The 55394-nt window shown below is 68.9% G+C and carries 57 protein-coding genes and 2 pseudogenes (1 of these 59 running past the window's edge); 40 read left to right on the top strand and 19 right to left on the bottom strand.

The window, feature by feature from the left end; translation table 11 throughout:
- The 15 genes from gspD to B3K53_RS10525 all read left to right on the top strand — a co-directional run.
- A protein-coding gene (gene gspD, locus B3K53_RS10595; protein WP_292084226.1) for a type II secretion system secretin GspD crosses the window boundary here: on the top strand, positions 1-84 show its 3' end. The gene continues 2028 nt to the left of window position 1, outside the view; 84 of the gene's 2112 nt are visible here — the last part of the coding sequence; its start codon lies off the left edge, out of view; the stop codon is at positions 82-84.
- Positions 85-89: 5 nt separating this feature from the next.
- Positions 90-1592: a type II secretion system ATPase GspE gene (gene gspE, locus B3K53_RS10590; RefSeq protein ID WP_292084224.1), complete on the top strand. Its 1503-nt coding sequence runs from the start codon at positions 90-92 to the stop codon at positions 1590-1592.
- Entirely contained in the window at positions 1592-2806 is a 1215-nt protein-coding gene (gspF, locus tag B3K53_RS10585) for a type II secretion system inner membrane protein GspF (RefSeq protein ID WP_292084223.1), read from the top strand. Before gspE ends, gspF begins: the two co-directional genes overlap by 1 nt.
- Before the next feature lie 14 nt (positions 2807-2820).
- On the top strand, positions 2821-3342 hold the full coding sequence (gene gspG, locus B3K53_RS10580; RefSeq protein WP_292084222.1) for a type II secretion system major pseudopilin GspG: 522 nt from the start codon (positions 2821-2823) through the stop codon (positions 3340-3342).
- Positions 3343-3427: 85 nt separating this feature from the next.
- A complete protein-coding gene (locus tag B3K53_RS10575) occupies positions 3428-3835 on the top strand; it encodes a GspH/FimT family pseudopilin (protein WP_409515787.1) in 408 nt (135 codons plus the stop codon).
- Positions 3836-3963: 128 nt separating this feature from the next.
- Positions 3964-4341, top strand: a complete 378-nt coding sequence (gene gspI / locus B3K53_RS10570; RefSeq protein WP_292084220.1) for a type II secretion system minor pseudopilin GspI — start codon at positions 3964-3966, stop codon at positions 4339-4341.
- On the top strand, positions 4338-4940 hold the full coding sequence (gene gspJ / locus B3K53_RS10565; RefSeq protein ID WP_292084219.1) for a type II secretion system minor pseudopilin GspJ: 603 nt from the start codon (positions 4338-4340) through the stop codon (positions 4938-4940). The genes gspI and gspJ overlap by 4 nt, the downstream gene beginning before the upstream one ends.
- Positions 4937-5923 (top strand): type II secretion system minor pseudopilin GspK, encoded by a 987-nt coding sequence (gene gspK, locus B3K53_RS10560; RefSeq protein WP_292084218.1) that lies wholly within the window; start codon positions 4937-4939, stop codon positions 5921-5923. The genes gspJ and gspK overlap by 4 nt, the downstream gene beginning before the upstream one ends.
- On the top strand, positions 5920-7029 hold the full coding sequence (gene gspL / locus B3K53_RS10555; RefSeq protein WP_292084217.1) for a type II secretion system protein GspL: 1110 nt from the start codon (positions 5920-5922) through the stop codon (positions 7027-7029). The genes gspK and gspL overlap by 4 nt, the downstream gene beginning before the upstream one ends.
- Positions 7029-7505, top strand: coding sequence for a type II secretion system protein GspM (gene gspM / locus B3K53_RS10550; RefSeq protein WP_292084216.1), 477 nt, complete (start codon positions 7029-7031; stop codon positions 7503-7505). Before gspL ends, gspM begins: the two co-directional genes overlap by 1 nt.
- Before the next feature lie 107 nt (positions 7506-7612).
- On the top strand, positions 7613-8059 hold the full coding sequence (locus tag B3K53_RS10545; protein WP_292084214.1) for a response regulator transcription factor: 447 nt from the start codon (positions 7613-7615) through the stop codon (positions 8057-8059).
- 112 nt (positions 8060-8171) lie between these two features.
- Complete coding sequence (locus tag B3K53_RS10540) at positions 8172-8648, top strand: hypothetical protein (RefSeq protein WP_292084213.1); 477 nt, start codon at positions 8172-8174, stop codon at positions 8646-8648.
- Positions 8593-8919, top strand: a complete 327-nt coding sequence (locus tag B3K53_RS10535) for a hypothetical protein (protein ID WP_292084212.1) — start codon at positions 8593-8595, stop codon at positions 8917-8919. The genes B3K53_RS10540 and B3K53_RS10535 overlap by 56 nt, the downstream gene beginning before the upstream one ends.
- A 117-nt stretch (positions 8920-9036) precedes the next feature.
- Entirely contained in the window at positions 9037-11409 is a 2373-nt protein-coding gene (locus B3K53_RS10530) for a TonB-dependent receptor (RefSeq protein WP_292084211.1), read from the top strand.
- Positions 11410-11471: 62 nt separating this feature from the next.
- The gene (locus tag B3K53_RS10525) at positions 11472-11732 is read left to right on the top strand and encodes a hypothetical protein (RefSeq protein ID WP_292084210.1); all 261 of its coding nucleotides are present in this window, start codon (positions 11472-11474) and stop codon (positions 11730-11732) included.
- A gap of 4 nt (positions 11733-11736) precedes the next feature.
- Here the strand turns inward: B3K53_RS10525 and B3K53_RS10520 are convergent, their stop codons facing one another.
- A complete protein-coding gene (locus B3K53_RS10520) occupies positions 11737-12189 on the bottom strand; it encodes a DUF983 domain-containing protein (RefSeq protein ID WP_292084209.1) in 453 nt (150 codons plus the stop codon).
- A gap of 170 nt (positions 12190-12359) precedes the next feature.
- Here B3K53_RS10520 and B3K53_RS10515 point away from each other — a divergent pair, with 170 nt between their 5' ends.
- On the top strand, positions 12360-15245 hold the full coding sequence (locus tag B3K53_RS10515; protein WP_292084208.1) for a tetratricopeptide repeat protein: 2886 nt from the start codon (positions 12360-12362) through the stop codon (positions 15243-15245).
- A 123-nt stretch (positions 15246-15368) separates the two neighbouring features.
- Here B3K53_RS10515 and B3K53_RS10510 read toward each other — a convergent pair whose 3' ends face one another.
- The 3 genes from B3K53_RS10510 to B3K53_RS10500 all read right to left on the bottom strand — a co-directional run bounded on the left by B3K53_RS10510 (position 15369) and on the right by B3K53_RS10500 (position 16870).
- Complete coding sequence (locus B3K53_RS10510; protein WP_105564062.1) at positions 15369-15647, bottom strand: HU family DNA-binding protein; 279 nt, start codon at positions 15645-15647, stop codon at positions 15369-15371.
- A 114-nt stretch (positions 15648-15761) separates the two neighbouring features.
- A complete protein-coding gene (fliP, locus tag B3K53_RS10505; protein ID WP_292084207.1) occupies positions 15762-16586 on the bottom strand; it encodes a flagellar type III secretion system pore protein FliP in 825 nt (274 codons plus the stop codon).
- A complete protein-coding gene (locus B3K53_RS10500) occupies positions 16583-16870 on the bottom strand; it encodes a flagellar biosynthetic protein FliO (protein WP_292084204.1) in 288 nt (95 codons plus the stop codon). Before B3K53_RS10500 ends, fliP begins: the two co-directional genes overlap by 4 nt.
- A 144-nt stretch (positions 16871-17014) precedes the next feature.
- Between B3K53_RS10500 and flgB the strand changes: the two genes are divergently transcribed.
- The 4 genes from flgB (at position 17015) to B3K53_RS10480 (ending at position 18762) form a co-directional block, all read left to right on the top strand.
- A complete protein-coding gene (gene flgB / locus B3K53_RS10495; RefSeq protein WP_207825738.1) occupies positions 17015-17419 on the top strand; it encodes a flagellar basal body rod protein FlgB in 405 nt (134 codons plus the stop codon).
- A 13-nt stretch (positions 17420-17432) separates the two neighbouring features.
- Positions 17433-17867: a flagellar basal body rod protein FlgC gene (gene flgC, locus B3K53_RS10490; protein ID WP_292084202.1), complete on the top strand. Its 435-nt coding sequence runs from the start codon at positions 17433-17435 to the stop codon at positions 17865-17867.
- Between the two features lie 10 nt (positions 17868-17877).
- Complete coding sequence (fliE, locus tag B3K53_RS10485) at positions 17878-18189, top strand: flagellar hook-basal body complex protein FliE (protein ID WP_184265730.1); 312 nt, start codon at positions 17878-17880, stop codon at positions 18187-18189.
- Between the two features lie 195 nt (positions 18190-18384).
- Positions 18385-18762: a VOC family protein gene (locus tag B3K53_RS10480; RefSeq protein WP_292084200.1), complete on the top strand. Its 378-nt coding sequence runs from the start codon at positions 18385-18387 to the stop codon at positions 18760-18762.
- A gap of 171 nt (positions 18763-18933) precedes the next feature.
- Here B3K53_RS10480 and B3K53_RS10475 read toward each other — a convergent pair whose 3' ends face one another.
- Positions 18934-20082 carry an acyltransferase family protein gene (locus B3K53_RS10475; protein ID WP_292084199.1) on the bottom strand — a complete coding sequence of 383 codons (1149 nt, stop codon included), beginning with the start codon at positions 20080-20082 and terminating at the stop codon, positions 18934-18936.
- 231 nt (positions 20083-20313) lie between these two features.
- Between B3K53_RS10475 and B3K53_RS10470 the strand changes: the two are divergent.
- A pseudogene (locus B3K53_RS10470) lies at positions 20314-21144 on the top strand (alpha/beta fold hydrolase).
- A gap of 10 nt (positions 21145-21154) precedes the next feature.
- Here the strand turns inward: B3K53_RS10470 and folE are convergent.
- Positions 21155-21742, bottom strand: coding sequence for a GTP cyclohydrolase I FolE (gene folE / locus B3K53_RS10465; protein WP_292084198.1), 588 nt, complete (start codon positions 21740-21742; stop codon positions 21155-21157).
- 150 nt (positions 21743-21892) lie between these two features.
- Between folE and fliQ the strand changes: the two genes are divergently transcribed.
- The 5 genes from fliQ (at position 21893) to B3K53_RS10440 (ending at position 28016) form a co-directional block, all read left to right on the top strand.
- A complete protein-coding gene (fliQ, locus tag B3K53_RS10460; protein WP_199183609.1) occupies positions 21893-22159 on the top strand; it encodes a flagellar biosynthesis protein FliQ in 267 nt (88 codons plus the stop codon).
- 8 nt (positions 22160-22167) lie between these two features.
- The gene (gene fliR / locus B3K53_RS10455; protein ID WP_292084197.1) at positions 22168-22938 is read left to right on the top strand and encodes a flagellar biosynthetic protein FliR; all 771 of its coding nucleotides are present in this window, start codon (positions 22168-22170) and stop codon (positions 22936-22938) included.
- The gene (gene flhB / locus B3K53_RS10450; RefSeq protein WP_292084196.1) at positions 22931-24007 is read left to right on the top strand and encodes a flagellar biosynthesis protein FlhB; all 1077 of its coding nucleotides are present in this window, start codon (positions 22931-22933) and stop codon (positions 24005-24007) included. Before fliR ends, flhB begins: the two co-directional genes overlap by 8 nt.
- A 196-nt stretch (positions 24008-24203) precedes the next feature.
- Positions 24204-26297 carry a cell cycle histidine kinase CckA gene (gene cckA, locus B3K53_RS10445; protein WP_292084194.1) on the top strand — a complete coding sequence of 698 codons (2094 nt, stop codon included), beginning with the start codon at positions 24204-24206 and terminating at the stop codon, positions 26295-26297.
- 1542 nt (positions 26298-27839) lie between these two features.
- Positions 27840-28016, top strand: coding sequence for a hypothetical protein (locus B3K53_RS10440; protein WP_292084193.1), 177 nt, complete (start codon positions 27840-27842; stop codon positions 28014-28016).
- A gap of 75 nt (positions 28017-28091) precedes the next feature.
- Here B3K53_RS10440 and B3K53_RS10435 read toward each other — a convergent pair whose 3' ends face one another.
- Both B3K53_RS10435 and B3K53_RS10430 read right to left on the bottom strand, forming a co-directional pair.
- Positions 28092-28823 carry a DUF6456 domain-containing protein gene (locus tag B3K53_RS10435; RefSeq protein ID WP_292084192.1) on the bottom strand — a complete coding sequence of 244 codons (732 nt, stop codon included), beginning with the start codon at positions 28821-28823 and terminating at the stop codon, positions 28092-28094.
- The gene (locus B3K53_RS10430) at positions 28820-29206 is read right to left on the bottom strand and encodes a chromosomal replication initiator DnaA (protein WP_292084190.1); all 387 of its coding nucleotides are present in this window, start codon (positions 29204-29206) and stop codon (positions 28820-28822) included. The genes B3K53_RS10435 and B3K53_RS10430 overlap by 4 nt, the downstream gene beginning before the upstream one ends.
- A gap of 373 nt (positions 29207-29579) precedes the next feature.
- Here B3K53_RS10430 and ctrA point away from each other — a divergent pair, with 373 nt between their 5' ends.
- On the top strand, positions 29580-30281 hold the full coding sequence (gene ctrA, locus B3K53_RS10425) for a response regulator transcription factor CtrA (protein WP_207825828.1): 702 nt from the start codon (positions 29580-29582) through the stop codon (positions 30279-30281).
- A gap of 252 nt (positions 30282-30533) precedes the next feature.
- On the opposite strand, the gene B3K53_RS10420 is transcribed toward ctrA, so the two are convergent.
- The 4 genes from B3K53_RS10420 to fliI all read right to left on the bottom strand — a co-directional run bounded on the left by B3K53_RS10420 (position 30534) and on the right by fliI (position 34308).
- Entirely contained in the window at positions 30534-31211 is a 678-nt protein-coding gene (locus B3K53_RS10420; RefSeq protein ID WP_292084189.1) for a methyltransferase domain-containing protein, read from the bottom strand.
- A gap of 224 nt (positions 31212-31435) precedes the next feature.
- Positions 31436-32488, bottom strand: a complete 1053-nt coding sequence (locus tag B3K53_RS10415; protein WP_292084188.1) for an endo-1,4-beta-xylanase — start codon at positions 32486-32488, stop codon at positions 31436-31438.
- 6 nt (positions 32489-32494) lie between these two features.
- The gene (locus B3K53_RS10410) at positions 32495-32908 is read right to left on the bottom strand and encodes a flagellar export protein FliJ (protein WP_292084187.1); all 414 of its coding nucleotides are present in this window, start codon (positions 32906-32908) and stop codon (positions 32495-32497) included.
- A 56-nt stretch (positions 32909-32964) separates the two neighbouring features.
- A complete protein-coding gene (fliI, locus tag B3K53_RS10405) occupies positions 32965-34308 on the bottom strand; it encodes a flagellar protein export ATPase FliI (RefSeq protein ID WP_292084186.1) in 1344 nt (447 codons plus the stop codon).
- A 201-nt stretch (positions 34309-34509) separates the two neighbouring features.
- On the opposite strand from fliI, the gene B3K53_RS10400 reads away from it, so the two are divergent.
- On the top strand, positions 34510-36003 hold the full coding sequence (locus tag B3K53_RS10400; RefSeq protein WP_292084185.1) for a methyl-accepting chemotaxis protein: 1494 nt from the start codon (positions 34510-34512) through the stop codon (positions 36001-36003).
- 131 nt (positions 36004-36134) lie between these two features.
- On the opposite strand, the gene B3K53_RS10395 is transcribed toward B3K53_RS10400, so the two are convergent.
- On the bottom strand, positions 36135-37040 hold the full coding sequence (locus tag B3K53_RS10395; RefSeq protein WP_292084183.1) for an EamA family transporter: 906 nt from the start codon (positions 37038-37040) through the stop codon (positions 36135-36137).
- 87 nt (positions 37041-37127) lie between these two features.
- Between B3K53_RS10395 and B3K53_RS10390 the strand changes: the two genes are divergently transcribed.
- Positions 37128-37607 carry an Lrp/AsnC family transcriptional regulator gene (locus tag B3K53_RS10390; protein ID WP_292084182.1) on the top strand — a complete coding sequence of 160 codons (480 nt, stop codon included), beginning with the start codon at positions 37128-37130 and terminating at the stop codon, positions 37605-37607.
- Here B3K53_RS10390 and B3K53_RS10385 read toward each other — a convergent pair.
- The gene (locus B3K53_RS10385; protein ID WP_292084181.1) at positions 37543-38607 is read right to left on the bottom strand and encodes an alpha/beta hydrolase; all 1065 of its coding nucleotides are present in this window, start codon (positions 38605-38607) and stop codon (positions 37543-37545) included. The two genes, B3K53_RS10390 and B3K53_RS10385, sit on opposite strands and share 65 nt — an antisense overlap.
- A gap of 138 nt (positions 38608-38745) precedes the next feature.
- Between B3K53_RS10385 and cysK the strand changes: the two genes are divergently transcribed.
- The 3 genes from cysK to B3K53_RS10370 all read left to right on the top strand — a co-directional run bounded on the left by cysK (position 38746) and on the right by B3K53_RS10370 (position 41591).
- Positions 38746-39726 carry a cysteine synthase A gene (cysK, locus tag B3K53_RS10380; protein WP_292084180.1) on the top strand — a complete coding sequence of 327 codons (981 nt, stop codon included), beginning with the start codon at positions 38746-38748 and terminating at the stop codon, positions 39724-39726.
- Between the two features lie 58 nt (positions 39727-39784).
- Complete coding sequence (locus tag B3K53_RS10375) at positions 39785-40999, top strand: DUF2336 domain-containing protein (RefSeq protein ID WP_292084179.1); 1215 nt, start codon at positions 39785-39787, stop codon at positions 40997-40999.
- Positions 41000-41162: 163 nt separating this feature from the next.
- Positions 41163-41591: a MucR family transcriptional regulator gene (locus B3K53_RS10370; RefSeq protein WP_292084178.1), complete on the top strand. Its 429-nt coding sequence runs from the start codon at positions 41163-41165 to the stop codon at positions 41589-41591.
- Between the two features lie 237 nt (positions 41592-41828).
- Here the strand turns inward: B3K53_RS10370 and B3K53_RS10365 are convergent, their stop codons facing one another.
- The 3 genes from B3K53_RS10365 to B3K53_RS10355 all read right to left on the bottom strand — a co-directional run bounded on the left by B3K53_RS10365 (position 41829) and on the right by B3K53_RS10355 (position 45083).
- Positions 41829-42947, bottom strand: a complete 1119-nt coding sequence (locus B3K53_RS10365) for a DUF2336 domain-containing protein (RefSeq protein WP_292084177.1) — start codon at positions 42945-42947, stop codon at positions 41829-41831.
- Complete coding sequence (locus B3K53_RS10360; RefSeq protein ID WP_292084176.1) at positions 42944-43981, bottom strand: hypothetical protein; 1038 nt, start codon at positions 43979-43981, stop codon at positions 42944-42946. Before B3K53_RS10360 ends, B3K53_RS10365 begins: the two co-directional genes overlap by 4 nt.
- 73 nt (positions 43982-44054) lie before the next feature.
- Positions 44055-45083, bottom strand: coding sequence for an ABC transporter substrate-binding protein (locus B3K53_RS10355; protein ID WP_292084175.1), 1029 nt, complete (start codon positions 45081-45083; stop codon positions 44055-44057).
- A 783-nt stretch (positions 45084-45866) separates the two neighbouring features.
- On the opposite strand from B3K53_RS10355, the gene B3K53_RS10350 reads away from it, so the two are divergent.
- The 3 genes from B3K53_RS10350 (at position 45867) to B3K53_RS10340 (ending at position 48198) form a co-directional block, all read left to right on the top strand.
- A complete protein-coding gene (locus B3K53_RS10350; protein WP_292084174.1) occupies positions 45867-46958 on the top strand; it encodes a DUF5694 domain-containing protein in 1092 nt (363 codons plus the stop codon).
- Between the two features lie 108 nt (positions 46959-47066).
- Positions 47067-47738 (top strand): hypothetical protein, encoded by a 672-nt coding sequence (locus B3K53_RS10345; RefSeq protein ID WP_292084173.1) that lies wholly within the window; start codon positions 47067-47069, stop codon positions 47736-47738.
- Positions 47739-47877: 139 nt separating this feature from the next.
- Positions 47878-48198, top strand: coding sequence for a hypothetical protein (locus B3K53_RS10340; RefSeq protein ID WP_292084172.1), 321 nt, complete (start codon positions 47878-47880; stop codon positions 48196-48198).
- A 73-nt stretch (positions 48199-48271) separates the two neighbouring features.
- Here B3K53_RS10340 and B3K53_RS10335 read toward each other — a convergent pair whose 3' ends face one another.
- Positions 48272-50071: an ABC-F family ATP-binding cassette domain-containing protein gene (locus tag B3K53_RS10335; RefSeq protein ID WP_292084171.1), complete on the bottom strand. Its 1800-nt coding sequence runs from the start codon at positions 50069-50071 to the stop codon at positions 48272-48274.
- Positions 50072-50167: 96 nt separating this feature from the next.
- On the opposite strand from B3K53_RS10335, the gene B3K53_RS10330 reads away from it, so the two are divergent.
- Genes B3K53_RS10330 through B3K53_RS10320 form a run of 3 tightly spaced genes read left to right on the top strand, consistent with a single transcriptional unit; the run spans position 50168 to position 51734 of the window.
- A complete protein-coding gene (locus tag B3K53_RS10330) occupies positions 50168-50761 on the top strand; it encodes a hypothetical protein (protein WP_292084170.1) in 594 nt (197 codons plus the stop codon).
- 41 nt (positions 50762-50802) lie between these two features.
- The gene (locus tag B3K53_RS10325) at positions 50803-51399 is read left to right on the top strand and encodes a TetR/AcrR family transcriptional regulator (RefSeq protein WP_292084169.1); all 597 of its coding nucleotides are present in this window, start codon (positions 50803-50805) and stop codon (positions 51397-51399) included.
- A complete protein-coding gene (locus B3K53_RS10320) occupies positions 51396-51734 on the top strand; it encodes an SMR family transporter (RefSeq protein WP_292084168.1) in 339 nt (112 codons plus the stop codon). Before B3K53_RS10325 ends, B3K53_RS10320 begins: the two co-directional genes overlap by 4 nt.
- A 166-nt stretch (positions 51735-51900) precedes the next feature.
- Here B3K53_RS10320 and B3K53_RS10315 read toward each other — a convergent pair.
- A pseudogene (locus B3K53_RS10315) lies at positions 51901-52209 on the bottom strand (endonuclease domain-containing protein).
- A 130-nt stretch (positions 52210-52339) separates the two neighbouring features.
- Here B3K53_RS10315 and B3K53_RS10310 point away from each other — a divergent pair.
- On the top strand, positions 52340-52810 hold the full coding sequence (locus B3K53_RS10310; protein ID WP_292084167.1) for a YcgN family cysteine cluster protein: 471 nt from the start codon (positions 52340-52342) through the stop codon (positions 52808-52810).
- 54 nt (positions 52811-52864) lie between these two features.
- On the top strand, positions 52865-55279 hold the full coding sequence (locus B3K53_RS10305; RefSeq protein WP_292084166.1) for a PAS domain-containing protein: 2415 nt from the start codon (positions 52865-52867) through the stop codon (positions 55277-55279).
- The last annotated feature ends 115 nt before the right edge of the window (positions 55280-55394 follow it).

The raw sequence follows: 55394 nt of genomic DNA, 5'->3' as shown, positions 1-55394 counted from the left end.
GCGCCGGGGGGGACCGCGCCCGTGGGCGAGGTCACGATCTCGCCGCTCGCCCCCGCTTCGAACGCCGTCTCGCCGCAGGGCTGAGGGTCATGATCACCCTGGTCAATCCGACGCTTCCCTATGGGTTCGCCAAGCGGAACGGCGTCATCCTGCTGGACGCCGGCGACATCGCCGTGGTCGGTTTGCGCGACGGCGCCGATCCCCTGGCCCTGGTCGAGACGCGCCGGGCTCTGGGGCGGCCCTTGCAGGTCCAGTCGATGGATCAGGCCGAGTTCGACCGTCGCCTGTCCGACGTCTATGCGGGCGATCTGAACGCGGCGGGCGATCAGCAGATGGATATGCCGTCGGGGCTGGACGGTCTGATCGAGGATCTGCCCGCCGCCGCCGACCTGCTGGACTCCGCCGACGACGCCCCGGTCATCCGCATGATCAACGGCATCATCGCCGAGGCCGTGCGCGCGGGCGCCTCGGACATCCACCTGGAGCCCTATGAGAGCGCCCTGATCGTGCGGATGCGCGTCGACGGCGTGCTGCGCGAAAGCCTCAGTCTGAACCCGCGCATCACGCCGCTGCTGGTGTCGCGCATCAAGGTCATGGCCCGGCTCGACATCGCCGAGAAGCGCGTGCCTCAGGACGGGCGCATCCCCCTGGCCCTGGGCGGCAAGACGCTGGACGTGCGCGTCTCGACCCTGCCGTCGCGGGCGGGCGAGCGGGTGGTGCTGCGCATCCTCGACAAGGATCAGGCGGGCCTGTCGCTGGACCAGCTGGGCATGGAGGCCGAGGCGCATGACGCCTTCCGCACGGCCCTGCGCGAACCCAACGGCATTATCCTCGTCACCGGCCCGACCGGCTCGGGCAAGACGACCAGTCTCTATGCGGGCCTCAGCCTGCTCAACGACGCCACGCGCAACATCCTGACGGTCGAGGACCCGGTCGAATACGCCATCGACGGCGTCGGCCAGACCCAGGTCAATCCCAAGGTCGGCATGACCTTCGCGGCGGGCCTGCGCGCCATCCTGCGTCAGGACCCGGACGTGGTCATGGTCGGCGAAATCCGCGACGTGGAGACGGCCAGCGTCGCCGTTCAGGCTTCGCTGACCGGGCATCTGGTCCTGTCCACCGTCCACACCAACGACGCCGCCGGTGCCGTGACGCGCCTGCGCGACATGGGGGTGGAGCCCTTCCTCCTGGCCTCGACCCTGCGCCTGATCGTGGCCCAGCGGTTGGTGCGCCGCCTGTGCGGCGAGTGCCGCCAGTCCGAAGCCGCCGACGCCGCCACGGCGCGCCTGATCGGTGTTCAGAAGGGCGCGACCGTCTGGCGCGCCCAGGGCTGCGGCGCGTGCAACCACACCGGCTATGTCGGCCGCGTCGGCGTCTATGAGACGCTGAAGATCGACGACAAGGTCCGCCGCCTGATCGCCGCCGAGGCCGATGAAGAGGCTCTCATCAATGCCGCCTTCCCGAACGGCGGCACCCTGTCGGACCGGGCGCGCGCCCTGGTGCTGGCGGGCGTCACCTCGGTCGAGGAGGCGGTGCGCGTCACCCGTCAGGAGACGCCCGAGGCCCATCCCCTGCCTGAGGCCGTGGCCTGATGCCCGCCTTCGACTACAGCGCCGTGGACGTTTCAGGCCGCACCGTCGCGGGCGTGCTGACCGCGCCGGACGAGGCGGCGGCGAAGACGGCGCTGGCGCGTCGCCGCCTGATGCCCCTGTCGCTCAGCCGCGCCTCGGGCGTCGCCGCGACGACCGAAAAGACCCCGCGCCGCAGCCGCAAGCTGTCCAGCCGCACCCTGGCCCTGACCACGCGTCAGCTGGCCACCCTGATCACCGTCGCCCCGGTGGACGAGGCCCTGCGCACCCTGATGCTTCAGGCCGAACGTCCCGACGTGCGCGCCGTCCTGTCGGGCGTCCATGCGGGCGTGGTCGAGGGGCAGCGCCTGTCCGAAGCCATGGCGCGTCAGGGCGCGGCCTTTCCGCCGCTCTATCGCGCCACCGTGGCGGCGGGCGAGGCGTCGGGCGCGCTCGGCCCCATTCTGGAGCGTCTGGCCGAGGGGCTGGAGCGCGACCAGCAGGTGCGCGGCAAGGTCATCACCGCCCTGGTCTATCCCGCCGTCCTGGCCCTGGTGGCGCTGGGCGTCGTGACGGCCCTGATGGTCTTCGTCGTGCCCAAGGTGGTCGATCAGTTCGACAGCATGAACCAGACCCTGCCCCTGCTGACGCGGGCGGTGATCGGCGTGTCCGACCTGATGCGGCACTGGGGCTGGCTGATCGCCCTGCTGCTGGTCGGCGGAGTCGGCGGCTTCGGTGTGGGGATGAGGAACCCCGGCTTCCGGCTGGCGGTGGATCGGCGACTGTTACGCCTGCCCGTCGTCGGGCGGCTGACGCGCGACCTGCACGGGGCGCGGATGGCGCGCACCCTGTCGACCATGATCGCGGCGGGCCTGCCGGTGCTGGAAGGTCTGACCATCACGGCGCGTACCGTGTCCAACCGGGCGTTGCGGGCCTCGACCGAGATGATGGCCGACGCCGTACGCGAGGGCGGGGGCCTGTCCGCCGCCATGCGTCGCGCCGACGTCTTCCCGCCCATCCTGGTGCACATGACCGCGTCCGGCGAGGCCAGCGGCCGGCTGGAGCCGATGATGGAGCGCGCCGCCGACTATCTGGAGCGCGAGTTCAGCGCCTTCACCGCCGTCATGCTCAGCTTCCTCGAACCGGCGATCATCGTCGTCATGGGCGGCGTGGTCGCCCTGATCGTCCTGTCGATCCTTCTGCCCATCCTTCAGATCAACACCCTGGCGATGGGGTGAGACCGGAACCCGCCATGACCGAAATCCAGCCGCATCACGCCTCCATCGACAGCGTTCCTTTTTGCGCTCAAGCAGCGACGCGCCGCGCGCGTCGCGGTAGCGCTCTTCGACGTCAAGCCCGGCAGGGCTTTACGCTGGTCGAACTCATGGTGGTCATCGTCATCATCGGCCTGCTGGCGACGGTGGTGGCGATCAACGTCCTGCCGACGCAGGACAAGGCCATGGTCGGCAAGGCGCGGGCCGACATCTCGACCCTGGAGCAGGCCATCGAGACCTACCGCCTCGACAATCTGGTCTTCCCCGACGCCCAGAGCGGATTGCAGGCCCTGACGTCGCCGCCCGCCGGTCTGGCCCGCCCGGAACGCTATCGCGAGGGCGGCTATATCCGCCGTCTGCCGGAAGATCCCTGGGGCAACGCCTACCAATACCGCCGCCCGTCCGCCCACGGCGGCCAGTTCGACGTCTTCTCCTTCGGCGCCGACGGCAAGGAAGGGGGCGAGGGCAATGACGCCGACATCGGCAACTGGCAGAGCTGAGGGGCGCGACCGCGCTCAAGCAGCAGCGCGCCGCGCGGCCTGCGATAGCGCCCAAAGACATGGCTTCACCCTGGTGGAGCTGCTGATGGTGGTCGCCATCATGGGTCTTGCCGCCTCGGCCGTGGTGCTGGCCGTGCCCGACCCCCGCCCGCCCGTCGGCGACGAGGCCGAACGCTTCGCCGCGCGCCTCGTCCGAGCGCGCGAAGAAGCCCTGCTGACCAACCGCGCCGTGGCGGTCGAGGCGACGGCGACGGGCTACGCCTTTTCCAGCTTCGACGGCGTCCAGTGGTCGCCCCTGACCGACGGCCCGTTCGGCGAGGAGCATTGGGCCGAGGACACAGTCGCGCGGCCCGAGGGTCAGCCGGCGGACGCGCCCCTGCGCGTCGTCTTCGACCCGACCGGCGTGACCGACGCCGCAGCCCTGACCCTGTCGCGCGGCCCGCGCGCCGTGACCGTCGCCGTCGATGGGGCAGGCGAGGTGCGGGTGAAATGATCCGCCCTATCCGCTCATCCCGGCGACGGCCGGGATCCAGATTATATGGCGCAAGGGCTGGCTTTTACGGGTCCAGGAGCAATCCCGCCCCCGCGCGCTTTGGCATCTGGATCCCGGCCTTCGCCGGGATGAGCGGGAACAGGGCGGGGCGGGCCAGGGAAGGCTTCACCCTGATCGAGCTGCTGGTGGCGCTGGCGGTGTTCAGCCTGGCGGCCCTGGCCCTGCTGAACCTCGGCGGCGAGAACACGCGGTCGGCGGCCCGCGCCGAGACGCGGACGCTGGGCGGCATCCTGGCCGAGAACCTGGCGGTCGAGGCCATGACGGCCCAGCCCGCCCCGGCGCCCGGCGACAGCGACGGGATGCAGCCCCTGGCCGGGCGCGACTGGCGCTGGACCCGCGCCGTAACCACGACCGACGACCCCGACATCCTGCGCATCGACATCCGCGTTTCCGACGATGAAGGCCAAGCGGCCGAGCGCGTACTGTTCCGGGCGGCGGCTCAATGAAATCGCGCGGCACAGATCGGGCCGGTTTCACCCTGATCGAGGTGATGATCGCCCTTTTGATCTTCGCCCTGCTGGCGGCGGCGGGTGTGCTGGTGCTGAGCCAGAGCGTCGACAACCGCTTCGTGGTGAAAGAGGCCACTGACCGCACGGCGCAACTGCAGCGCCTGCGCGCGACCCTGCGCGCCGATCTGGGCCAGGCCGCGCCACGCCGGGTGCGCGCCGCCAACGGTCAGCCCGCGACCTCGCCCATCCTGGCCGCCGAGGCGCCGGGCGATCCCCTGCTGGTGCTGGTCCGCGCCGGATGGAGCAACCCCGACGGCCGCCCGCGCGCCTCCCTGCAACGCGTCGAGTACCGGCTGGTCGAGGACCGGCTGGAGCGACGGGTCTATCCCTATCTGGACGGGACGCGGCCCGGCCCGCCGCAGGTGCTCTATCAGGGCGTCAGTGCCCCAAGCCTGGCCTTCATCAGCGCGGGCGCCGAGACGCCGCGCTTCATGCCCTCGCCCGACCGGCCCTTGCCGGAGGCGGTGCGGCTGGACCTGACGCTGGAGAGTTATGGACCGGTGCGCCAGCTGTTCGTGGTCGGAGGCGGGCGATGAGGGCGCGTGTCAACGACCGTGAAGGCATGGCCCTGCTGACCGTCCTGCTGCTCGTGGCGTTGATGGCGGCGGTGGCGGTGCTGGTGCTGGACGACATCCGCTTCTCGGTCCGCCGCACCATGAATGCGGAAACGCAAAGCCAGGCCCAGTGGTACGCGGCCGGGGCTGAAGCCCTGGCGCGGCGCCAGATCAATCGCCTGCGCGACCTTGATCCGGTGAAGACGCCGATCCAGCCGAACTGGAACGGCCGCGCCCTCAGCTTCCCCGTTGAGGACGGCTCGATCACCGCCCGCCTCAGCGATGGTCAGGCCTGTTTCAACCTGAACAGCGTGGTCGAGGGCCAGCTGGAGGTCTATGTCGCCCGGCCTCTGGGGGCGCAGCAGTTCGTCGCCCTGGGCCGCGCGTTGAACCTGCCCGAGGGGCGGATGCGGGCCATCGCCGACGCCCTGACCGACTGGATCGACACCGACACGACGCCGCGCGCGCAAGGCGGCGAGGACGCCGCCTATGCCGGGCAAAGCCAGCCCTACCGCACCGCCGGGACCCTGCTGGCCGAGGTCAGCGAGCTGCGCGCGGTGCGGGGCGTGGACGCCGCGACCTATGCGACCCTGCGGCCCTATCTGTGCGCCCTGCCGACCACGGCCCTGTCGCCGATCAATCCCAACACCCTGACGCCCGATCAGGCGCCGCTGCTGGTCATGCTGGCGGACGGCAAACTCAGCCTGGCCTCGGCCCGCGCCGCCATCGCCGCCCGGCCCGCCAGCGGCTGGAGCGACGCCAACGCCTTCCTGATGCAGGGGCCGATGGCGGGGGTACAATTGCCGATCCCGGCGCAGGACCAGCTGACGGTCCTTACCCGTTTCTTCAACCTGCGCGTGGACGTGGAGTTCGGCGGCAGCCGCGCCGTCCGTACCGCCCTGATCGAGCTGCCCCAGGCCGGTCCCGCGCGCACCGTCATCCAACGCTGGACCCTGGACGAATGAGCCGCATCCGACTGATCCTGATCCCGCCCTCGGCGGCCCTGCCGGCTTCCTGCCTGACGCTGGACGCGCAAGGAACCGTGCTGACGCGCGGCGTGGTCGAACTGGGCGGCCCCGAATCTGGTTTGGCGCCCGAGCCGATGCGCACCGTGGCCGTGGTTCCCGGCGCCGACGTCCTGATCCGCTGGCTGGACCTGCCGTCGGGCAGTCCGGCCCAGGTCGCGGCGGCGGCCCTGCACCATCTGCGCGACGACCTGGCCGCGCCCGCCGATCGGCTGAGCGCGGCGCTCGGGCCGGTCGCGGCGACGGGCGAGCGGCGGCTGGTCGCCGTGGTCGGGCGCGGCCTGTTGCAGACCTGGGGCGACTATCTGGCCAGTCTCGGCCTGAAGGCCGACGTCATGATCCCCGACAGCCTGATCCTGCCCGAGCCGGCCGAGGAAGGGGCCTTGAGCGCCGCCGTCTTCGGCGCCGACCTGGCCCTGCGCGGGCGCGAACTGGCGCTCAGCGTCCAGCCCGATCTGGCCGAGGCCGTGGCCGGGGGGCGCAGGCTGGAGCGGATTGGCCGCGCCGACGAGATCGAGCGCCTGCTGGCCGCCGCCGCGCTGAACCCGCCGATCAACCTGCTGGCCGGCGCCGGGCGTCGCGTCGAGGCCGACCGGCGTGGGTGGAAGCGGGCAGGGGCGCTGGCGGCGGCCCTGATCGTCTCGCCGCTGATCCTGACCCTGGCCGCCGCCGGGCATGACGAGTGGCGTGCTCGCGACGCCGCGCATCGCGCCGAGGTCGTCGCACGTCAGGCCTTCCCGGACATCGCTCCAAACGCCGACGCGGTCGCCGAGGCGACGCGCCGCCTGACCACGGCCCCGCCGCCGGGCGGCCCGACCGCCGCCGCCGCCGCCCTGTTCGCGGCCGTCGAGAGCGTCGAGGGCGCCGAACTGGACAGTCTCACATCCGACGAGAACGGGGTGCGCGCCACCGTCACCTACGCCGCCTATCAGGACCTCGACGCCCTGCAGCAGGCCATGGCCGGGCATGGAATGTCGCTGACCGATGAAAGCACCGTGGACGACCAGGGCAAGGTCGTCAGCGAAGTCCGCGTGGGAGGCGCCTGATGAACCGGATGATCCAGTCGGTCGGCCTGTGGTGGGACGGGCGTTCGGCGCGTGAGCAGAAGATGCTGGCGATCATGGGGCTGCTGATCGCCGCCGTCCTGATCTGGCTGTTGGTCCTGCGCCCGGCCTGGGCCTGGCGCGAGGCGGCGTCGGAACGAAGGGTCGAGGGGACGGCCGCCCTGACCCGCATCGAAACTGGGCTGGCGACGCGGGCGCCGACCAAGTCAGGGACGTCCATGCCGCTGGTCGAGGTCGAGCAGGCGGCCCGCAGCGCGGCCGAAGCCGCGGGCCTGACCGTCGCCCTGACGGTGGACGAAGCCGGCGGCATCGCCTTTGACGCCTCGGGCGCGACTTCGGCCGCCCTGTTCGGCTGGCTGGCGAGCCTGAAGACGGAGTACGGCGTCGAAACCCGCGATCTGACCGTCATTGAGAACGCCGACGCGACCCTGGACGCGAGCGGAAGTCTGGGCGGCTAGAGCGGCGGACGACGGTCGAGAAGGCCGTGTGGCGCTTTACCATCTGGACGTCACGCCCTCCGACTGGCTAACCCTTGCTTGTGGCAAACGATGTTCCAAACCCGAAATTGACGCCTCGTGAACTGGAGATCGTCCGGTTGGCGGGGCAGAGGCTGGGCGACAAGGAAATCGCGCAGCAACTGAACCTGTCGCCGCGCACGGTCCAGAATCACCTGCATCGCGCGTATGAGAAGCTGGGGGTTTCAGACCGCCTGCAGGCGGCCCGTCGCCTGAGTGATCTCTACTCATGGGTATCAAACCCGCTATCCGACGCCGCTCCGTGTGCGCCAATGGAGCCAGTCTCTGCGGCGCCTGCGACGGCGCTTGGGGGCGGGAAGGCGCGGCGTTCGCTCTATGAGCGGTATGTGGCGCTGGACAGTTGGCGCCGACCCAGGAAGCTGGGGGGCTCCCTGCTGTGGCTGATCCTGGGCTGGTCTCTGGCCTGGCTTTTGATCGCCGCGGTCGGCGCCAGTCTCGCCAACCCCGTCCTCGAGTCCGTCCAGCGCCTGCGGTGATGCTCACTCAGGAGGCACGCGGGCGATGCCGATTCGAAACGAGAGGCGCTTCGCGCGGGGCGCCGTATCCGCCATCGGCGGGCGCGGGCCATGCGCGGGTTGATACGTAGCGGTGCATCCCTTCCACATCGTCATGCTGAGCGCCAACCTGCTCGGCCTGGGCCTGATCCTGTGGCGCGGGGAATGGGTGGATCGCGCTGCGACCCTGGCTCTGGTCGCCGTGGTCGCGGCGACCAGCGTGCTGCAACTGTTGAACGCGCCGGGCCTGATGGTCTGGGTCGCCGTTCTGGACGTCCTGCTGTTCTTCACGCTGTGGGCTCTGGCCGAGCGCGGCGAGCGCTGGTGGATTGTCGCCCTGGCGGGGTTCCAGTTCATCGCGGTCGTCGCCTATCTGGCGCCCTTCTTCGCCTGGAAGCGGCTGGAATGGGCCGTGATCAGCGTGAACTGGGCCGTCTGGGCGCTCGACAGTCTGTGCGTCTTCTTCGGCGTCTGGGAGGCGTCCTACGCCCGTCGCTTCGCGCGGGAGCGGGCTGATGGCGCGAGAATGGACGCTGGAAGCCGCGCGCGTTCTGCTGCTTCGATGGAGTAGCAAGACGATCGAGCGCGCGGTGCGCGACGGCGGGCCGTCGGTCGAGCTGGCAGGGCTGGAGGCCTGGTTGCTGGAGCAGCAGCCGGCCTGTCTGGCGGAGGCAGAACGTCTGCTGGACCTGATCACGGCGCACGAGGCGGGCGTGGACGGCGACCTGGCCGCCCTGTGCGGCATCGGCGGCGCGGTGCGCAACGATTTGGGCCGTCATCAAAGCCGCGTGGACGTCAGCTTCGCGCCCTGCGCCTCCGGGCCGATGGCCGGTCGAGCCTGAGAAGTCATCTCCTGCTGACGCGGGGCGAGGCTTTCAACCCGCCGGCCCGACTGCTAGAGCGCGGCCTCTGTCCGCGATCCGGCCGCGCGCCGTCGCGCCCCCAAGCGGTTCACCTCCATGACGACCCCATTCCGCGCCGCGCAGCTGGCGTCCGTCGCCCTGCCTCTGCTCGCTTTCGCCGCGCCGGTCCTGGCTGAGACGACGCCGGAAGGCCCGAGCCAGGTGTCCGACATCGTGGTGACGGCCCAGCGGCGCGAGGCCGCGCTGGCGTCGACGCCCCTGTCGCTGACGGTGACGGCCCAGCCCTTGCTGAACGACGTCGGCGTGCGCGACATCAAGGACCTTCAGATCCTGACGCCGGGCCTGGTGGTGGCCTCGACCTCGAACCAGACCTTCACCACGGCCCGCATCCGCGGAGTCGGCACGGTGGGCGACAATCCCGGGCTGGAAAGCTCGGTCGGCGTCATGATCGACGGCGTCTATCGCCCGCGCAACGGCGTGGCCCTGGGCGACCTCGGCGAGGTCGAGCGCGTCGAGGTGCTGAAAGGCCCGCAGGCCACCTTGTTCGGCAAGAACACCTCGGCGGGCGTCATCAACGTCGTCACCGCCGCCCCGTCCTTCACCCCGCGCATGGCGGGCGAGGCCACCTTCGGCGACTACGGGACCGCAGGCGGTTCGGCGTCCCTGACCGGCCCCCTCGTGGACGAGGTTCTGGCCGGGCGTCTGTACGTGGCCGCGCGCCGTCGTGACGGTCTCTATGACGTGCGCACCGGCGATGGCCCGCGCACCGAAACCGACGATCAGAACGAGCACTACGACACCGTGCGCGGCCAGCTTCTGTGGCGCGCCACGCCCGACCTGACCGCCCGTCTGACCGCCGACTGGACCGAGCGGGACGAGCGCTGCTGCGTCGGCGTGCAACTGGCGACCGGAAGCACCGCGCCCCTGCTGGCCACCTTCGCCCCCGACGGCGGGGTGGCGGCGACGCCCAACCCCTGGGCGCGCGTGGCTTATTCAAACCGCGACACCAACACCCGCATCCGCGACAAGGGCCTGGCCCTGCACCTGAGCGCCGACCTGGGCTGGGCCAGGCTGGACAGCAGCACGGCGGTGCGCGACTGGCGCGGCGTCATCAGCCAGGACTGGGACTTCACCTCGGCGGATCTGGCCTATCGCCCCGACGACGGCAGCTGGTCCAACCGCTTCCGCACCCTGACGCAGGAGGTGCGCCTGTCGGGCCAGCGCGACCGGCTGGACTGGTCGGCGGGGCTCTTCCTGTCGGACGAGCAGCTGACCCGCCGCGACAGCCTGCTCTACGGGGCCGACTACGAGGCCTACGTCGGCCGTCTGTTGTCGCGCTCAAGCGCCAATCCGCTGGGCGATCCCAACCATGTCTCGACCCTGACCGGTCTGGCGGTCGGCCAGAGCTTCGTCGAGGGCGAAGGCCAGATGGACCGCTACTGGCAGACGACGCAGAGCGCGGCTCTGTTCGCGCAAGTCTCCTACGCCGTGACTGACCGTCTGACCCTGACCGGGGGCCTGCGCCGCACCCACGAGACCAAGGACATGAGCGCGGCCTATGAAAACACCGACGGCGGCCGCGCCTGCGCCGCCGCCCTGGCCAAGGGCGTGGTCAACGGCACCCTGTGCCTGCCCTGGTCGAACCCGGCCTTCAACGGTCTGAAGACCTCCGAGACGGTCAAGGACGAGGCCTGGACCGGTCTGGCCCGCGCCGAATATCAGGCGACCGAGGGCCTGCGCCTCTACGCCGGCTGGTCGCGCGGCCGCAAGAACGGCGGCTTCAACCTGGACCGGGGTCAGACCAACCGCGTCCCCGACACCTCGCGCGCCTTCGGGGCCGAGACCGCCGACGCCTGGGAGGCCGGGGTCAAGAGCGTGATGCTGGACCGTCGCCTGCTGGTCTCGGCCGCCGCCTTCCGCCAGACCTATGACGACTTCCAGCTGAACACCTTCCTGGGCACCACCTTCCTGGTGCGCTCCATCCCGCAGGTGCGCGCCAAGGGCGTAGAGGCGGACGTCATGTTCCTGCCGGTCGAGGGCCTGTCGCTGCAGGGCGGGCTGACCTACGCCCAGACGGAATACGGCCACGACCCCATCGCCGGTCTGCCGCTGTTGGCCGGTCGCCGCCTGAACTTCGCCCCGCTGTGGAGCGGTTCGCTGGCGGGGACCTATGAGCGTCCGGTGGGGGCGGGTCTGACGGGCCGCGTCACCCTCGCGGCCAAGTATTCTTCGGAATACAACACCGGCTCGGATCTGGACCCGGCCAAGAGCCAGCCCGGCTTCTGGCTGGTGGACGGCCGCGTGGCCCTGGCCAAGGACGAGGCCTGGAGCGTCGAACTGTGGGGCAAAAACCTGTTCGATCAGGACTACCGCCAGGTGGCCTTCGGCGCCCCGTTCCAGACGGGCACCCTCGGCGCTTTCCTCGGCGCGCCGCGCACCTTGGGCGTGACGCTGCGGGTCGTGCGCTAGGCCGGGTGGCGCCGGACGAGGAATGCCCTATGTCTGGCGCCGTCATTTCTTGGAGAAACAGTATGACCCAGACGCGCGATCAGGTTCTGAGCGGCGAAGTCGAGATCGACGGCGTGACCTTCGTGAACTGCGAGTTCAAGAACGCCCGGCTGGTCTACCGCGGCGGTCTGGCGCCCAACTTCAGCAATTGCCGCTTCACCCAGTCGAACTTCGCCTTCTTCGACAGTGCGGCGAACACCCTGAACTTCCTGCGCGCCATGGCGCCCAAGGAGACCAATATGCGGGGCGTGGTCGCCGGCCTGATGCCGGAACTCGGGATCTAGGGGCTCAGTCGGCCTTGCGCGCTTGCTCGCGGGCGGCGCGTTCGGCCTGGCCGCGCCAGCCGTAGCCCTGGCCGTGCTTGCCGACGCTGACAAAGGTCGCTTCCTCGGCCTTGTGGAAATACTGCTCGGCCACCATCCAGCCCTTGAACGGCCGCAGCACGCCCAGGCACATCAGGGCCAGGATCGGCAGGGTGACGACGAAGTGCACCCAGACCGGCGGGTGGACGTTGAACTCGAAAATCATGAAGCCGATCATGCCGACGATCCCCACCGCCGACATGACGAAGAAGGCCGGGCCGTCCGCCGGGTCGGCGAACCCATAGTCCAGACCGCAGTTCGAACATTCCTTGCGGATGGTCAGATAGCCCTGGAACAGCGCACCCTCGCCGCAGCGCGGACAGCGGCAGCGGATGCCGGTCTTCAGCGGGCTGAGGGGCGGATAGACGGGGTCGGACACGGCAACACCTGACGAAATACGGTGACGATAACGTCGATACCGTCGATGTCGGCCTTTCGCACGGGCGCCGCAAGCGGGTGATTTGTCCTACCCGCATGGCAAGGTTTTTTCAGCGGGGCTTTAACCGACGTTAACCGCGATTAAAGCCCTTCGCGCGAGGGTGCGCGCGTATGTCCGGGGCAACCGCCAGCAAGCGCGTTCTGAAGACGACCGTGGCGGCCGCCGCGGCGGGCGTCGTCGTCTTCGCGCCCCTGGCCCCGCACGCCGAGGGCGCAGGGCCCCGTTCGGGCGATCCGGTCGAGATCCGCGTCGGCGCCAACGCCGGCTTCACCAAGGTCGAATTCGCGGGGGCCGTGGGTTCCCGCGCCCGGGTGCGCCAGGACGGCCGCGCCGTCGTCATCCGCATCGGCACGACCGCAGCCCCCGACGTCAGCCGCCTGCGCGTCGATCCTCCCAAGGGGGTCGAGAAGGTCGAGACCCGCTCGGTGCAGGGCGCGACCGAACTGGTTCTGACCCTGGCCGAGGGGGCGGGCGTCCGCTCCGGCGCCGCCGACGGCGCGGTCTGGATCAACCTCTACGCCCCCGGCGCGGCGCCGGAAGGGACCAAGCCCTCGGTCGTGCCCGCCGGCGGCGCCGTGCCCGTCACCGCCGAGGTCAAGGACGAGACGACCCGACTGACCTTCGCCTGGGCCGCGCCGGTCGGGGCCGCCGTCTTCCGCCGCGGCGACGCGGTCTGGGTGGTGTTCGACGCCGCCGCCCGCATGAACATGCCCGCCGCCGCCAAGGCCGGCGATGCGGCCAAGGCGCGCTGGGCCGCCGGGCCGGACTTCACCGCCATCCGCATTCCCGTCGCCGAGGGGCAGGGGGTGTCCGCCCGCGCCGACGGCGCCGCCTGGACCATCACCCTGGGCGGGCCGACCACCGCCGCCAGCGGGATCGACATCGGTCGCGACGACAGCGTCCAGACCGCCCTGACCGCGCGCATGGCCGGGGCCACCAGGACCGTCTGGCTGACCGATCCCATGGTCGGCGACCGCTTCGCCGCCGTCACCGCCCTGGCCCCCGGCAAGGGGCTGAGGACCGGACGGCGCACCGTCGACCTGGCCCTGCTGCCCACCGCCCACGGCCTGGCGGTCGAGACCCCGACCGACGATCTGACGGTCAAGGCCGAGGGCGACATCGTCACCCTGTCGCGGCCACGCGGCCTGCGGCTGTCGCCGCCGACCGTGGGGCTGGAAGCGGCCGCCGCTGAGGCCCACGCCCCGCGCGCCGCCGTCCGTCCGGCCCTGATCATTGCCGACTGGGCCGATCTGGGAAGCGACAGCTTCAACGACCGCCATCGCGCGCTGCAGGTCGCGGCCGAACTGGAAAGCGGCCGCGCCGCCGAGGACCCCCGTGCGCCGATCGAGGCGCGACTGGCCTACGCCCGTTTCCTGGTGGGGCAGGGGCTGGGCTATGAGGCGATCGGCGTGCTGAACGCCCTGGTCAAGCAGACCCCGGCCATGCAGGGCGTGGCCGAGGTGCGCGGCCTGCGCGGCGCCGCCCGCGCCGCCATCGGCCGATACGCCGAGGCCGAGGCCGACTTCTCGTCCGGGGCTCTGGCCGGCGATCCCTCGACCCGCGTCTGGCAGGGCTATATCGCCGCCCAGCGCAGCGACTGGACCACGGCGCGTCAGGCCTTCGCCGCCGGCGCGGGCGTGGTCGACAACTTCACCCCCGAATGGCGCGCCCGCTTCGGCACGGCCCATGCCCTGGCCGCCGTCGAGACCGGCGATCTGGACGCCGCGCGCGAGCTTCTGGCCTATGTCTTCAGCCAGCCGGGCGTCTCTGCGCCCGATCAGCTGACCGCCCGTCTGGTGCAGGCCCGGCTGTTCGAGCTGGAACAGAAGCCGGCCCAGGCCCTAGCCCTCTACAAGGCCGTCGCCCGCGCCCCGCTGGACGGCATCTCGACCCCCGCCCGCCTCGGCGTGGTGCGTCTGGAGATGGCCAAGGGGACGCTGAAGCCCGATCAGGCCGCCGCCCAGCTGGAGGCCCTGAAATGGCGCTGGCGCGGCGACGGCACCGAACTGGCGGTGATCCGCAGCCTGGGCGAACTCTACCTGTCGCAGGGCCGCTATCGCGAGGCCCTGACCACGCTGAAGGCGGCAGGCCGCAAGATCGTGGTCCTGCCCGGCGGCGACAAGCTGCAGTCCGATCTGGACAACGCCTTCCGCGCCCTCTTCCTCGACGGCGCCGCCGACGGGCTGCAGCCGGTGCAGGCGCTCGCCCTCTTCTTCGACTTCCGCGAACTGACCCCGGTCGGCGCCGACGGCGACGAGATGGTGCGGCGTCTGGCCCGGCGCCTGATCGACGTCGACCTGCTGGATCAGGCGGCCGAGCTGCTTAAGTATCAGGCCGACAACCGCCTGGACGGCGTGGCCAAGGCCCAGGTCTCGACCAACCTGGCCATGGTCTATCTGATGAACCGCCAGCCGGAGGAGGCCCTGCAGGCCCTCTGGAGCTCGCGCACCACCCTTCTGCCGACTGCCATGAACAGCGAGCGCCGTGCGCTGGAGGCCCGCGCCCTGATGGAGCTGGGCCGCTACGATCACGCGCTGGAAGTCCTGGCCAAGGACGCCTCGCCCGCCGCCCGCGACGTACGCGCCGAGATCTTCTGGAAGCAGCAGCAGTGGGGCCCGGCCGCCGCCATCTATGAGCAGCAACTGGGCAATCGCTATCGCGACGCCCTGATCCCGCTGACGGCGGACGAGGAGAACCGGCTGATCCGCGCCGGGGTCGGCTATTCGCTGGCGCGCGACGCGGGGGCGCTGAACCGCCTGTCGGCCAACTATTCGGGCTTCGCCGACAAGGCCCGCTCGCCGGGCGGCATCCGCATCGCGCTCGCCGGTCTGGACGGGGCTGACGGCTCGGGGCGTCCGCAGGACTTCGCCACCCTCAGCGCCGGCGCCGACACCTATGCCGGCTGGATCGCGGCCACCAAGGCCGAGTTCAGACAGAAAACGGGCGGAGACCGCCCTGCGACCCCCGCCCGTCCCCAGGCGGCCGGAGCAGCCTGATATTTTAGGCCCCTAGCGTCTCGCACGCGGTGCGAGACTGCTTGAGGGGATTGGCGCTCATACCAGCTGTCCGCGATGCGTGAGCCGGGTCAGAGCGCCGTGGACCCGTGCGGGTCCGAAGGCTTAGCCGTTGACGGCGTCCTTCAGCGGCTTCGACACGCGGAAGCGCACGGCCTTCGAGGCGGCGATCTTGATGGTCGCGCCGGTGGCCGGGTTGCGGCCTTCGCGCTCGGCGCGCTCGGCGGTGTCGAAGACGCCCAGGTTCGAGATGCGGACGTCCGAACCCGAAACCAGGCTCTTGTGGATGTTCTTGACGATCGCGTCGAGGACGCGGCCGGCGTCGGCCTGCGAAACACCTGCGTCCTTGGCGACGGCGGCGATCAGTTCGGCTTGAGTGGTCATAAGGGTTTTCCCAAAGGTGGTCGCCCGATTCCCGGGCGAAGACCGGAGGATCAACACGCGTTTGGCGCAGCTTGGCAAGCCCGCATGACGCTCAAAACCCCTGAGGCTGGGGACTTATCCCCCGCCGGCCGCTCTCTGGAAGCTCTCCACGAGGCTGCCCGCGACCAGCCGCCAGCCGTCCACCAGGACGAAGAAGATCAGCTTGAACGGCAGGGAAATGACCACCGGCGGCAGCATCATCATACCCATGGACATGAGCACGCTGGCGACCACCAGATCGATCACAAGGAACGGAACGAAAAGAAGAAATCCGATCTCGAAGGCCTTCTTCAACTCGCTGATCATGAAGGCCGGGGTGACCACCCGCAGGGGCAGTTCCTGCACGTCGCGCGGGGGCTCGATTTTCGACAGCCGTGTGAACAGGGCCAGGTCGTCGCGCCCCACCTGGGCCAGCATGAAGGTTTTCACCGGTTCGGAGGCCGCATCGAAGGCCTGAGGCAGCTCCATCTGCTGATCCATCAGCGGCCGGATGCCCGAATCATAGGCGTCCTGCCAGGTCGGGGCCATGACGATGGCGCTCAGGAACAGGGCCAGGGAGACCAGGACGGCGTTGGGCGGCGACTGCTGCATGCCGAGCGCCGTGCGCAGCAGGCTCAGCACCACGATGATGCGCACGAAGCTGGTGGTCATGATGACGATGGACGGGGCCAGCGACAGGACGGTCATCAGCCCGACCAGCTGCACCACCCGCTGGGTCAGGCCCGCGCCCGTGCCCAGGTCGATGTTGATGGCCGATCCGCTCTGGGCCGCCTGGGCGGCTTCCTGCGCCAGAGCCCCCAGGGGCCAGACCAGGCACAGGGCGGTGGTGACCAGCGACAGCAGGGCGGCGCGCTTCAGCTCCGCGCGGGTCGGCATGCCGAAAAGGGCGGGGCGGCTCATTGGTCTTCTCCTGACGGGATCGCCTGACCGCGCGGTTCGATCAGTTCGCGCCCTTCGCCCAGCAGGATCAGCCGCTCCTCGGCGTCCACCCGCACCAGGACCAGGCGCCGGGCCGGGTCCAGCACCAGGGTCTCGATCACCTGCAACCGGCGCGCGCCGCGTTCGGCCTGCAGCCTGGCCAGCACCTGGGGCGCATAGCGACGCGCCGCCCAGGCGGCCAGACCGATCAGGCCCAGCGTGATCGCCAGGCCGAACACCGCCCGGAACAGGTCGAGGAAATTCATGCGGATTCGAGGCCCCAACAGCGCCCGTATGCGCGCCGCTTCGCCCGCACGTTTCACGGCTCGTGGTTAACGCCGCGTTTAGAAACACGGAATATTAACCATGCAGGCGGCAAATTCTGCCGGTCCATCGTTCGAGGGTCCTTCGTGTCCGTCACCGACATTCCGCTGCTGAACCAGATCAAGGGCCGTCTCGGATGGCTCGACGATCGTCAGCGCGTGATCGCCCAGAACGTCGCCAACTCCGACACCCCCGGCTTCATGGCCCGCGACCTGAAGGCGCCGACCGACTTCGCCGAGGCGATGCGCACCGGCGGCGGGCTGAAGATGGTCGCCACCAACGCCCGCCACATCTCGCCGGCGGGGCAGACCGCCCGCTTCGAGTCGCTGAACGCGCCGGATTCGGAGACCACGCTGGACGGCAACTCGGTCGTGGTCGAGGAGCAGATGCTCAAGATGGCCGAGAGCCGCATGGCCTATGACGCGGCCATCGGCTTCTACCAGAAGTCCATGCAGATGATCCGCATGGCCGCCAAGAAGCCCGGCGTCTGAGGGAGACTGAACCATGCCTGATCCCGTCAACGGCCGTCCCGTCACCCCGCGCAACACCGCCATGGGCGTCGCCGCCGGCGCCCTGAAGGCGCAGCAGTCGCGCATGCGCATCATCGCCGAGAACATCGCCAACGCCCAGTCGACGGCCACGGTCGCGGGCGGCGAGCCCTATCGCCGCCAGACTCCGGTGTTTCAGGCGCGCAAGGTCGACGGCGCCACCGGCGTGGTCCTGGCCGAGGTCCGCCCGGACCAGAGCCCCTTCCGCATGGAATACGACCCCTCGCACCCGGCGGCCAACGCCGAGGGCTACGTCCAGCGGCCCAATGTCGACACCCTGGTCGAGGCCATGGACATGCGCGAGGCGCAGCGCGCCTACGAAGCCAACCTGAACGTCATCGAGACGGCGCGGAACATGGAGTCCCGCACCCTCGACATCATCAAGAAGTAAGGGCTAGGCCATGAATCCCATGATGGCGGCCAAGGCCTATGCAGCGGTTCAGGGCGGGGCCATGCCCACCGCCACGCCGCCCAGCGCCGCCTCGGCGGCCCAGGGACCGGGCTTCTCGGAACTGCTGCAGAACGTCATGACCCAGACGGCGCAACAGACGCGCGGCGCCGAAACCCAGATGGCCCAGATGGTCCAGGGCCAGGGCAGCCTGATCGACGTCGTCACCGCCGTCTCCTCCGCCGAAGCCTCGCTGGAAACCGTCATGGCGGTGCGCGATCAGGTCATCTCGGCCTATCAGGAAATCATGCGGATGCCGATCTGACGGCTCCTGCTTCCGTCATCCCGGGGCCGCGCAGCGGAACCCGGGATCCAGGCGGTTGTGCATCTGCAATCCTCGCCAGTTCTCGCTGAAACCTCTGGGTCCCGGATCGTCGCTACGCGCCGTCCGGGATGACGACAGATGGGGGCGGATCGAACTGCGCCCTCACCGGTTCTCTTCGCATCACGGAGAGACCTCATGCTCAAGAACAAGAACTCCTCGGCCATTGTGGCGGTGAAGGATCTGGATCGCGCCAAGACCTTCTATTCCGACGTGCTGGAGCTGAATCTGGCCGACACCTCGAACGAGGGGATGCTGGGCTATCGCACCGGCTCGACCTGGCTGACCGTCTACAAGTCCGACTTCGCCGGCACCAATCAGGCCAACGCCGTCAGCTGGGACGTCGGCGTCGAGCTGGACGACATCGTCGAGGGGCTGAAGACCAGGGGCGTGACCTTCGAACACTATGACGACATGGGACGCCAGGGCGACATCCATGTCTGCGGTTCGCTGCGTCTGGCCTGGTTCAAGGACCCCGACGGCAACATCCTGCATCTGGTCGGCTCAACGGGGTGAAACTGGCGATCCTCCCCTGCGAAGCGGGGGAGGGGGACCATGCGCAGCATGGTGGAGGGGGCGGAGGCAGGACCGATGCTGAAAGATTAGACGGCGGCGCGCGACGCTCGCCCCCTCCACCGCCTTCGGCGGTCCCCCTCCCCCGTCGCTTCGCGACAAGGGAGGATCAAATCACCCCTCCAGCGAGATCACCGGCTCCTTGATCAACGCGCGGGCGTGTCCGCGCTTCTTCAGCCAGGCGCGGATGCGCTTCTGGATGGGATTGTCGACGCCGTAGTGGAACAGGAAGGCGAAGACGAAGGCCGCGCCGACGCCCATGACCCACAGGGCCCAGCGCGCGGCCTCGCCCAGGTTCAGCCTGTTCGCCGTGGCCTCGGCCAGACCGAACCAGCCGATGCGGACCACCTCGTTCGAGATGAACATGGCGAAGGAGACGACCGCCGCCTGCTCCACCAGCTTCGACGGCCTGGTCACCGGCACGGCGCCCGCCGCCAGGATGATGATGGAGATGAGGGTCAGCGAGATCAGGGCGTGCTTGTCGAAATACTGCACGACAGCGAGCGCCACGGAGGCCAGCAGCAGGGCCCATCCGGCCAGACGCGGGTTGATCCAGACGCCCTGCGCGAACCAGGCCAGCCCCATGCCCAGCACGAACAGGGGCAGGGCGCGCCAGATGCCGAAGGCCAGCGGCATCTGATAGACGGGGTACTTCAGGATGGCCCAGCACAGCTCGTTGGCCGCCAGATAGCCGATCACCACCAGTCCCAGGGCCATCCACGGCCCGACCCGCGTCAGCCCGCGCAGCACCCAGGGGAAGGCCAGGTAGCAGCCCAGCAGGGCCGAGATCGACCAGCTGGGCGCGTTCCAGCCCAGACCGCCATGCACGCCGAACGACTGCACCAGCGCCACCTGCGCCGGCAACTGGTCCCAGGCGAACCACTCGGGATGGGTCGGCGGCATGCCGATGGCCGTGCCCAGCAGCACCATGGCCACCAGCAGGGCCAGCATGATCAGATGGGCCGGAAACACCCGCAGCGACCGTTTGAGGAAGAAGTCGGTCCTGGACATCCGCCCGCCGCCGACCGCCGCCCCATAGACGCGCATCAGCACATAGCCGCTGTCGATCAGGAAGAAGTTGGTCAGCAGGAAGCCGCCCCGCTCGAACACCGGGTGCACGGCCTCGGCCAGGGCGTGGGGCGCGGATGCCTGGAAGTGATGCAGGATGATCAGCGACGCCACGATGAAGCGCAGCGCGTCCAGCCACCCGCCGCGCATGATCGGCGGCGGCTCATTATGAGACGAAAACGCGGTCCAGCCCATGACGAGGCCTCCTTCGACGGCGGGACTCGCAAGAAAGGGGCCGCGCGGATTCGTGATCGGCGGGCCGGGCGCGACGAAGCCCGGGGCGTGCTAGGGTCCGTCGTGGGGCGACCTTCCCGGCCCCTTCAGTTCCCAGTTCCTGACCTGTCGCCCGGCCTTCATCCGTGGCGCAGGCGCGTGCGTGCTCCCTCCCTACGGGCCCGCGGGCCCATGGCCACAGGATGCTGAACCATGCCTTTCATCACGACCGACGACGGGACCGAGATCTTCTACAAGGACTAGGGAGCCGGGCAGCCGCTCGTCTTCCATCACGGCTGGCCGCTGAGCGCGGACGACTGGGACGCCCAGATGCTGTTCTTCCTGGGGCAGGGCTATCGCGTCATCGCTCATGACCGGCGCGGTCATGGGCGTTCGACCCAGACCGACAACGGTAATGAGATGAACACCTACGCCGCCGACGTGGCGGCGCTGGCCAAGCATCTGGACCTGCGCGACGCCGTCCACATCGGCCACTCGACCGGCGGGGGAGAGGTCGCGCGGTATGTCGCCCGCCACGGCGAGCCGGACGGCCGCGTGGTCAAGGCGGTGCTGATCGGCGCCGTGCCGCCCCTGATGCTGAAGACCGAGGCCAATCCCGGCGGCCTGCCGCTGGAGGTCTTCGACGGTTTCCGCGCCGCCCTGGCGGCCAACCGGGCCCAGTTCTATCGGGACGTGCCTTCCGGTCCCTTCTACGGCTTCAACCGCGACGGCGCGCAGGTGTCGCAAGGCGTCATCGACAACTGGTGGCGTCAGGGGATGCAGGGCGGGGCCAAGGCTCACTACGACTGCATCAAGGCCTTTTCGGAGACCGACTTCACCGAGGATCTGAAGGCCATCACCGTGCCGACCCTGGTCCTGCACGGCGACGACGATCAAATCGTGCCGATCGACGATTCGGCCCGGCTGTCGGCGCCCCTGCTGAAGAACGGGACGCTGAAGATCCATCCCGGCCTGCCGCACGGCATGTGCACCACCCACGCCGACGTCATCAACGCCGACCTGCTGGCCTTCATCAGGGGTTAGGGCGCGAGGGTCAGCCCCGGACGAGGCGCAGGAACTCCTCGCGCGTCCGGGGATCTTCGCGGACGGTGCCCAGCAGGCAGCTGGTCGAAAGGCTGGCGCCGGGGACGTCGACGCCGCGCATGGTCATGCAGCTGTGCTCGGCCTCGATGACCACGCCGACGCCGTGGGGGCGCAGGACGTCCTGGATGGCGTTGGCGATGTCCGAGGTCATCTTTTCCTGGATCTGCAGGCGCCGCGCGAAGCCGCGCACCACGCGCGCCAGCTTGGAGATGCCGACAACGCGGTCCGTGGGCAGGTAGCCGACGTGGGCCACGCCGACGACCGGCAGCATGTGGTGTTCGCAGAAGCTGACGAAGCGGATGTTCTTCAGCACGACCAGTTCGTCGTAGCCGCCGACCTCCTCGAAGGTCTTTTCCAGATATTCGCGCGGTTCGACCTCATAGCCCTGAAACAGCTCGCGATAGGACTTGGCCACCCGCTTGGGCGTTTCCAGCAGGCCCTCACGGTCGGGATTGTCGCCCGCCCACTGGATCAGGGTGCGGACGGCGGCTTCGGCTTCGGCCTGCGAGACGGAGGGTTTGTGCGCGTGGTCGGTCATAGCGTGTCCATATAGCCGGGCGCGGCGATCAATCCAGCCGTCAGATCGTCATCGGCCCAAAACGAACTGTACGTACGGGGGTGCCGATCGGGTTTCCTAAACGGCCTGTTAACCATCCTGTCGGCATTTTCTGCCCAGTTCCCGGGAGTGGTGATGAGCGGCGCGGAAGTTCTGGATATTGGCCGTGACGCCATCTGGCTGACGATCCAGCTGTGCGCCCCCGTGCTCGTCGTCGGCCTGGTGGTCGGCGTGGTCATCGGTCTGTTTCAGGCCCTGACGCAGATTCAGGAACAGACCCTGATCTATGCGCCCAAGATCATCGCCATCTTCGTCTCGCTGCTGCTGTTCCTGCCGCTGATGGGGGCGCTGCTGGGCGGCTTCATGCGCGAGATCGCCGCCCGCATCGCCGGCATGTAGGCCGTCGCATGGAGCCTTACGCCACCGCCGATCAGATCTGGGCCGGCGGGCTGATCTTCGCGCGGATCGGCGCGATCCTGATGACCATCCCCGGCATCGGCGAAAGCTATGTGCCGCCGCGCGTGCGCCTGTCGCTGGCCCTGCTGCTGTCGCTGGTCATGTGGCCGCTGGTGGCGGGGACCCTGCCGGCCCTGCCGCCGACCCTGGGGGGCATGGCAGGCTGGATCATCCGCGAGGTCCTGACCGGCCTGGCCATCGGCGTCATCCTGCGCAGCTTCATGACGGCCCTGGTCACGGCGGGCGAGATCATTTCGCAGCAGACCACGCTCGGTTTCGCCCAGACGGCCAACCCGCTGCAGGCCTCGCCGGGCTCGACCCTGTCGGCCTTCCTGATGCTGCTGGGGGTGACGCTGATCTTCGCCACCAACACCCATCACCTGTTCATCGCCGGCATCCTGGGCTCCTACGAGACCATCTCGCCCGCCAAGCCGATGATCGCCGCCGACTTCGCCGCCATGGCTGTCCGGACCCTGGGGCAGAGCTTCATGCTGGGGGTCCAGCTGGCCGCGCCGGTCCTGGTCTTCGCCCTGATCTTCAACCTGGCGTCCGGTCTGGTGGCGCGGGTCATGCCGGCGTTTCAGGTCTATTTCGCCGCCGCTCCGCTCAGCGTCCTTCTGGGCCTTTCGATCTTCGCGCTGAGCCTCGGCGTGATGGGAACCATCTTCATCGACCGCTATCGCGCCCTGACGCGAGTGTTCACGGGAGGGAGCCTTGGCTGAAGGTTCCGATCCCGAGTCGAAAACCGAAGAGGCCACCCCGCGAAAACTTGAGGACGCGCGGAAGAAGGGCGACGTCGCCAAGTCGCCGGACGTGGCGGCGGCCATGTCCCTGGCCGGCGCCGTGGCGGTGCTGCTGATCGGCGGCGGCTATTTCTCGCAGCAGATGGCTGAGGACATGCTGCCCTTCCTGGCCGAGCCGCACGCCATGCTGGGTGGGCTGGAGGCGGGCGCCGGGGTCGAGATCGGCATGAGGGCGGTCTGGGCCGTGACGCCCTTCCTGGCGGCCCTGATGCTGGCGGTGATCATCGGCGGGGTGGGGGGCAATCTGGCCCAGTCGGGCTTCATGTTCACCGCCGAGAAGCTCAAGCCCAAGTGGTCGTCGGTCAGCCCGCTGTCCGGCTTCAAGCGCATCTACGGGCCGGACGGCATCGTCCAGTTCATCAAGACCTTCCTGAAGCTGATCGCCATCGGCGCGGTCTGCTGGTGGGTGCTGAAGCCCCACGCCCGCGAGTTCGAGAACCTGGCGGCCATGAGTCCGGCCGCCATCCTGCCCTTCGCGCGGGATCTTGCGGGATCGCTGATGATCGCCGCCCTGATCTTCCTGGCCTTCACCGCCGGGGCCGACTTCATCTGGCAGAAGTTCCGCTTCGCCAAGCGGATGCGGATGACCAAGGAGGAGATGAAGGAAGACTTCAAGCAGACCGAGGGCGACCCTCACGTGAAGGGCAAGCTGCGTCAGATCCGTATGCAGCGCAGTCGTCAGCGCATGATGCAGGCGGTGCCGGGCGCCACGGTGATCGTCACCAACCCGACCCACTATTCGGTGGCTCTGCGCTATGAGCCGGATCAGGGCGACGGCGCCCCCATCTGCGTCGCCAAGGGCGTCGATGCGGTGGCTCTGCGCATCCGGGAGCTGGCGAAGGAGAGCGGCGTGCCGATCGTCGAGAACGTGCCCCTGGCCCGCGCCCTCTATGCGACGGTCGAGGTGGACGAGGTCATCCCGCGTGAACATTTCGAGGCGGCGGCCAAGGTGATCGGCTTCGTCATGCAGGGACGGAAGCGGCGGTGATAATGCAGCGCCGTGTTTCTCCCTCCCCTTCATGGGGAGGGTGGCTGACGCGCAGCGTCAGACGGGTGGGGGCGGCGTGGCTGATCAAGCGCTGCGCCCGTTTCACCCAGCCCTCCCCACCCGGTCGCCGCGCGACCACCCTCCCCATGAAGGGGAGGGAGAGGCGTCTCGTTAGGGCGCACGAACGAGCTTCGGTATGCTGATGGTTAATGATTCGCGCGGGCAGGACGCCATGACGATTTCCCGGCCGAAGGCGGCGATGACGCGCCGTCCGACCTTTGATCCCCTGTTGGTGGTGATGGCGCTGGGTTTCTCCCTGGCGGTCGCGGCCATGGTCTATCCGGCGTTTCGCGCCAACGCCTTCACGGCGCCCGGTCTGATCCTGATCTTCGCGGCGGGCGCCACGGCGGTGATCTGGCTGTTCGCCTTCGGCCGGGCCGAGGTGCGCCGGGCTCACGGCGACACGGCGGTCGAGATGCTGGACGCCATGGCCGAGCCGGCGGCGCTGGTGTGGCCGTCCGGTCAGGTGCTGGCCTACAACGCCGCCTGGGCCGAGGAGAACGGCGCCGTTACTTCGCTTCCGCGCGGCAAGTCTGCGCAAGCCCTCTACATGGCCTTCGCCCAGGCTCGCGAAGGCCATCAGGGCCGCGCCATTGTCCAGATCGGCGCGCGCGAGATTGAGGTCCTGATCGGTCAGGCGGGGCAGGGGCGTTTCCTGGTCCGCGCCGCGCCCGACGCCGTCCTGCCGGTGCCGCAGGCCGCCCCCGTCGCCGCCCCCGCCAAGGTCAGCGGCGAGGCCCGCGCCATGGCCGCCGGCGCGCCCTTCGGTTCGACGGTGATCGCCGGCGACGACCTGTTCGCGGGCAGGGCCGAGGATTCCAACGCCGCGCTCGCCGTCCTGACCGGCCCGGCCGCCTCGGGCGACGCGGCGTTTGGCCACCTGTTCGATCTGGCGGGCGTGACCGAGGCGAAGGCCAAGCTGGCGGCCGGGTCTTCGGGGCCGATCGAGCTGGTGGCCCGCGCCTATCCCGACCGTCACCTGCACCTCTATGTCGCGCCGGAAGGCGACAAGCGCCGCGTCTGGCTGTTCGACGTCTCGTCACAGAAGTCGATGGAGCTGCAGCTGTCGCAGGCCCAGAAGATGCAGGCCGTGGGCCAGCTGGCCGGCGGCGTGGCCCACGACTTCAACAACCTGCTGACCGCCATCCAGATGCAGCTGTCCGAGCTGCTGGAGCGCCATCCGGTCGGCGACCCCTCCTATGACGGCCTGAACCAGATCCGCCAGACCGGCATCCGCGCTGCCGACCTGGTGCGCAAGCTGCTGGCCTTCTCGCGCAAGTCCACGGTGCGGCGCGAGCGTCTGGACCTGGGCGAACTGGTCGGGGAATTCGCGGTCCTGCTGCGCCGTCTGCTGCGCGAGGACGTGCGTCTGGAGACCGACTACGGCCGCGACATGCCGCTGGTCCTGGCCGACAAGAGCCAGCTGGAAACCGCCGTCATGAACCTGGCGGTCAACGCCCGCGACGCCATGCGCGGCGTGGTCGAACCGGGCGCGGGCGTCGTCACCATCAAGACCCGCCGCCTGACCGAGGGGCAGGCTCGCGACATGGGCTGGCGCGAGGCCAAGGGCGAGATCGCCCTGATCGAGGTGTCCGACACCGGTCCCGGCGTGCCGCCGGAACTGCTGGACAAGATCTTCGAGCCCTTCTTCACCACCAAGGCGGTCAACGAAGGCACCGGCATGGGCCTGGCCACCGTCTATGGCATCGTCCAGCAGGCGGGCGGCCACATCAGCGTCTCGAACATCGAAGGCGCCGGCGCCGCCTTCCGCATCTTCCTGCCCGCCGCCTCGGCCGAGGAACTGGTCGCCGCCCCGGTGGTCGAGAAGGTGGTCAAGGCCGCGCCGCGCGACCTGTCGGGCGCCGGCCGCATCCTGTTCGTCGAGGACGAGGCCGCCGTGCGCGGCATCGCCGCCCGCCTGCTGCGCCAGCGCGGCTATGAGGTGATCGAGGCCGCCGACGGCGAGGAGGCCCTGATCCTGGCCGAGGAATGGGCCGGCCAGATCGACATGATGATCTCCGACGTCATCATGCCGGGGCTGGACGGTCCGTCCTTGCTGCGCAAGGCGCGACCCTTCCTCGGCGACGCCCCGGTCATGTTCATCTCGGGCTATGCCGAGAGCGACTTCTCGGACCTGCTGCAGGACGAAACCGGCGTCTCCTTCCTGCCCAAGCCGCTGGACATCAAGACCCTGGCCGAACGCGTGAAGCAGCAACTGCACGCGAGCTAAACCTTCACCGCCGTCATCCCGGGGCTGCGCGGCAGAACCCGGAACCCAGGCGGCGGATTTCAAACCCTCGCCCCCATCAGGTGCAGTCGCCTGAGCCCCGGCGCTTCGCTTCGCTACGGCCGGGAGGGCGGCGGAGTGACTGGGGCGCGCGAGTCTGCTTTCGCGCGGGACACCTATTTCGCAAATCGACCCATAGCGAACCTTAGATGAGCCACGGCATTGGCCGGAAGATGCCGTCCGGGATTAGGTGTGCAGTTTGGCGAGGCCTTCCTGATCTGCCTCGACAACTGGGCGAAGGGATGGGCAGATAGGAGATGTCCTTGTTGCTCGCCCTTACGATCCAAGTGGTTGTATCGCCTACCGCGCACTGCACGGGCGCGCGGCGAAATGAGGTATGCACGGAAACGGGCCGGGCTGAGCTTCGGCAACAACTGGGGCTTCAGCCATTAGAGGTGGAGACGGCTCAAGGGGTCGAAGTCTATCGTGCGTTCTACCTTGAGGGGGGCGGAGCACGGCCAGCGGTCGCCTTCGTTCGCCGTCCGGGCCAGAACCCGTCCGTCGAGGTAACGGCGGGCGTCGGCAGCTTGATGCACGCCGATGTCCCCCTCGACGTCTGGAGCCAAGTCCAAGCCGCAGGTCAGGTCGCCGACCTAGCCGTCATTCCAAGACAGGGGTCAGAGGGCGTATGCATGGACGGCGGGGCGGTGTTTGCAGAAATTGGCCTGCCGGCTGCCAACTCGCGAAGCCCGGCGATCAATCGGCAGCGGGCGGCGAGCAACTGCCAGGACAGTGGAACACTGTTTTTCTCCCGGCTCCTGGCTCAACTGGCAGAGCGGCTGCTCCCCGGTTGTGCAGCGATCCCTCACGATTTCCTTTCGGATGCAGTCACGCGACTTCATTATTGCCGGCGGCTAACTGGCGACCAAATAGCCGCCGCCGAAGTCATGGGTTTGGCGCACCGTAAGACGAGCGTCCGGCAGGATGACTCCGTAGCCCGCAAGCGAGCGGAGTGGGCTCGCGCCACGGGCGTGGATCCTTGGACCCGGCTGCGGTGGGCCGGTGAAGATGTTCCGCCGAACCCGGGCGGACGCGACGCAGGGGGAGCCACGGATTTCTTGATCGCCAGGTCGGAGGAAGCCCCCAGCCTAAGTTTCCGTCCGGTTGCTTTCAATGGTGTGTCGGCTACGGTCGTGGAGGTGAGCGGGCATGCGTCCAAGTCCGCCGAACCAAGCAGTGGCTCGCTATACGCCAACTATCGTCAGGTTTGGCGGCGCACCGCTGGCCAGGAATGGCGCGTTACAGAATGGTCAGTCGAACCGTTCGCACCCGTTCTGTAACCGCCCGCGGAGGCCTCCCAAAGGCTGCAAGCCTAGGTCTGCTTTCCACCCTTAGCTGACTTTGACGCCGACCTCTTTTCGGCCCGTAGGCCGACGTCCGCTTTCGGCATCGAAGCCCAGGACCGAAAACGACCCGTTGCGGACATTCAGCTTGGCTGTGATACGCTCGAACTTCGGCTGAGTTGTCGCGGCTAGAGGAGTACGTATGTTTGACCACAACAAGCGTCTGTTCTGGGCAACGGTCGTTATCCTTCTCTTTATCGGCGCATTGTCTCCGGTTTTTAGAAACGACGAAGTTGCCGACTACGTTGGTTTTGGTTCTTCACTGATGCTTGCCGGAACTCTTTTCTGGATAGTGGTTCGAGCTAGGAACTTGCCGTGAGCTGATGAGCTAGCTCCTGCTCGATTGTCGAATGTCCGCTTCCCACCCATAGCGGACGTTGAGGACGTCTGTTTCTCACCCGATCCCGTAGTGATCGGCCAGGGCCTGCAACCCCTGTTTCAGCACGGTCTTGCCCTGGCGACGACGCAGCGACAGGTCCTGTTCCGCCAGTTGCAGCGATGTGCCATGGATGCAGACGCGCTCGACCAGGGCGCGCAGGCGCGGGCCGCAGGCGCTCAGCGCCGCCTCGACGCGGGCCGAGGCCGACAGGGCGCGATCGCCGGGTTCGACGCGGGCCGAACTGCCGCCGCCGGAGCGGGGCAGGGCGTCCCAGCGCATGGTCAGGGAGGGGCCGCTGAGGGCGATCTCGGCCTCATGGCGCAGGCGTTCGCCCGCCGCGACCTCGGCGGGGGTCAGCCAGGGGCGGCCCGAGGCGTCCTTGCGCCGGGCCAGCCAGGCGACGGGGCTTTCGCCCAGATTGGCGCGGCGCGTGGTCAGGCGTCCGTCGGCCTCCATGACCGGGCGCTCGCCCTCGATCAGGCCGGGGCGGCCGGGCAGCGAGGGCGACAGCGAGGTGTTGCGGGCGGGCGTCGGGCGCGGCAGCCAGCCGCCGCCGTCGCGTCGCCTCAGGCCCGGCCGTTCGACCAAGGCGCGAAACGCCGCCTCGTCCAGGGTCAGCACCACCCGCCCGCGCCGGTCGCCGCCGAGCCTCAAGGGGTAGGCCCCGCCCGACTGATCCAGCCAGGCGCCGGGGCGGTCCAGCAAGGATCGGGCGCGTTCCAGCATACGTTTTTGGGGCAGGCTCATCGCGCGGCTCCCAGGGCGAGGGCCAGGTCGACGGCGGGCAGTTCCGAGACGGCGCGCAGGCCCGACTCCAGCCCATCCATCACCGCGTCGTAGCGGTCGTCGTCGCGTGCGTCCTCGGCCCAGCGGCAGGCGGTCGAGGCGGTGGCCCGGTTCAGGCCGAAGGCGTGGCCGACCCGCTCCAGCGGCCAGCCGTAGGAGACATGGGCCAGATACATGGCCGACCAGCGGGCGCGGCAGGCGCGCGGGCGCGTCCGTTCACGCCGGAGCATCTCGCTGGCCGGAACCCCGAAGGCGTAGGCCGCCAGATGCAGGGCCGCGTCGGCCCGGATGCGGTCGCCCTCCGTCACCGGCACGCGATAGGGCTCGGCCCGATAGGATTCCATGTCGTCAGTTGCTCCCGAACCTATTCTTCTGTCGTCCCCATCATGTGTCGTACAGAGGGGTGGGTTAGGAATCTTGTCCTAATCAACGTCAGAATCGGTCGTTTCGCCTTGTCCCGCGCGGGATCGGCTGTGGAGCGATGGATGCGCGGCGGGGGATGATGCGCGCGTCAAGGGGGCAAGGCGCGCTGCATGGTTAATAAATTAACGAATCCTTGACTCGGGCCTCTGGACGGCGATTCGCAAATCACCTTAGGCGTTTCATATCGGGACCCGTTAACCCTTCTTAAGGTTTTGACCCGTTAACGTTGGAACAAGGTTACCCGGCTGTCGCTCCCTTGGCGGCCGAGCCAAAGCTTTGCCTGGAGGGGCATGAATGCGCGTCCTGCTGATTGAAGACGATCACGCCACGGCCCAGAGCATCGAACTGATGCTCAAGTCGGAAGGCTTTAATGTCTATACGACCGACCTGGGTGAAGAAGGCATCGATCTGGGCAAGATCTATGACTACGACCTCATTTTGCTGGACCTGAACCTGCCCGACATGAGCGGCCTTGAGGTTCTGCGTCAGCTGCGCGTCGGCAAGATCAATACGCCGGTCATGATCCTCTCGGGCAGCCACGAGATCGAGACCAAGGTCAAGACCTTCGGCGGCGGCGCCGACGACTACCTGACCAAGCCCTTCCACAAGGACGAGCTGATCGCGCGCACCCACGCCGTGGTCCGTCGCTCCAAGGGTCACGCCCAGGCCATCATCCACACCGGCGAGATCGCCGTGAACCTGGACGCCAAGACGGTCGAGGTTGACGGTCATCGCGTGCATCTGACCGGTAAGGAATACCAGATGCTGGAGCTGCTCTCGCTGCGCAAGGGCACCACCCTGACCAAGGAAATGTTCCTGAACCACCTGTACGGCGGCATGGACGAGCCCGAGCTGAAGATCATCGACGTCTTCATTTGCAAGCTGCGCAAGAAGCTGGCGACGGCCGCCGGCGGCAAGCACTACATCGAAACCGTCTGGGGCCGCGGCTACGTCCTGCGCGACCCGTCGGAAGGCGCGATCAACGTCGCCGCCTGAATGACGCCCTGAGCCTCCACTCAGGTCCGAAGATTGAAGCGCCCGCCGGGAAACCGGCGGGCGTTTTGCTGTTCTGGGCCCTTCTCCCCTTGAGGGAGAAGGTGGGCGCCGGAGGCGCTCGGATGAGGGGTGTAGGCGCCTGACTAGGCAATGAAAAGCGATGACGCCTGCCCGATCACCCAAGAGCGTCGCTCACACCCCTCATCCGTCAGGCTCCGCCTGCCACCTTCTCCCACAAGGGGAGAAGGAAGATCAGCCTCGCACCGCGATCAGCGACTTGGTCAGGCCCAGCACCACCTCGTCGTGGTGTTCGGCGTCGGGCAGCAGGAAGCGGAACTGGGTCTTGTCCAGCAGGCGGGCGTGCTGGACGTCGCGCATGGCGGCACCGACGTCGGGGGCCTTCTGCGAGAAGCCGTGGGCCTTGCGCATCAGGGCGCGCGCCCGGCTCTGCTCGCTGCGCCAATGGAAGAAGGGCGCCGAGAAGTGGGGCTCGATCGGGAACCAGAAATAGGGGGTCTGGACGTAGTAGCGCGGGGCCAGGCGGCGGGCCTCGGCGGCGAAGGCCTCCATCCGCACCCAGTCGCCGACGTGCTCGACGACCGAGTTCGAGTGGACCAGGTCGAAGCTGTTGTCCGCATACTGGGGCAGGGAGCAGGCGTCGCCGTCGACATTGTCGAACAGGGTCTGGTCCACGGCCTCGAAGCCGCCGGGGTTCACCAGGGTGATGCGGACCTTCATCGCGTCGAGGAAGTCGCGCGGGAACAGGTTCCAGTATTCCGGCTCGCCGCCCAGATCGATGATCCGCACCGCGCCCGTCTCGGCGTGGATGGCCTCGATCAGGGCGGTGACGCGCCTGGCGCGGGCGCGGCGGAAACGGGACACCAGCGAGTTGGGGTCGGCGTTATCCTGAAGGGCGTGGATCAGCTTCATGACGCCGTTAGATCAGGTCGGCGTTGCCTTCCGGTAAACCTGTCGGTCCTCCCCCGTGCAACGGGGGAGGGGGACCGCGGAGCGGTGGAGGGGGCGGCTTCAAGCTGGCGCTCAAGCGTTCGGAATCCGCCAGTCGTCTTGGCTTGGCCCATTGCGCGTGATCTCGCCCCCTCCACCATGCTTCGCATGGTCCCCCTCCCCCGCTTCGCAGGGGAGGATCAAGGTCAGGTTTTGAACGCCGCCTCGACCGCCGCCGCCAGGGGCTTGGGCCGGCCCAGGGCGTCGAACAGCAGGGGCTGGTCGCGCCCGTCGTCCTCGGGCGGGCGTCGCAGCCAGCTGTCGGTGTCGCGCAGGCCCCAGGCGGTGAAGGCGAAGCGTTGGGCGGGCGGCAGGGCCATGAAGGCCTCGGCCAGTTCGACCACGCGGGCCTTCTGCTGGGCCAGCTTCTCATCGCGCGAACGGGTGTCCAGGCGGCGGTCGGCCCGCAGCGAGGCGTCCAGCTCGGAGACATGAATGGGCAGGTCGAAGGCGGCCAGCTCGCGCATGAAGGACGTGATCTGACCGGCGGGGATCTCGATGTCGAGGTGCGACTGGGTGCCCAGACCGCCGATCGGCGCCCCGGCCTTCAGCAGGCGCTCGACGGTGCGCAGGAAGGTCGCGCCCTTCCTCGGATTGTTCTCGAGGTTGTAGTCGTTGATGAACAGGACGGCGTCGGGCGCGGCCAGCTTCGCCTGCTCGAAGGCGCGGATCATATAGCCGTCCTGGCCCAGGCGCTGGCTCCACAGACAGTCGCGCAGGCCGTCGCCGTTCTCGGCCACCGGCTCGTTGACCACGTCCCAGCCGACGGCCTGGCCGCGATAGCGTCCGGCGACGGTGGCGATCCAGCGGTCGTAGTCGGCCTCGAACCGGGTCTGATCCAGGTCGTGGAAATGCGGGTGATCCTGAGCGTACCAGATCAGGGTGGTGCCATAGAGACGCAGGCCATGGTCGCGGGCGAAGGCGGCGATGCGGTCGGCGGCCGAGAAGTCATAGCCGCCGGTCGGCGACAGGATCCGCTCCATCTTCATCTCCCACTCTGGGGTCAGCTGATTGAAGTGGGTGCGGACCAGATCGACCCATTGCGGGTCGTCGAACTGACCCGTCATAGCGCTGAGGCCGACGGGGAAGGGGGCGGTCGCCTTGAGCGGGGCGATGGTCAGCGGCGGCGCCGGCGGTTCGGCCGAGCCGCAGGCGGCCAGGGCGAGCGGCGTCGCGAGGACGGCGCGGCGATTGATCATCGGGCGTCAGCCCTCGGCACGACGGCGCAGACCCATTTCGTCGAAGGCGGCGGTTTCACGCTTGGCGGCGGCGATCAGCTTGTTCAGCCGGGTCGTCTCGGCGACGTGCTCGAACTTCTTCAGCTCCTCGAAGGCGCTGGTCAGAGCGTCGCGGGCGCCTTCCTCCTCGGCGGAAACGGCGGCCACCAAGCCCTCGGCGTCGGCGCGTTTCAGCGCCCAGCCCTTGAGGTAGGCTTGCAGCATCATGCCCGACGACGGGTCCAGGCGGGCGTTCTGGCGCTCGATCTCGACCTCGGCGTCGAGGACGGCGACGCGCATCTCGGCCTCGGCCTTGCGAGCCGCGACCTCGGCCAGACGCTTCTGCAGCGTCTCGACCTCGTAGTTGGAGATGCGGATCAGGGATTGGGCCCAGGCGGTCATGGCGTCACGATGCGGTTGCGGGGGTTAATACTTTGGAACGACGGTCGGCGAAGGCCCTAGGGGGCGACCATGCCCTGGTTGAGGATGGCCTCCAGCCGCACGAAGCTCTCGTCCAGACTGGTGTGGTCGTCCTTGTCCTGGCCCAGGAAGTCCTCGAGCGCCGGGTTCAGGGCGATGGCGCGGTCGACGATGGGGTCGGCCCCGCTGCGATAGGCGCCGATCTTGATCAGCTCTTCCATATTGGCATAGGCCGACAGGCACTGGCGGGCGCGGCGGTTCAGTTCGCGCTCGGGCGGGGTCTGACAGCCGGGCAGGGTCCGGCTGACCGACTTCAGCACATCGATGGCGGGGAAGCGGCCGCGCTCGGCGATCTTGCGGTCCATGACGATGTGGCCGTCGAGGATACCGCGCACGGCGTCGGCGATGGGCTCGTCATGGTCGCCGCCGTCCACCAGGACGGTGAACAGGGCGGTGATCGGCCCGGCCTCGGTGCCGTCGGGGCGGATCGGGCCGGGGCCGGCGCGCTCCAGCAGCTTGGGCAGTTCGGTGAAGACGGTGGGCGTATAGCCCTTGGTGGTCGGCGGCTCGCCCGCGGCCAGACCGATCTCGCGCTGGGCCATGGCGAAGCGGGTGACCGAGTCCATCAGGCACAGGACTTCCAGCCCCTGATCGCGGAAGTATTCGGAGACGGCGAGCGTCATATAGGCCGACTGGCGCCGTTTCAGCGCCGGTTCGTCCGAGGTGGCGACCACGACCACGGCGCGGCGCAGGCCCTCCTCGCCCAGGGTCTCCTCGATGAATTCGCGGACCTCGCGGCCCCGCTCGCCGATCAGGCCGACGACCACCACGTCGCAGGTGGCCTGCTTGGCCAGCATGGACAGCAGCACCGACTTGCCCACGCCCGAACCGGCGAAGATGCCGAGGCGCTGACCCCGGCAGGTGGTGGTGAAGACGTCCATCGAGCGCACGCCCAGGTCCAGCCGCTCGCCGACCCGGCCGCGCGAATGGGCCGGCGGCGGCGAGGCGCGCAGGGGATAGGGCGCAGGTCCTTGCGGCAGGGGGCCGAGGCCGTCGATGGGCTGGCCGAAGGCGTCGATGATGCGGCCCAGCCAGGCGGTGGTGGGGCGCACGCTGGCGGCGGTGTCGATGATGCGGATGTCGGCGCCGGGGGCCACGCCCTCGACCGGGCCGAAGGGCATCAGCAGGGCCTTGGCGTCGCGGAAGCCGACGACCTCGGCGGGCAGGGGGGCTTGGCCGCGCCGCTCGATCTCGGCCCGGGCGCCGACGGCCAGACGCGACAGGCCGCCCCGGGATTCGATCAGCAGGCCGCTGACGCCCGCCACCTTGCCGGTGACGACCAGCGGGTCGATCGCTTCAACGGCGGCGACGAGATTGCGCAAACACGGGGCCCCTCAGGCTGCGATCGGGTCGATCCGAACGCCGTGCCTTACCCATTAACGAATGGGCCATCGTGGTTAACGAGCGGTGAAGCCGGCCTACGGGAATGCCCTTATGCTGGGCCGCAGGAAAACTAAGGTTTCAGAATTTACATTTCACGATCAGTGGCGTCATCAGCAAGTCATCGCCAGGGAGCGGGCTGGATGTTCGGCAAGGGTCGTGAGAAGCGTGACGTGGAGCAGAAGCTCCATGACCTCGACAGCAAGATGGCCGCGATCGGCCGATCCCAGGCGGTGATCGAGTTCGATCTGGACGGCCGCATCCTGGACGCCAACGACAACCTGCTGACGACGATGGGCTACAGCCTGGACGAGATCCGGGGTCAGCATCACCGCACCTTCATGGATCCGACGGAGGCGGCTGACCCCGCCTACGCCGCCTTCTGGCGCGACCTGAACGCCGGACGGTTCGTGGCGACGAAGTTCCGGCGTCTGGCCAAGGGCGGGCGCGAGGTCTGGCTGCAGGCCAGCTACAACCCGGTCATGGGGCCGGACGGCCGCCCGGCCAAGGTCATCAAGCTGGCGGTCGACATCACCGAGGCCGAACAGGAGTTCGCCCGCCGCGAAGCCGAACGGCTGAGCGCCGAGGCGGCCCAGAACGCCCTGGTCGAGGCCCTGGCCGGCAGTCTGGCGCGTCTGTCGGACGGCGACCTGACGGCGCGCATCGAGCGGGAGATGAGCGGCGCCCACGGCCAGGTGAAGAATGATTTCAACAACGCCGTCGAATGCCTGGGGCAGACCCTGGCCCAGGTGCTGCAATCGGTGGCGGGTCTGCGCGGCGGCTCGGATGAAATCTCCAGCGCCTCGGACGACCTGTCGCGGCGCACCGAACAGCAGGCCGCTTCGCTGGAAGAGACCGCCGCCGCCCTCGACGAAATCACCGCCACGGTGAAGCGCAGCGCCGAGGGCGCGCGTCAGGCCGCCGCCGTGGCGGGCGAGGCGCGCGGACAGGCCGACCGCTCGGGCGCGGTGGTGCGCGAGGCGGTCGCCGCCATGGACGGCATCCGCAAGAGCTCGGACCAGATCAGCGACATCATCGGCGTGATCGACGAGATCGCCTTCCAGACCAATCTTCTGGCCCTGAATGCGGGGGTCGAGGCGGCGCGGGCGGGCGACAGCGGCCGCGGCTTCGCCGTGGTGGCCTCGGAGGTGAGGGCCCTGGCCCAGCGCTCGGCGGAAGCGGCCAAGGAGATCAAGACCCTGATCTCGGCCTCGGCCGTGGAGGTGGCGCAAGGCGTGAAACTGGTCGGCGAAGCAGGGGCCTCGCTGGACGCCATCGCCGGCAAGGTGGGCGAGATGGACGCCCTGGTGGCCGAGATCGCGGCCTCGTCCCAGGAGCAGTCGTCGGGCCTCAGTCAGGTCAATGCGGCGGTGAACCAGATGGATCAGGTCACCCAGCAGAACGCGGCCATGGTCGAGCAGAGCACGGCGGCCGCGCTCAGCCTCAAGACCGAGGCGGAGGGTCTGGCGCGGCTGGTCGGGCGCTTCCGCACAGGGCAGGAAAACGGCGGCGTCGTGCGCGAACTGGCGGCTGCGCCTCGTCTTCAGTCCGGACCTGCACCCGCGCTGGACAGCCAGCGGACGCGGCTGCGCGCCGTGGCCAACGGCGGCCTGTCCGAGGCCTGGACGGAGTTCTGATGCCTTAGAAAACGCGCTGGATCGCCAGCCGCATCACGACGGCGAGGACCAGGCCGAAGATCAAGCCGACGGCGATGTTGCCGACCGGCGTGCGCAGGCAGGCGAGCAGGGCTTTCATGGGCGTCGGCGCGTCAGGCGGGCGCGCCGGGCTCGGCCGGAGCCTGGCCCCTTGGAGCGGTCAGGACAGCGCCGATCGAGGCGGCCACGATGCAGCCGATGGCCAGCCACTGAAGAGAGCTGAGCTGTTCATGCAGCAGCACCATGCCCGCCATGGCGCCGATAGCCGGTTCGACGCTGAGCAGGACGCCGAAGGTGCGCTTGGGGATGTGGCGCAGGGCGATCATCTCCAGCGAATAGGGCAGGGCGCTGGACACCAGGGCGACGCCCAGACCCATCAGCAGGACCGCGGGCGCCAACAGGGCCAGACCCGCCGCAGAGGCGCCGAAGGGCAGGATGACCAGGGCGGCGGTGCTCATGCCGAGGGCCACCGACTGACCGGCGTGCATGTGCGACAGCCGCTTGCCGAAGACGATGTAGAGGGCCCAGCACAGGCCGGCGAAGGCGGCGTAGGCGACCCCGACCGGGTCCAGCCCCTCGATCCCGCTCCAGATCGGCAGCAGCATGGCCAGACCGCTGACGGCCAGGCCGACGAGCAGGAAATGCACGACCTTGCGCGAATGGATCAGGGCTAGGGTCAGCGGGCCTGCGAACTCAATGGCGATGGCCAAGCCAAGCGGAATGGTGCGCAGCGCCATGTAGAAGCTGAGGTTCATCAGGCCCAGGACCAGGCCGTACAACAGCACTCGACCGGCGTCGGCGCGGGTCAGGCGGAACCGCCATGGTCGCCAGATCGCCACCAGGACCAGGGCCGACAGGCCGACGCGCAGGGCCGCCGTCCCCTCGGCGCCGACGAGCGGAAACAAGCCCTTGGCGAAGGAGGTCCCGACCGCCAGCGACACCATCCCGCCGACCAAGGCGAGATAGGGCAGGGCGGCCGAAAGGCGCGGCGAATTCAGGTGCAGGCTCAGGGAGGACATCGGCCGGGAACCTAATGAAAAGCCGTCTGTGTTTCTCGCTGAAATCTGCTGATAGAATGCCAGAAAACTGCGCCAGGATGAATACAGATGCACGAAACCGTCACGCTCGACGATTTCGACCGAAAGCTGCTGGACCTGGTCCGGCGCGACAACCTGCAGCCCGCGCGGGTGCTGGCGGACAAGGTGGGGCTGTCGGAATCGGCGGTGTCGCGCCGCCTGCGCCGTCTGCGTGAGGAGGGCGTCATCATCGCCGACGTGGCGGTGATCGACGAAGGCCGGCTGGAGCGCGCCCTGACCATGCACGTCCTGGTCGAGATGGAACGCGAGGGGACGGCGGTGCTGGACGCCCTGATCGAGAGCCTGACCGCCCGACCCGAGGTCCAGGCCGCCTGGTATGTGACCGGCGAGACTGACTTCGTCCTCTATGTCCGCGTGCCGACCATGGAGGCCTATGAGGTCTTTACCCGTGAGGTGCTGAACGACGACGCCCGGGTCCGGGCCTTCAAGACCCTGATCTCGATCCGGGAGGTTCTGCCCTTTGACCCGGCGCGGCGGGGGCTGGGTTGAGGGGCACGGCGTGGCGGTTGAGGAAGGCGGCGCTGCGGTCCAGGGCGGTGCGGGCGTCGGCCAGGTCGAGGTTGAACTGATACTCGTGCGCCAGGGCGGGTTGATGATCGGCGGGATAGAAGAGGGCGTCGACGGCCACGCCCCTGTCCCTGGCGACTTCGGCCAGACGCGATGACTGGGGCGTCAGGGGGTCGGCGTTGCCGCCCGAGATGAAGATGGGCGGAAAGGCGGGGCTGAGGTGACGGATGACCGACATCTCGCCGACGCGCGGATCATCCTGAAAGTCGCGACGGCCCAGGTAGGCCCAGACCACCGTGCGGATGAAGCCGGCCATCGGCCCGTCCATGTCGACGAGCGCCGCGTCATAGGCCCCGCAATGCAGGACGACGCCGCGCAACTGCTTCGGCGTCAGGCTGGGCTTGATTCCTGTCAGGCGAGCATAGGCCGGGTCGACGGTCAGGTTGGCGACCTGGGCGGCGATCTGGGACCCGGCGGAATCTCCGGCCAGGAAGATGCGGTTGCGGTCTATGCCCAGGGTCTCGGCGTTGGCGTCCAGCCAGCCCAGGGCGGCGTTCACCTGACGCACCGGGGTCGGGTAACGCGCTTCGGGGGCGATGGTGTAGTCGACGCTGACCGTGGCGAAGCCGCGCGCGGCCAGGATCTTCAGGTAGTTGCCGATCTGACCCTTGTCGCCCGACACCCAGCCCCCGCCGTGGACCCAGACGACGACGGGCAAGGGGCCGTCCGGCGCGGCGCCTGCCGGGGGGAGGTAGAGGTCCAGCCGTCCGTTCCGGTCCGCCGGATCATAGGTCAGGTCCAGCTGCGAGCGGACCCCTGCCGGGACCCGTTCGGCCAGGGCGGCGTTGGTGCGAGCCGAATCCTTGTCGAAAGCCTGGCGCACCAGGAGCGCCGAGGGCCAGGGGCTGAAGCGGAAGGCTGCGGCTCCACCCGCCGCCAGCAGTCCGAGGATTACAAGAATCGACAGAACCAGACGCTTCATGGCGGCATCTCCTTGACGCTCCATTCTAGCATCCGCGCTTCGTCTAAGGCAGGGCTTAGAATTCCTGTGCGGCGCGATCTTGCCTCGGGCGTATAAGGGCTGTCACTTAGGCTGAAACCGCCGAACGGAGCCCTCCCCATGTCCGACACCGCCTATGACGCCAGCCGCCACAAGAAGGCCGGGCGCGGCCGGGTCTATGACAGCATCATCGACACCATCGGCGACACGCCCCTGGTTCGGCTGCCCAACCTGACGGCGGAGCATCAGCCCAAGGCCACGGTTCTGGCCAAGCTGGAGTTCTTCAACCCGATCGCCTCGGTCAAGGACCGCATCGGCGTGGCCATGGTCGAGGCTTTGGAGCAGGCGGGCCAGATCAAGCCCGGCTCGGTGCTGATCGAGCCGACCAGCGGCAACACCGGCATCGCCCTGGCCTTCGTCGCCGCTTCCAAGGGCTACAAGCTGATCCTGGTCATGCCCGAGAGCATGTCGATCGAGCGTCGCAAGATGCTGGCCCTGCTGGGCGCAGAGCTGGTGCTGACCCCCGCCGAGCAGGGGATGAAGGGCGCCATCGCCATGGCTCAGGACCTGCTGGCCCGCACGCCCGGCGCCGTCAGCCCCTCGCAGTTCGAAAACCCCGCCAATCCGGTCATCCATGAGGTCACCACGGCCGAGGAGATCTGGAACGACACGGCGGGCGCGGTGGACATCGTCGTCGCCGGCGTCGGCACCGGCGGCACCATCACCGGCGTCGGCCATGCCCTGAAGGCCAAGAAGGCCTCGGTGAAGATGATCGCGGTCGAGCCGACCGCCTCGCCCGTCCTGTCGGGCGGCGCGCCGGGCCCGCACAAGATTCAGGGCATCGGCGCCGGCTTCATCCCGACCATCGTCGACCGCGGCGTGATCGACGGCGTCGAGCAGGTCTCCAACGAGGACGCCTTCGACATGGCTCGCAAGGTGGCGCGCGTCGAAGGGGTTCCTGTCGGCATCAGCTCGGGCGCGGCCCTGACGGCGGCCTTCCGTCTGGCGGCGCGGGACGAGAACGCGGGCAAGACCATCGTCGCCATCATCCCCAGCTTCGCCGAGCGTTACCTGTCCACGGCCCTGTTCGAGGGGCTGTAAGGGCCGGACAACTCGCCCTCATGCGCGGTTAACCCGCTCGCGCTAGGGTGGCGCCACCATGTCCGTTCCGGCCGCCATTCCTGACGAATACGTCCCGACGGGGGCGTCGAAAGCGCGCCAGACGCTGTTGCGGCGGCTGGCTGACGTCGTCTGTCTGCCCGCCAGTCGGATCAACGCCTTTGAGCGGGCGGTGACGGGCGACCTGCTGGTCGAGATGCTGCGTCTGGCCCCGGTCGATGAGCGACGCCGCGTGGCCGTGCGCCTGGCGCCCCTGGCGGAGCTGCCGGACAGTCTGGCGCGGCTGCTGCTGCGCGACGAGCCGTCTGTGGCGGCCCCCCTGATCGAGCAGTGCGCCTCCCTGACCGACGTCGACCTGATCGGCTGCGCCCGCGACGCCGGGATCGAGCATCGGTTGCTGATCGCCGAGCGACGCGGCCTGTCGGAAGTGGTCACCGAAACCCTGCTGAGCTTCGGCGAAGACGCCGTCGTCGAGGCGGTGCTGAAGAACAGCTCGGCCCGTCTGGCCCAGGTCGCCATCGAGGGCGTTGTCGCCCTGAGCCGTCAGAGCCGCGCCCTGTGCGCGTCACTGTTGAAGCGCCCTGAACTGCGGCCGTCGGGCGCCTATGTCATGTTCTGGTGGTGCGGGGCCGAGGAACGCCGCATCGTGCTGCAGCGCTTCGCGGTGTCGCGCGAGGTCCTGCAGGACAGCGTCGAGGACCTGTTCGCCGTAGCCGCCGCCGAAGGCTGGTCCGACCCGGTGACGCGCAAGGCCCTGCAGTTCATCGAGCGACGGCAACGCAATCGCGCCGCCATCGACAAGAGCCCGTACAGCGGTCTGGAAGCCGCCGTCGCCGCCGCGGGGCAGGGCATGACGCGCGAGCTGGTCGGAGAGATCGGCTATCTGTCGGGCGTCAAGCCCCTGACCTCGGCCAAGATCATGGGGGACGCCGGGGGCGAGCCCCTGGCCATCCTGTGCAAGGCCACCGGCCTGTCCCGGCTGGACCTGCAGACCCTGTGGCGGGCCATGCGCCGGCCCGAACTGACGGCTGACGGCGAGGTCCATCCGGACTGGGAGCGGGTGCAGATCACCTATGAGATGCTGGCGGTCGACCGGGCCCAGACGGTGCTGCGTTACTGGAACTGGTCTTTGTCCTCGGCCCTGACGCCGGCCCTGCTTCGGGCGATCCGCGAGGGCGACGAAGAACTGATCGACGAATACTCCGCGCCCGAGCGCGCGGCGATGCTGGCGCTTGCAGATAACTTCGGTCGCTGAAGTGCGACGACTGAATTCAGTGCAGATGAGTAGAAGAATGCGCCTGCAGGGCGCGGTTCTATGCTTGCATTGCCATATTCGACAAACATACGTATGAAACCAACCTCCGACGGGTCGGGATTGATCAGTCGAACGTGTTTGGCTCCTGCAACAGGCGACCCCCATGGAAGAAAAACCCGAACTGCTGGAAATGACGGCGGACATCGTGTCGGCCTATGTCAGCAACAACACCGTCTCGGCTGACGCTGTGCCCGGCCTGATCGCCCAGATTCACGCGGCCCTGTCCGGCGTGTCTTCGGCGCCGGTGGAAGTCGAGCCCGAGCCCAAGGAACCGGCGGTTCCGGTGCGCAAGTCGATTACGCCCGACTTCCTGATCTGCCTGGAAGACGGCCGCAAGTTCAAGTCGCTGAAGCGCCACCTGCGCACCAAATACAACATGAGCCCTGAGGAATACCGGGCGAAGTGGGGCCTGGCCAAGGACTATCCCATGGTCGCCCCGAACTACGCCAAGGCCCGTTCGGACCTGGCCAAGCAGATGGGCCTGGGCCAGGGCGGCCGCAAACCGGCCCGCGCCACCCGCGCCAAGAAGTAAGACCCGACCTTTCAGGTCGGATGCAGCGCCCGTTCTCCGAAAGGAGGGCGGGCGTTTTGTTTTGCGCCGTTTTTCCCTCCCACTTGGGGGAGGGTGGCTGACGCGAAGCGTCAGACGGGTGGGGGCGCTCCGGCAAGTCAGACCCTGCGTTCGGTATCGCCACGCCCTCCCCACCCGGTCGCTGCGCGACCACCCTTCCCATGAAGGGGGAGGGAGAGGCGTTGCGCCTCTGGGTCTTTACGCCGCGTGCATGGCCTTGCGCATGCGCCAGAAGCGCAGGGTGCGCTGGGCGGCCTCGACGGTCAGGTCGTTGTACATGCCGGCGTAGGCGCGAGCCTTGCCCATGGCGTCGCCGTCGGTGTTGAGCAGGACCACGGCATAGGTCAGGAACAGGGCGCGATCCAGGTCGGCGGCCTTGCAGACCACGGCCAGGGCGTCCAGTTCGCGCCGCTCGACGATCTGGCGGGCGGTGTGGAAGTCGATGTCAGCCAGTTGCGACAGGGCGATCAGGAAGGAGGTCCGGCTGCCCGAGCGCAGGAAGCGGGCCAGGACCGGCGGGGTCAGCTGGCTGGCGACGTTCAGTTCCTCGACATAGGCCAGGCTCTCGGCGTAGTCGGGCGGCAGGGCGCCGTCGTCGGTGGCGACGCGGGTGCGTCCGGCGGCCAGGGCGCTTTCGAGCAGCGCCGGATCCATGCGGGCGTTCTGTTCCAGAATGCGCTGACGCAGGCGGGCCTCGACCTCGAAATACATCTCGTTGAGCAGGTCGGCGGGCAGGCTGGCGCGCTCGACCGTGGGGGCGTGCAGGGCCGGGTTGGCGCGGGCGCGCTCGACGGCGGCCTCGCAGGCGGCGCGCGACATCTGGGCGCCGTCGTTGCCCAGCAACACGCCCAGGGTCTCGTCGTCGCCGCGTTCGACAATGGCGTCGGACACAGCCTCGGACACCGAGGCGCGCTGGCTGACGGCGCGGATGTGGCCCTGGCCGCGCGATCGGATGACGTGGATCAGGTCGGCCTCGGTCAGGACCGGCGAGGCGCGCAGCACCGGATGGGCCACGGACTCCGCCTCGTCGTTGGCGAGGCGGCGGATCAGTTGTCGCGGGGCGTCCGGAGCGGCGGCGAAGCGCTCGGCCAGTTCGGCGCGGACCGCGACCTCCATGGCGTCGGTCAGGTCGCTGAACACCGCGCCATAGAGGGCGGTTTCGGCCTCGGTGCGCTCGGCGGCGCCGAAGAAGGTGTCGGTCAGTTCGCGCAGCAGGGCGCGTCGCTTCTCGCTGGAGGGCTCCTTGGCGAGGGCGATCAGGTCGGGCAGACGCGAGTCGGCGTCAGTAGCCGGGGGCAGGGCGGCGCCGTCGCTCATGGCAGGATCGGGTCTTCGTTGGCGGGCAGGGCCTGGAGACGGCCGTTCGCGTTGCGGATCAGATTGGGGGCGGCCGGCGGTTCGGCCAGGTCAGTCGAGGCGGGCGTGGAGCTCAGTTCCACCGGCAGGGCGTCCAGATAGACCGGCGCGGGCAGGGGGGTGGCGTCGGGCTGGCGTCCGGCCTGGCGGTGGACCGAATAATAGCGGGCGCCGCCGTCCGCGGCAGGCGCGGCTGCCTGGGCCTGCGGTTGGGCCGGCTCGGACGGGGCCGGTCTTTGCAGTCGGAAGATCGGTGCGTCGCGACGCGGCGCCATGGGGTCGGCGGCGGCCTCGGGCGCGGGCGCCTCCGGGAGCGGGGCCTCGACGACCGGCGCGGCGGCGACCGGGGCCGGCGCGGGCGTCGGCTCCGCGCGCGGCGCAGGGGCGGCAGGCATCGGCCGTGAGGGCGCGGGGCGAGAGATCGCTACCGGCGGCGAAGGCGGCGCAGCCTCGGCGGTCTCCGCGAAGTAGCCGGTCGGCGTCCCGGAAGCGGGGGCTGGTGCGGGAGGCGGCGCGGGCGCGATGGCGCGCGTGCGGCTCCAGGGGGCGGGGGCAGGCGCAACGACCGGCGCGGGCTGGGCCGCCGGGGCCTCGACGGTCGGGGCGGGCTGCGGCGCATAGGCAGGGGCCTGGGAGCCGATCCAGGCGCTGGCGGGCGTCAGGCCCTGACGCGAAGCGGCGCTCAAGGCGGGCGCGGCGGCGGGGGCGGGATGGCCCCCGTGTGGAATGATGGGCGGACGGCCGGGCGAGGATGCGGCGACGACGGGCGCGGCTTCGGCGACCCCCGCGGCCTCGGGCGCCGGGGCGGAGGGGGCGGGGCGGTAGGCGCGACCCGGCCAGGACAGGTAGCGCAGGCCGGCGGCGTTGGCGCTGGAGGGTGCAGTCGACTGGGGCGCAGCAGACTGGGGCGCAGGCGTCTGGGCCGCGGCGGGCGCGGCCAGGCCCAGGGCGCAGGCCCCGGCGGTCAGGATGGCGGTGATCGGCGGGCGTCGCACGGACGGCCTCCTGCTGCGGTCGGCGTTCAGTCGGCAGACTAGGCGCGCACGACTTAATCCGCTGCTAACGCGCCTAGCCGCGACCGGGCAGGTACTGGGTGGTGAAGGCCTCGCGCCAGTCGGGGGGCGAGGGATAGGCGGCCTCGGTCTGTTCGGCGAAGGCCTGCCAGCGGTCGGGGGTCATGGTCCCCAGGCCGTAGAGGGCCGCGTCGCCGCCGTCGACCACGGCCTCGGTGCGCAGGCTGTCGCGCACGGCGTTGAGTAGCCGCTGGTTCAGCTCGGGGTTGGCGCGGCGGATCAGGGCGTCGCCCTTGGACCCGTCGCCGTGGACATAGTCGCGCCAGCCCTCGACCGAGGCGGCGATGAAGTCGCGCAGGGCCCGGGCGTTGTCGCGGGCGAAGGCATTGGGGGCCAGAACCAGGCCGGCGTACGAGGGATAGCCGTCGTCGGCCGGGACCAGGACGCGCGGCTGGAACCCGGTCTCGCGCGCGATCATGGAGGGATCGCCCGTCGTCAGTCGGCCGACCAGAACTGATTTCGGGTCGTCGCGGAAGGCCTTGAGGTTGTCCTCCGGCGTGCCGGGGCGGACCTGATCGGACGCCAGTTCGAAGCGGGCCCGCAGCCAGTTCCAGAAGCCGGCCTGGTCGGCCGGGCTCATCAGGATGGGGCGGTCGCGCAGGGCCGACAGGGCCTCAAGCGGCTGGTTGGGCCGGGCCATCAGGACCACGGGGTCCTTCTGCAGGAAGGCGGCGACGGCCTTGACCGGGGCGCGGTCGGCGATCAGCCGCATGGGGGCGAAGCTGTCGACGCCGATCGCCAGTTCCACCGCGCTGGCGGCCAGCAGGGCGGGGACGTCAGCCCCGGCGGCGCCGGTCAGGATTTCGACGTTCAGGCCGCGCCGCTCATAGGCCCCGGTGGCGATGGCCTGATAAAAGCCGCCGTGAGCGGCGGTGACCGGACCCCCGGCGGCCACGCGCAGGCGAACCCGGCCGGATTCGTCGACCGGGGCCTCGGCGCGACCACAGGCGGACAGGGTGCTGACGGCGGTCAGGCCGGTGGCGCCCAGCAGCAGATTGCGGCGGGAGAGTCGGTCGAAGGTCATTGAGGGATGGTTTAGGCGGCGGCGGCGGACTTGGAAAGGTCGGCGGCGCCGCACCGCACACTGGAACCAGGCCAGGGGATTTTGGCGAGCGGAATTGAGCGAGGGGACGCGACCCTGGCCGAAGCCCGGTCACGTCCCCTCGCCAAGTCCGGGTTGGACCTGGCCGTTCGGGTCAGGGCCTGGCCTTTTCTCCGAAGCGACGATCCGCATAGGGACGCGAGCGTCCGAACCGATTTCGCTGCGGCGCTTTCGGGCGAACCCGGCGGCGTCGGCTGGTCTCCTGGCGGCCCCTGGTCGTGTCGGGCGCGTCGTCGGGACGCGTCGTCTTCGATCCCGGCCTGGTTCTCCGTGATCCCCGCGCCGAGGCGCTGAAGGATCGGGAGCCTGTGGCCCTGCCTCGGTGTCTCCGCGTCCTCCGAAGAGGTTTTGGGACCCTGGGTCAGAGAGCCGGACCGGTTCGCTTGAAACCCTCTAACCCATTGCTGGATCTTGGATTTCCGCGCCGCCGTGTCCCGTTGGCCTGTTGACGTTCTCGCGGAATCCGCTATTCGGCAAGCGCCCGAATTCGGCTGGCTGTGCGGAATCGTCCCGGCCCCGGTGGGCAAGTCTGTGGATATCTGTGGACGGACGGAATTCGCATTCGCGGATCAAGGGTTTGCGACTGTCCACAGGAAAGCGACCCTTGGCGTTAATGAGCGGGATTTAACGGGGCGGCGGACCGGATTCGCTTTAATGGCTGCGCTTGCGTCGTCGACGGCGCGTCGATCCCTCAAGGCTGTTCCCGTGATTTCCTTCCGCTCCACCGCCGGTCTTCTGGCGCTCGGCCTCGCCCTCGCTCTGACGGGGACGGCCGCCGCCCAGACCTATCGTCCCGCCTTCCACCCGGATCAGCTGAAGGGACCGCCCGTGGGGCCGCTCAATCAGGTCCTGGTGGTGGGCTCGCCCCACCTGGCCCAGATGGGCGGGACGGTGAAGGCCGAGATGCTGACGCCGCTGCTGGATCGTCTGGCGGCCTGGGCGCCCGAAGTGATCGCCATCGAGAACGTCTCGGGCCTGCAATGCGACGCCATGCGCCGCTATCCGCAACGCTACGCCATCTCGATCAGCGACTATTGCCCGGACGTCAGCCACGCCGGCCAGCAGGCCGGGCTGGACGTCCCGGCGGCCAACGCCGAGGCCGAGCGCCTGCTGGCGGAATGGCCCGCCGCGCCGAGCCCCGAGCAGCGTCGCCGTCTGGCGGCGGTCTTTCTGGCGGCGGGCGAGCCGACCTCGGCCTTCGTTCAGTGGCTGCGCCTCAACCCGGGCGAGCGCCGCGAGGGCGAGGGGCTGGACGCGACCCTGGTCGCCCAACTGAACAAGCAGATCGACAGCATCAACGAGAGCGATTCCGTCGCCGCCGTCCTGGCCGCGCGGCTGGGGCTGGAGCGGGTGTGGAGCGTCGATGACCACTCGGCCGATCGCTATCCGGCGGACATCAAGGGCTTCGTCCGGGCCATCCGCCAGGTCTGGAACAATCCGGCGAGCGAAGAGCGCAAGACGGCCGAGGCGCCGTTGGACGCCGGGCTGTCGCAACCCGACGGCCTGATGAACCTCTATCGCTACTACAACAGCCCCGAGGCGATGCGCCGGGCCTATGAGAGCGACTTCGGCGCGGCCCAGAAGGACCCCTCGCCCGAGGGCTTCGGCCGCATGTATCTGGCGTCCTATGAGACGCGAAACCTGCGCATGGTCGCCAATATGCGCGACGTCATGGGGGTGAAGCCCGGCGTGAAGATGCTGACCCTCGTGGGCGCCTCGCACAAGGGCTATTACGAGGCCTATCTGAACCAGATGCACGACGTGGTGCTGGCGGACGTGAACGAGGTCCTGCGTTGATAGAGGCGTGACGCAAGGGGGCGGCCGACCGACCGTCGGGCCGTCCTCGCGTCTCCCGGCTGACAGGACGGGCGGGTCTGCTATCGTGGCCCCGCACGGGGGTGGCGCATGAACGTCCTGACCATTCTGCGATCGGTGGAGGAGCTTCTGTATGAAGTCATCTCCTGGCTGCTCTTCTATCCGCGCACCCTCTGGATGACCGTGATGCGGCCGCTACGGACGATGCGGTATTCCGACAGCGAGCAGCGCGACCGGCCCGAGCAGCAGTATCTGGAGACCCTGAGCCCGCCGCTGTTTCTGGTGCTCAGCATCCTGCTGGCCCACGGCGCCGAGCTGGCCTTCGGGCTGGACGTCGAACAGGGAACCTCGGCCCTCGGGCGGCTGGTGACGGGCAACGAGCAGGCGCTGCTGGCGTTCCGGGCCCTGTTGTTCAGCCTCTATGCGGTGATCTTCGCCTGGCTGGCGCTCAAGCTGACGGGCAAGCGGATCGACCGGGAGAGCCTGCGCGCCCCCTTCTTCGCCCAGTGCTATCTGGCCGGGGCGACCGCCATCCTGATCAGTATGGGCAGCATCGGTCTGCGTGCGAACAGCGATCTGACCGTCGCGGCGGGGGGCCTGGTCATTGCGGCGACAACGGTCTGGTACATCGCGGTCGAGGCGGTCTGGCTGCGCCGCGAGTGCGGCCGAGGCCCGGTCGCGGCGGTCGCCATCGCGCTGGCCGCCTATGCCGGGGCCTCGGCCCTGGTGTTCAGCCTGGGGCTGATCGTGGCCTGGCGGTAGGGGCCGCTTTCGGGGCGCAGGATGAGGTCTGCTTTCGACCCATTGCAGAACTTTGTCACTACGCTAGGCTGCTGGATCGACCAACGGCGATCCCGCAATCCTGGTTGGATGCGTCGGTGCTTGCCTGGGTGTGCCGTCATTGCTGAAGTTCACGCGCAAAGCTCGATCACCCATCGTGGCCAAAGCCGTTTTCTCGGTGCTTTGGCCTACGCACGCCAATTACGATCAATTCCGTGCCTTGAGCGACGACGAATTGCCGCGAACGTTAGACGGCTACATTTCGATTTGGGGGCCGACCGAGGATTACGTTGATCGGGGCGGAGGCGAGTTCGTCCGAATTCCATTCGATCCGCAGCTCATGGCGGCCTGGTGCCGATCCGAGCATGCGAAGATCGATGAGGCCGCCAGAGCCGCCTATGCACGCTACCTCCTTGATACGAAAATTCGTCCTCGACGCTAGCGGATCATCAAGCTCCCAACTTCAGCTTTCCACCCTTAGCGGCCTTCTGAATTGTCCGCTGCGGACCGCTGTCCTAACCCGCCAGGGCCGCCTTCTTCTCTTCCAACTCCAGCCAGTCCAGTTCGGCGGCTTCGAGGTCGGCGCGGGCCTTGTCGGCGGCCTTCATGGCGCGGTCGAAGGCAGCGGGGTCGCGGGTGTAGAGGCTCTGATCGGCGAGGATGGCGTCCTGCTTCGCGATCTCGACCGGCAGGGTCTCCATCAGCTTCTCGACCTCTTCCAGACGGCGGGCGTCTTTATACGAAAGCTTGACTGACTTCTTGGGCGCGGCGGCGACCGGGGCAGGGGTCTTGGGCGCGCTCTCGGCGTGGGTCGGGGGCGGGGCGAGGAAGGTGGGGTTCTGGCGCAGGAAGTCCTGCCAGCCGCCGGGGGTTTCGACGATGTCGCCGCGCCCGTTCATGGCGATGGTCGAGGTGGCCAGGCGGTCGACGAAGTCGCGGTCGTGGCTGACCAGGATCAGGGTGCCGTCATAGCCCTCGAGCAGCTCTTCCAGCTTGTCGAGGGTGTCCATGTCCAGGTCGTTGGTCGGTTCGTCGAGGACCAGCATGTTGGCGGGCTTGGCCAGGGCGCGGGCCAGCAGCAGGCGGTTGCGCTCGCCGCCCGACAGGGTCGAGATCGGCTGGCGCAGCTGGCTTTCCTGGAACAGGAAGTCCTTGGCGTAGGCGGCGACGTGCTTGGAGAAGCCACGCACGATGATGCTGTCGCCGCCGCCGGGCGTCAGGGCGTCCCACAGGGTCATGTCCGACTTCAGCCCCTCGCGCGACTGATCCAGATAGACGGGCTCCAGATTGGCGCCGAGGCGGATGGTCCCCTCGTCGGACGCCAGCTCGCCCAGCAGGGTCTTGACCAGGGTGGTCTTGCCCGCGCCGTTCGGGCCGACGATGGCCAGACGGTCGCCGCGCATGACGCGGGTGGTCAGGTTCTTGAAGATGACGCGGTCGCCGAAGACCTTGGTCACGCCCTTCAGCTCGGCCACCAGCTTGCCCGACACCGCGCCGGAATCGACGCCCAGATAGAGGTCGCGCGGGACGTCCTTCATCTTCTCGGCGCGTTCGGCGCGCAGGGCGGCCAGGTTGCGGGCGCGGCCCTCGTTGCGGGTGCGCCGCGCGGTGATGGAGCGGTAGAAGGTCTCGGTCTCGCGCTCGATGGTCTTGGTCAGCTTTTCGAGGGCCAGGGCCTCTTCTTCCTGAACCTTGGCGGCCCAGTCGTCGAAGGCGTCGAAGCCCTTGTTCAGGGTGCGGACGCGGCGGTTGTCCAGCCAGTGGACGGTATTCGTCACCTTGTTCAGGAAGGCGCGGTCGTGGCTGACCACCAGGACGGCGAAGCGGGCCTGAACCAGCTCGTTCTCCAGCAGTTCGATGGCCAGGATGTCGAGGTGGTTGGTCGGCTCGTCTAGCAGCAGGACGTCGGGCTCCTCGGCGAAGGCCTTGGCCAGCGCGGCGCGGCGGGTCTCGCCGCCCGACAGGCCCTGGGTCGACTTGGACGGCGACAGGCCGAAGGTCTCCAGCCAGCTCTCGGCGGTCCAGCGTTCGGCCCCGCCCGAGGCGGCGTAGTCCAGAACCGTCTCGCCGGTGATGTCGGGCTCCTGGGGCACATAGGCGAAGCGGGCGCCGGCCTGGACGGCGCGGTCGCCGCTGTCGGCCTCGATCAGGCCTATGACGATCTTCATCAGGGTCGACTTGCCGGCCCCGTTGCGGCCGACGACGGCGGCGCGGCTGCGCGGCTCGACCGCCAGGTCGACCCCGTCGAACAGCGGGCGCTGACCGTCCTGCAGACGGACATCCTTGAGGGCGACGAGGGGGGGACGAGCAGCCATGGGCGGCCATATAGCGACTGACCGCCGGTTCGGCCATCGGCGTTGACGCTTCCCCGGCGAATGGGTGTAGTCGCCGGACCGAGACGGAGAGAGCAGATGGATCTGAGTACGTCCGCACGGGGGAACGGCGGCCCGAAGAAAGGACCAGGCCGCGGCTGGTACGCCCTGGCGGTCCTGCCGGCGATCTGCGGCTTCGCCGCGATGGTCGCGGTGCTGTTCGTCCAACTGTCGAAGTTGGACGACGGGCTGGAGCAGATCGTGGTTCCGGGCGCTCGCGAACTGAGGTTGGAGCCGGGTCAGCACACTGTTTTCCTGGAATACCGCAGCGTCGTGAACGGCCGGGTCTTTCGCACCGACGAGGTGTCTGGCCTGACCGTCCGGGTAGAAGCGCCGGGCGGGGCGCCGGTGGAGGTGACCGCACCCATGGGCAGCGCCCACTATTCGCTGGGCGGACGTCAGGGGGAAGCGATCAACGTGTTCCGCATTGAGCGGGCGGGGACCTATCGCGTATCGGCGGACTATGAGGGGCGGATCGGGCCGCAGACGGTGATCGCCGTGGGGCGAGGGTTCCTGAAGCTGTTGTTCACCACTGTTCTGATCGCGCTAAGTGCGGCCTTTCTCGGCATGATCTTGTCGGGGGGCGCGGTGATCGGCGTCTATCTGGCGCGCCGACGGGCGCGACAAAATTGACAGGGACTTGATTGCTACCGTCCAGTTGGTATGTAAACGACATGGACGCTCAGACCCGCCGCCGCGCGCCGGAAGCCACCCGCGCCGAGATCATCGACATGGCCATCGAGGCCGCCGCCGAAGAGGGGGCGACCGGGCTGAAGCTGGACGCCGTGGTGGCGCGCCTGCCCTTCAGCAAGGGCGCCTTGCTGCATCACTTCCCGACCAAGCTGGCCCTGCTGGAGGGGGTGATCGACCACCTGGCGTCGGAGATGACGGCGGCCATCCTGGCCGAGGCGGCGCGCGATCCCAACCCCTATGGCCGCAATGCGCGGGCCTATCTGCGGGCGACGGTCAACGAGCCGGTGACCGAGCGCGACGTCAGCATCGGCCGGGCGGCCCTGGTGGCCTGTGCGGTGGAGCCGAGCCTGATTGTTCGCTGGCGGGCGGCGATGCGGACCCTGGCCGAGGACGATCCGGTCGATCCGGCGGGCAAGGACGACGCCCTGATGCTGCGGCTGATCGCCGACGGCCTGTGGATGAGCGACCTGTTCGGCACCCATGAGGTGTCGCCGGAACAGCGCAAGGCCCTGCTGTCCCTGCTGACGCCGGGCAGCATCCTGACCGAGGCCCAGAACGAGCTTGAAGGCGGCGAATGAACCCCGTCACCTGGGCCGCCCTGCTGGGCGCCATCGGCTTTGAAGTCATGGGCACGACCCTGTTGCAGCAGTCGCAGCAGTTCACCCGGCTCTGGCCGACGGTCGGGCTGGCGCTGTGCTACGGCCTGGCCTTCTACCTGCTGACCATTGCGTTGAAGCAGATGCCGGTGGGCCTGGCCTACGCCATCTGGAGCGGGCTGGGGGTGGTGCTGATCTCGGTGATCGGCCTGTTCCTGTTCAAGCAGAAGCTGGACCTGCCGGCGGTGATCGGTCTGGTGATGATCGTGGGCGGGGTGGTGGTGATCAACCTGTTCTCGAAGAGCGTGACGCACTGAAACTTCAATCCTCCCCTGCGCAGCGGGGGAGGGGGACCGCCGTAGGCGGTGGAGGGGGCAAGCGTCAGGCGCGGCGCTTTGATTGTCTAAACTCCTGCCGGTTTCCGCCCCCTCCACCATGCTGCGCATGGTCCCCCTCCCCCGTGAACGGGGGAGGATCGGGAGGCTAGCGTGTGCGGGACAGAACCAGCGTCCAGACGGAATGAGCGACGGCGTCGGCATCGCGCAGGACATCGGCCGCAGAGTACCGGATGACTTCGATCCCTTGTGAACGCAGCCAGGCGTCGCGTCGGTCATCGTGGGCGGGCGTTTGTCCTGTGCCGTGGATCAGGCCGTCGACTTCGACCGCCAGGCGCAGGCGGGCGCAGTAGAAGTCGAGGATTTAGGGGCCGATCGGGTGCTGGCGACGAAAGTTCGGCAGGCCGTCGCGGCGTGGTCGCAGCCGGGTCCAGAGGGCGGCTTCGGGCGCGGTCATCGCACGACGCAGACTCCGGGCGCGTTTTTCTGTAAGGAGCGGCGCTCTCATGGCTCAGCGTATGCACAGTTCCGCCCCCTCCACCATGCTGCGCATGGTCCCCCTCCTCCGCTGCGCAGGGGAGGATTGAATGGAACGTCCCTTCTGGGAAACAACACCGCTGACGGAGATGTCGGCCACCGAGTGGGAAAGCCTGTGCGACGGGTGCGGCCTGTGCTGCGTCATTCGCTTCGAGGACGAGAACACCGGCGAGATCGTGCCGACGCGGGTGCACTGCAAGCTGTTCGACCCGGACCGCTGCACCTGTTCAGACTACGCCAACCGGCAGGAGCACGTGCCGGACTGCATCAAGCTGACGCCCGGAAAGATCGGGGGGCTGCGCTGGCTGCCGCCGTCGTGCGGCTATCGCCGGGTGCATGAGGGGCGGGGACTGGCCTGGTGGCATCCGCTGGTCTCGGGCGATCCCGAGACGGTGCATGCCGCCGGGGTCTCGATCCGCCGCCAGACGATTTCCGAGACGGCCCTGGCCACCGAGGAGGACGCCCTGGACTTCGAAGCGCCGGAATGGATGGTCGAACGCGGGTCGAAAAACCCCGGCTGATAACGTTTCGTTCGCCCGTATCGGCGAGAAGGAAGGCTACGGGAGGGGTCGCCTTTGTCATTCACCACCAAGAGCATCGAGGCGCTCGACGCCCCGGCCGGGCCGTTTCACCGGCTGGTCGATCTGGCGGCGACGATGTTCGACTGCCGGGCGGCGGTGGTGACCCTGCTGACGCCGACCGAGGCCGTCATCCGTTCCAACGCCGGTCTTTGCTCCTCGCGGACGCCGCGGGAGAATAGCCTGGCGCCCCTGGTGACCGCGATGGGACGCGGGGCGGTGCTGGTGATCCCCGACACGACCCTGGACCCGCGCGTCAACGGCCACCCCATCGTCACGGGGCACGCCAATCTGAGGTTCTTCGCCGCCGCGACCGTGTGCGGGCCGGACGGCGCGCCGATCGGCGCCCTGAGCGTCCTGCACGACCACAGCCTGCCGATGCCGAGCGATCGGGAGCAGGAGCAACTCAGGCTGCTGGCCGGCATGGCTGAAGACATCATCGCCGGCATCGAGGCCGCGCGCATCCGCGACGAGCGTCTGGAGACCCTGCGGCTGGTCGAGCAGATGTCGGGCGTCGGCCACTGGCGGCTGGAGCGCAATACCGGCGTCGTCGAGTGGTCGGACGAGGTCTATCGCATCCACGGGGTCGAGCGGGACAGCTTCGATCCCAATCTGGACAGCGCGCTGGACTTCTATGTCGAAGGCGATCGTCAGGCCCTGACCGAGATGATCCAGCGGGGACTGGAGGACGGCGAGGGCTATATGGCCAAGCTGCAGATCGTGCGGCCGGACGGCGAAGAGCGGCGGGTCCTGACCCACGCCGAGACCGAGGTCGACGAGACGGGGCGGGTCGTCGCCATGTTCGGCGTCTTCCAGGACGTCACCGAGCAGGAAAAGGTCCTGGCGCGCTCCCGGCGCGACGAAGGCCGCTATCGCCTGCTGGCCGAAAACATCGGCGACGTCATCACCCGCGTGAAGATGGACGGGTCGAGCAAATATATCTCGCCGGCCATCCAGCAACTGCTGGGCTGGACCTTCGAGGAGATGAGCGGGCAGTCGACGGACTATGTTCACCCGGAGGACCGCCATCTGGTGCTGAAGGCCATCGGCGAGGCGGTGAAGACCGGGACGCCGACACGGCTGGAGCACCGCGCCGTGCACCGCAAGGGTCACACCATCTGGGTCGAGTGCACCTTCAAGGCCTTGAAGGACGAGAACGGCCATGTCGACGACGTGGTGGTGGTGATCCGCGACATGACCCAGCGGCGGGTGCTGGAAGATCAGGTCATCGAGGCCAAGGAGCGGGCCGAGAAGGCCGCCCAGGCCAAGAGCGAATTCCTGGCCAACATGAGCCACGAACTGCGCACGCCCCTGACCAGCGTGATCGGCTTTTCGGGCCTGTTGCAGGGATCGGAGGCCCTGCCTCCCGAAGAGCGGACCTATGTGGAGCGCATCGCCACGGCGTCGGAGGCCCTGCTGGGGGTGATCAACGACATCCTCGACTATTCCAAGCTGGAAGCGAACGCGATCGAGATGGATCCCGAGCCCTTCCAGGTCGCGGCCCTGGTCGATGGGGCGGCGGCCATCGTCGAGGGCCAGTGCGTCGCCAAGGGCTTGAGCCTGAAGGTGGTGGCTGACGCCGCCATGCCCGAGGTGCTGACGGGCGACGCCGGACGGTTGCGTCAGGTGATGCTGAACTTCCTGTCCAATGCGGTGAAGTTCACCGGCAAGGGCGGGGTGACGCTGCGGGTCGGCGGAGCGCCAGACCCCGACGGGCGCTGGCGGCTGCGGGTGGCGGTGACGGACACCGGCATCGGCATCCCGGCCGAGAAGATCGAGGTCCTGTTCGAGCGGTTCTCGCAGGCCGACGCTTCGACGACACGGGTCTATGGCGGCACGGGTCTGGGGCTGGCGATTTCGCGGCGGCTGATCGAGATCATGGGCGGCGAGATCGGCGTCGACAGCAAGCCGGGCGAGGGGGCGACCTTCTGGTTCGAGACGCCTCTGATTCAGGGCGGGTCGGCCGCCGGTCTGACCGGCGGCGATGACGAGATGGCGGCGTCGGGCGGTCTGGCCGGCGGGCGCATCCTGATGGCCGACGACGCGCCGGGGAACCGGGAACTGGTCAGCGCCATCCTGCGCGGTCTGGGACTGGAGATCGACACGGTCTGCGACGGCGCCGAGGCGGTGCAGGCCATGCAGTCGGGCAGCTATGACCTGGTGCTGATGGACGTGCACATGCCGGTCATGGACGGGCTGACGGCGACGCGGGAAATCCGACGGATGCAGGCGGGGAGCGGGCATCGCACGCCGATCCTGGCGCTGACGGCCAACGTCCAGGCGGACCAGGTGGCGCGCTGCCTGGACTCGGGCATGGACGGGCATCTGGCCAAGCCGATCCAGATCCCCGAACTGGCTGGGGCGCTGGCCCATTGGCTGGCGGGCGGCGATCCGGCGGCGCTGGCGAGCTAGGCTCTTCTGATCCTCCCTTGTCGCGCAGCGACGGGGGAGGGGGACCGCCGCAGGCGGTGGAGGGGGCGAGGGGCGCGCGCTGCTCTCGAGCCATCTGAGCGCCAGTCTGTTTTTC

Source organism: Brevundimonas sp. UBA7506 (genome assembly GCF_002479495.1).
Lineage (GTDB): Bacteria > Pseudomonadota > Alphaproteobacteria > Caulobacterales > Caulobacteraceae > Brevundimonas.
The sequence above is the reverse complement of the archived record's forward strand: the minus strand, read 5'-3'. Positions and strand labels throughout refer to the sequence as shown.

Bases quoted from the DNA above. Each gene is read 5' to 3' on its own strand.
- B3K53_RS10410 (WP_292084187.1), bottom strand. From the start codon at position 32,908: ATGACCGCCTGGGCCCAATCCCTGATCCGCATCTCCAACTACGAGGTC.
- B3K53_RS10365 (WP_292084177.1), bottom strand. From the start codon at position 42,947: ATGAGCGACGGCGCCGCCCTGCCCCCGGCTACTGACGCCGACTCGCGT.
- folE (WP_292084198.1), bottom strand. From the start codon at position 21,742: ATGACCGACCACGCGCACAAACCCTCCGTCTCGCAGGCCGAAGCCGAA.
- B3K53_RS10510 (WP_105564062.1), bottom strand. From the start codon at position 15,647: ATGACCACTCAAGCCGAACTGATCGCCGCCGTCGCCAAGGACGCAGGT.
- gspK (WP_292084218.1), top strand. From the start codon at position 4,937: ATGAGGGCGCGTGTCAACGACCGTGAAGGCATGGCCCTGCTGACCGTC.
- B3K53_RS10320 (WP_292084168.1), top strand. From the start codon at position 51,396: ATGAACCCCGTCACCTGGGCCGCCCTGCTGGGCGCCATCGGCTTTGAA.
- B3K53_RS10420 (WP_292084189.1), bottom strand. From the start codon at position 31,211: ATGAAGCTGATCCACGCCCTTCAGGATAACGCCGACCCCAACTCGCTG.
- B3K53_RS10330 (WP_292084170.1), top strand. From the start codon at position 50,168: ATGGATCTGAGTACGTCCGCACGGGGGAACGGCGGCCCGAAGAAAGGA.
- B3K53_RS10385 (WP_292084181.1), bottom strand. From the start codon at position 38,607: ATGAAGCGTCTGGTTCTGTCGATTCTTGTAATCCTCGGACTGCTGGCG.
- gspE (WP_292084224.1), top strand. From the start codon at position 90: ATGATCACCCTGGTCAATCCGACGCTTCCCTATGGGTTCGCCAAGCGG.
- B3K53_RS10415 (WP_292084188.1), bottom strand. From the start codon at position 32,488: ATGATCAATCGCCGCGCCGTCCTCGCGACGCCGCTCGCCCTGGCCGCC.
- gspM (WP_292084216.1), top strand. From the start codon at position 7,029: ATGAACCGGATGATCCAGTCGGTCGGCCTGTGGTGGGACGGGCGTTCG.
- B3K53_RS10435 (WP_292084192.1), bottom strand. From the start codon at position 28,823: ATGAGCCTGCCCCAAAAACGTATGCTGGAACGCGCCCGATCCTTGCTG.
- cckA (WP_292084194.1), top strand. From the start codon at position 24,204: ATGCTGATGGTTAATGATTCGCGCGGGCAGGACGCCATGACGATTTCC.
- B3K53_RS10400 (WP_292084185.1), top strand. From the start codon at position 34,510: ATGTTCGGCAAGGGTCGTGAGAAGCGTGACGTGGAGCAGAAGCTCCAT.
- B3K53_RS10530 (WP_292084211.1), top strand. From the start codon at position 9,037: ATGACGACCCCATTCCGCGCCGCGCAGCTGGCGTCCGTCGCCCTGCCT.
- gspF (WP_292084223.1), top strand. From the start codon at position 1,592: ATGCCCGCCTTCGACTACAGCGCCGTGGACGTTTCAGGCCGCACCGTC.
- B3K53_RS10480 (WP_292084200.1), top strand. From the start codon at position 18,385: ATGCTCAAGAACAAGAACTCCTCGGCCATTGTGGCGGTGAAGGATCTG.
- B3K53_RS10525 (WP_292084210.1), top strand. From the start codon at position 11,472: ATGACCCAGACGCGCGATCAGGTTCTGAGCGGCGAAGTCGAGATCGAC.
- B3K53_RS10375 (WP_292084179.1), top strand. From the start codon at position 39,785: ATGTCCGTTCCGGCCGCCATTCCTGACGAATACGTCCCGACGGGGGCG.
- gspI (WP_292084220.1), top strand. From the start codon at position 3,964: ATGAGCGGGAACAGGGCGGGGCGGGCCAGGGAAGGCTTCACCCTGATC.
- fliE (WP_184265730.1), top strand. From the start codon at position 17,878: ATGAATCCCATGATGGCGGCCAAGGCCTATGCAGCGGTTCAGGGCGGG.
- B3K53_RS10325 (WP_292084169.1), top strand. From the start codon at position 50,803: ATGGACGCTCAGACCCGCCGCCGCGCGCCGGAAGCCACCCGCGCCGAG.
- B3K53_RS10430 (WP_292084190.1), bottom strand. From the start codon at position 29,206: ATGGAATCCTATCGGGCCGAGCCCTATCGCGTGCCGGTGACGGAGGGC.
- ctrA (WP_207825828.1), top strand. From the start codon at position 29,580: ATGCGCGTCCTGCTGATTGAAGACGATCACGCCACGGCCCAGAGCATC.
- B3K53_RS10395 (WP_292084183.1), bottom strand. From the start codon at position 37,040: ATGTCCTCCCTGAGCCTGCACCTGAATTCGCCGCGCCTTTCGGCCGCC.
- B3K53_RS10440 (WP_292084193.1), top strand. From the start codon at position 27,840: ATGTTTGACCACAACAAGCGTCTGTTCTGGGCAACGGTCGTTATCCTT.
- B3K53_RS10345 (WP_292084173.1), top strand. From the start codon at position 47,067: ATGAACGTCCTGACCATTCTGCGATCGGTGGAGGAGCTTCTGTATGAA.
- B3K53_RS10355 (WP_292084175.1), bottom strand. From the start codon at position 45,083: ATGACCTTCGACCGACTCTCCCGCCGCAATCTGCTGCTGGGCGCCACC.
- cysK (WP_292084180.1), top strand. From the start codon at position 38,746: ATGTCCGACACCGCCTATGACGCCAGCCGCCACAAGAAGGCCGGGCGC.
- B3K53_RS10335 (WP_292084171.1), bottom strand. From the start codon at position 50,071: ATGGCTGCTCGTCCCCCCCTCGTCGCCCTCAAGGATGTCCGTCTGCAG.
- B3K53_RS10475 (WP_292084199.1), bottom strand. From the start codon at position 20,082: ATGGGCTGGACCGCGTTTTCGTCTCATAATGAGCCGCCGCCGATCATG.
- fliR (WP_292084197.1), top strand. From the start codon at position 22,168: ATGGAGCCTTACGCCACCGCCGATCAGATCTGGGCCGGCGGGCTGATC.
- flgC (WP_292084202.1), top strand. From the start codon at position 17,433: ATGCCTGATCCCGTCAACGGCCGTCCCGTCACCCCGCGCAACACCGCC.
- gspJ (WP_292084219.1), top strand. From the start codon at position 4,338: ATGAAATCGCGCGGCACAGATCGGGCCGGTTTCACCCTGATCGAGGTG.
- B3K53_RS10575 (WP_409515787.1), top strand. From the start codon at position 3,428: ATGGTGGTCGCCATCATGGGTCTTGCCGCCTCGGCCGTGGTGCTGGCC.
- B3K53_RS10500 (WP_292084204.1), bottom strand. From the start codon at position 16,870: ATGAATTTCCTCGACCTGTTCCGGGCGGTGTTCGGCCTGGCGATCACG.
- gspG (WP_292084222.1), top strand. From the start codon at position 2,821: ATGACCGAAATCCAGCCGCATCACGCCTCCATCGACAGCGTTCCTTTT.
- gspL (WP_292084217.1), top strand. From the start codon at position 5,920: ATGAGCCGCATCCGACTGATCCTGATCCCGCCCTCGGCGGCCCTGCCG.
- B3K53_RS10370 (WP_292084178.1), top strand. From the start codon at position 41,163: ATGGAAGAAAAACCCGAACTGCTGGAAATGACGGCGGACATCGTGTCG.
- B3K53_RS10310 (WP_292084167.1), top strand. From the start codon at position 52,340: ATGGAACGTCCCTTCTGGGAAACAACACCGCTGACGGAGATGTCGGCC.
- fliP (WP_292084207.1), bottom strand. From the start codon at position 16,586: ATGAGCCGCCCCGCCCTTTTCGGCATGCCGACCCGCGCGGAGCTGAAG.
- B3K53_RS10515 (WP_292084208.1), top strand. From the start codon at position 12,360: ATGTCCGGGGCAACCGCCAGCAAGCGCGTTCTGAAGACGACCGTGGCG.
- B3K53_RS10535 (WP_292084212.1), top strand. From the start codon at position 8,593: ATGGCGCGAGAATGGACGCTGGAAGCCGCGCGCGTTCTGCTGCTTCGA.
- B3K53_RS10390 (WP_292084182.1), top strand. From the start codon at position 37,128: ATGCACGAAACCGTCACGCTCGACGATTTCGACCGAAAGCTGCTGGAC.